Origin of the sequence: Brachybacterium sp. UMB0905 (genome assembly GCF_002871795.1) — a bacterium.
Lineage (GTDB): Bacteria > Actinomycetota > Actinomycetes > Actinomycetales > Dermabacteraceae > Brachybacterium.
The window spans coordinates 73,803-129,797 of sequence record NZ_PNHL01000001.1 but is presented as its reverse complement, the minus strand read 5'-3'; the positions used below and the strand labels follow the sequence as shown (position 1 = coordinate 129,797).

The 55,995-nt window shown below is 71.0% G+C and carries 53 protein-coding genes (1 of these 53 cut by a window edge); 23 read left to right on the top strand and 30 right to left on the bottom strand.

Translation table 11 applies throughout. The annotated features are described in order from the left end of the window. Window positions 1–713, top strand: the 3' portion of a protein-coding gene (locus tag CJ197_RS00630; protein ID WP_102234835.1) for a DUF3027 domain-containing protein. Its footprint begins 349 nt before the window's first position; the window shows 713 of its 1,062 coding nt (coding positions 350–1,062); its start codon lies off the left edge, out of view; the stop codon is at window positions 711–713. Window positions 714–751: 38 nt separating this feature from the next. Here CJ197_RS00630 and CJ197_RS00625 read toward each other — a convergent pair whose 3' ends face one another. The 9 genes from CJ197_RS00625 to CJ197_RS00585 all read right to left on the bottom strand — a co-directional run bounded on the left by CJ197_RS00625 (window position 752) and on the right by CJ197_RS00585 (window position 12,872). Next, window positions 752–1,930, bottom strand: a complete 1,179-nt coding sequence (locus CJ197_RS00625) for a DNA polymerase III subunit delta' (protein WP_102234834.1) — start codon at window positions 1,928–1,930, stop codon at window positions 752–754. After that, window positions 1,927–2,658, bottom strand: coding sequence for a dTMP kinase (tmk, locus tag CJ197_RS00620; protein ID WP_102234833.1), 732 nt, complete (start codon window positions 2,656–2,658; stop codon window positions 1,927–1,929). The genes CJ197_RS00625 and tmk overlap by 4 nt, the downstream gene beginning before the upstream one ends. Further along, on the bottom strand, window positions 2,655–3,743 hold the full coding sequence (locus CJ197_RS00615; protein WP_102234832.1) for a Gfo/Idh/MocA family protein: 1,089 nt from the start codon (window positions 3,741–3,743) through the stop codon (window positions 2,655–2,657). Before CJ197_RS00615 ends, tmk begins: the two co-directional genes overlap by 4 nt. A gap of 159 nt (window positions 3,744–3,902) precedes the next feature. After that, window positions 3,903–4,769 (bottom strand): carbohydrate ABC transporter permease, encoded by an 867-nt coding sequence (locus CJ197_RS00610; protein ID WP_102234831.1) that lies wholly within the window; start codon window positions 4,767–4,769, stop codon window positions 3,903–3,905. Then, complete coding sequence (locus CJ197_RS00605; protein ID WP_233190563.1) at window positions 4,766–5,929, bottom strand: carbohydrate ABC transporter permease; 1,164 nt, start codon at window positions 5,927–5,929, stop codon at window positions 4,766–4,768. Before CJ197_RS00605 ends, CJ197_RS00610 begins: the two co-directional genes overlap by 4 nt. Next, a complete protein-coding gene (locus CJ197_RS00600; RefSeq protein ID WP_102234830.1) occupies window positions 5,926–7,269 on the bottom strand; it encodes an ABC transporter substrate-binding protein in 1,344 nt (447 codons plus the stop codon). Before CJ197_RS00600 ends, CJ197_RS00605 begins: the two co-directional genes overlap by 4 nt. A gap of 179 nt (window positions 7,270–7,448) precedes the next feature. After that, the gene (gene topA / locus CJ197_RS00595; protein ID WP_102234829.1) at window positions 7,449–10,154 is read right to left on the bottom strand and encodes a type I DNA topoisomerase; all 2,706 of its coding nucleotides are present in this window, start codon (window positions 10,152–10,154) and stop codon (window positions 7,449–7,451) included. Window positions 10,155–10,254: 100 nt separating this feature from the next. Continuing rightward, window positions 10,255–11,211 (bottom strand): phosphatase PAP2 family protein, encoded by a 957-nt coding sequence (locus CJ197_RS00590; protein WP_233190562.1) that lies wholly within the window; start codon window positions 11,209–11,211, stop codon window positions 10,255–10,257. Then, window positions 11,208–12,872, bottom strand: coding sequence for a methyltransferase (locus CJ197_RS00585; RefSeq protein ID WP_102234828.1), 1,665 nt, complete (start codon window positions 12,870–12,872; stop codon window positions 11,208–11,210). Before CJ197_RS00585 ends, CJ197_RS00590 begins: the two co-directional genes overlap by 4 nt. Window positions 12,873–12,966: 94 nt before the next feature. Here CJ197_RS00585 and CJ197_RS00580 point away from each other — a divergent pair, with 94 nt between their 5' ends. Then, a complete protein-coding gene (locus tag CJ197_RS00580) occupies window positions 12,967–15,423 on the top strand; it encodes a DEAD/DEAH box helicase (protein WP_102234827.1) in 2,457 nt (818 codons plus the stop codon). Window positions 15,424–15,536: 113 nt separating this feature from the next. On the opposite strand, the gene CJ197_RS00575 is transcribed toward CJ197_RS00580, so the two are convergent. From CJ197_RS00575 to CJ197_RS00545, 7 genes are all read right to left on the bottom strand, one after another. Continuing rightward, on the bottom strand, window positions 15,537–15,875 hold the full coding sequence (locus tag CJ197_RS00575) for an Rv3654c family TadE-like protein (RefSeq protein ID WP_102234826.1): 339 nt from the start codon (window positions 15,873–15,875) through the stop codon (window positions 15,537–15,539). After that, a complete protein-coding gene (locus tag CJ197_RS00570; RefSeq protein WP_102234825.1) occupies window positions 15,872–16,282 on the bottom strand; it encodes a TadE family type IV pilus minor pilin in 411 nt (136 codons plus the stop codon). The genes CJ197_RS00575 and CJ197_RS00570 overlap by 4 nt, the downstream gene beginning before the upstream one ends. Then, window positions 16,282–16,488, bottom strand: a complete 207-nt coding sequence (locus CJ197_RS00565) for a DUF4244 domain-containing protein (protein WP_233190561.1) — start codon at window positions 16,486–16,488, stop codon at window positions 16,282–16,284. The genes CJ197_RS00570 and CJ197_RS00565 overlap by 1 nt, the downstream gene beginning before the upstream one ends. 159 nt (window positions 16,489–16,647) lie before the next feature. After that, on the bottom strand, window positions 16,648–17,733 hold the full coding sequence (locus CJ197_RS00560) for a type II secretion system F family protein (RefSeq protein WP_102234824.1): 1,086 nt from the start codon (window positions 17,731–17,733) through the stop codon (window positions 16,648–16,650). Next, window positions 17,730–18,935, bottom strand: a complete 1,206-nt coding sequence (locus tag CJ197_RS00555) for a TadA family conjugal transfer-associated ATPase (protein ID WP_102234823.1) — start codon at window positions 18,933–18,935, stop codon at window positions 17,730–17,732. Before CJ197_RS00555 ends, CJ197_RS00560 begins: the two co-directional genes overlap by 4 nt. Beyond that, the gene (locus tag CJ197_RS00550) at window positions 18,932–20,143 is read right to left on the bottom strand and encodes a hypothetical protein (RefSeq protein ID WP_102234822.1); all 1,212 of its coding nucleotides are present in this window, start codon (window positions 20,141–20,143) and stop codon (window positions 18,932–18,934) included. Before CJ197_RS00550 ends, CJ197_RS00555 begins: the two co-directional genes overlap by 4 nt. A 425-nt stretch (window positions 20,144–20,568) precedes the next feature. Continuing rightward, entirely contained in the window at window positions 20,569–21,369 is an 801-nt protein-coding gene (locus tag CJ197_RS00545) for an exodeoxyribonuclease III (RefSeq protein WP_102234821.1), read from the bottom strand. Between the two features lie 73 nt (window positions 21,370–21,442). Here CJ197_RS00545 and CJ197_RS00540 point away from each other — a divergent pair, with 73 nt between their 5' ends. Next, window positions 21,443–22,297: an SDR family oxidoreductase gene (locus tag CJ197_RS00540; protein WP_102234820.1), complete on the top strand. Its 855-nt coding sequence runs from the start codon at window positions 21,443–21,445 to the stop codon at window positions 22,295–22,297. Window positions 22,298–22,320: 23 nt separating this feature from the next. Next, the gene (locus CJ197_RS00535) at window positions 22,321–22,914 is read left to right on the top strand and encodes an orotate phosphoribosyltransferase (protein ID WP_102234819.1); all 594 of its coding nucleotides are present in this window, start codon (window positions 22,321–22,323) and stop codon (window positions 22,912–22,914) included. Between the two features lie 48 nt (window positions 22,915–22,962). On the opposite strand, the gene CJ197_RS00530 is transcribed toward CJ197_RS00535, so the two are convergent. Beyond that, a complete protein-coding gene (locus tag CJ197_RS00530) occupies window positions 22,963–23,895 on the bottom strand; it encodes a neutral zinc metallopeptidase (protein ID WP_102234989.1) in 933 nt (310 codons plus the stop codon). A gap of 112 nt (window positions 23,896–24,007) precedes the next feature. Here CJ197_RS00530 and CJ197_RS00525 point away from each other — a divergent pair, with 112 nt between their 5' ends. The 3 genes from CJ197_RS00525 to fbaA all read left to right on the top strand — a co-directional run bounded on the left by CJ197_RS00525 (window position 24,008) and on the right by fbaA (window position 26,701). Then, window positions 24,008–24,676 carry a DedA family protein gene (locus CJ197_RS00525; RefSeq protein ID WP_102234818.1) on the top strand — a complete coding sequence of 223 codons (669 nt, stop codon included), beginning with the start codon at window positions 24,008–24,010 and terminating at the stop codon, window positions 24,674–24,676. After that, window positions 24,673–25,365, top strand: a complete 693-nt coding sequence (locus CJ197_RS00520; protein WP_102234817.1) for a TrmH family RNA methyltransferase — start codon at window positions 24,673–24,675, stop codon at window positions 25,363–25,365. The genes CJ197_RS00525 and CJ197_RS00520 overlap by 4 nt, the downstream gene beginning before the upstream one ends. A gap of 307 nt (window positions 25,366–25,672) precedes the next feature. Continuing rightward, window positions 25,673–26,701, top strand: coding sequence for a class II fructose-bisphosphate aldolase (fbaA, locus tag CJ197_RS00510; RefSeq protein ID WP_102234816.1), 1,029 nt, complete (start codon window positions 25,673–25,675; stop codon window positions 26,699–26,701). A 360-nt stretch (window positions 26,702–27,061) separates the two neighbouring features. Here the strand turns inward: fbaA and CJ197_RS14815 are convergent, their stop codons facing one another. The 7 genes from CJ197_RS14815 to CJ197_RS00475 all read right to left on the bottom strand — a co-directional run bounded on the left by CJ197_RS14815 (window position 27,062) and on the right by CJ197_RS00475 (window position 33,812). Further along, entirely contained in the window at window positions 27,062–27,745 is a 684-nt protein-coding gene (locus CJ197_RS14815; RefSeq protein WP_146007674.1) for a hypothetical protein, read from the bottom strand. Between the two features lie 757 nt (window positions 27,746–28,502). Next, window positions 28,503–28,820 carry a DUF2516 family protein gene (locus CJ197_RS00500; protein ID WP_102234814.1) on the bottom strand — a complete coding sequence of 106 codons (318 nt, stop codon included), beginning with the start codon at window positions 28,818–28,820 and terminating at the stop codon, window positions 28,503–28,505. A 122-nt stretch (window positions 28,821–28,942) separates the two neighbouring features. After that, window positions 28,943–30,421, bottom strand: a complete 1,479-nt coding sequence (locus CJ197_RS00495) for an aromatic acid exporter family protein (RefSeq protein ID WP_233190560.1) — start codon at window positions 30,419–30,421, stop codon at window positions 28,943–28,945. Continuing rightward, complete coding sequence (locus CJ197_RS00490) at window positions 30,418–30,843, bottom strand: hypothetical protein (RefSeq protein ID WP_233190559.1); 426 nt, start codon at window positions 30,841–30,843, stop codon at window positions 30,418–30,420. The genes CJ197_RS00495 and CJ197_RS00490 overlap by 4 nt, the downstream gene beginning before the upstream one ends. A 203-nt stretch (window positions 30,844–31,046) precedes the next feature. After that, window positions 31,047–32,258 (bottom strand): folate-binding protein YgfZ, encoded by a 1,212-nt coding sequence (locus CJ197_RS00485; RefSeq protein ID WP_233190558.1) that lies wholly within the window; start codon window positions 32,256–32,258, stop codon window positions 31,047–31,049. After that, complete coding sequence (locus CJ197_RS00480) at window positions 32,251–32,868, bottom strand: FABP family protein (RefSeq protein ID WP_102234812.1); 618 nt, start codon at window positions 32,866–32,868, stop codon at window positions 32,251–32,253. The genes CJ197_RS00485 and CJ197_RS00480 overlap by 8 nt, the downstream gene beginning before the upstream one ends. A gap of 194 nt (window positions 32,869–33,062) precedes the next feature. Then, entirely contained in the window at window positions 33,063–33,812 is a 750-nt protein-coding gene (locus tag CJ197_RS00475; RefSeq protein ID WP_102234811.1) for a hypothetical protein, read from the bottom strand. Window positions 33,813–33,986: 174 nt separating this feature from the next. Here CJ197_RS00475 and mshD point away from each other — a divergent pair, with 174 nt between their 5' ends. The 10 genes from mshD (at window position 33,987) to CJ197_RS00425 (ending at window position 44,242) form a co-directional block, all read left to right on the top strand. Then, a complete protein-coding gene (mshD, locus tag CJ197_RS00470; RefSeq protein WP_102234810.1) occupies window positions 33,987–34,991 on the top strand; it encodes a mycothiol synthase in 1,005 nt (334 codons plus the stop codon). Between the two features lie 3 nt (window positions 34,992–34,994). Further along, window positions 34,995–35,939 carry an NUDIX hydrolase gene (locus tag CJ197_RS00465; RefSeq protein WP_102234809.1) on the top strand — a complete coding sequence of 315 codons (945 nt, stop codon included), beginning with the start codon at window positions 34,995–34,997 and terminating at the stop codon, window positions 35,937–35,939. Between the two features lie 136 nt (window positions 35,940–36,075). Then, window positions 36,076–36,486: a DUF4190 domain-containing protein gene (locus CJ197_RS00460; protein ID WP_102234808.1), complete on the top strand. Its 411-nt coding sequence runs from the start codon at window positions 36,076–36,078 to the stop codon at window positions 36,484–36,486. Between the two features lie 356 nt (window positions 36,487–36,842). After that, the gene (pstS, locus tag CJ197_RS00455; protein ID WP_102234807.1) at window positions 36,843–38,012 is read left to right on the top strand and encodes a phosphate ABC transporter substrate-binding protein PstS; all 1,170 of its coding nucleotides are present in this window, start codon (window positions 36,843–36,845) and stop codon (window positions 38,010–38,012) included. A gap of 118 nt (window positions 38,013–38,130) precedes the next feature. Then, the gene (gene pstC, locus CJ197_RS00450; RefSeq protein WP_369801449.1) at window positions 38,131–39,093 is read left to right on the top strand and encodes a phosphate ABC transporter permease subunit PstC; all 963 of its coding nucleotides are present in this window, start codon (window positions 38,131–38,133) and stop codon (window positions 39,091–39,093) included. Window positions 39,094–39,106: 13 nt separating this feature from the next. Next, complete coding sequence (pstA, locus tag CJ197_RS00445) at window positions 39,107–40,273, top strand: phosphate ABC transporter permease PstA (protein WP_102234806.1); 1,167 nt, start codon at window positions 39,107–39,109, stop codon at window positions 40,271–40,273. Window positions 40,274–40,304: 31 nt separating this feature from the next. Continuing rightward, window positions 40,305–41,090 carry a phosphate ABC transporter ATP-binding protein PstB gene (pstB, locus tag CJ197_RS00440; protein WP_102234805.1) on the top strand — a complete coding sequence of 262 codons (786 nt, stop codon included), beginning with the start codon at window positions 40,305–40,307 and terminating at the stop codon, window positions 41,088–41,090. 545 nt (window positions 41,091–41,635) lie between these two features. Next, window positions 41,636–42,520 (top strand): ABC transporter ATP-binding protein, encoded by an 885-nt coding sequence (locus CJ197_RS00435; RefSeq protein ID WP_102234985.1) that lies wholly within the window; start codon window positions 41,636–41,638, stop codon window positions 42,518–42,520. Continuing rightward, entirely contained in the window at window positions 42,517–43,869 is a 1,353-nt protein-coding gene (locus CJ197_RS00430) for an FtsX-like permease family protein (protein ID WP_102234804.1), read from the top strand. The genes CJ197_RS00435 and CJ197_RS00430 overlap by 4 nt, the downstream gene beginning before the upstream one ends. Window positions 43,870–43,915: 46 nt before the next feature. Beyond that, the gene (locus CJ197_RS00425; protein ID WP_102234803.1) at window positions 43,916–44,242 is read left to right on the top strand and encodes a rhodanese-like domain-containing protein; all 327 of its coding nucleotides are present in this window, start codon (window positions 43,916–43,918) and stop codon (window positions 44,240–44,242) included. Between the two features lie 125 nt (window positions 44,243–44,367). Here CJ197_RS00425 and CJ197_RS00420 read toward each other — a convergent pair whose 3' ends face one another. After that, the gene (locus CJ197_RS00420; RefSeq protein ID WP_233190557.1) at window positions 44,368–45,297 is read right to left on the bottom strand and encodes a CPBP family intramembrane glutamic endopeptidase; all 930 of its coding nucleotides are present in this window, start codon (window positions 45,295–45,297) and stop codon (window positions 44,368–44,370) included. Between the two features lie 104 nt (window positions 45,298–45,401). Here CJ197_RS00420 and CJ197_RS00415 point away from each other — a divergent pair, with 104 nt between their 5' ends. Next, window positions 45,402–46,124, top strand: a complete 723-nt coding sequence (locus CJ197_RS00415; protein ID WP_102234802.1) for an SDR family oxidoreductase — start codon at window positions 45,402–45,404, stop codon at window positions 46,122–46,124. Window positions 46,125–46,240: 116 nt separating this feature from the next. Here CJ197_RS00415 and ppdK read toward each other — a convergent pair whose 3' ends face one another. Together ppdK and purB are read right to left on the bottom strand one after the other, a co-directional pair. Beyond that, window positions 46,241–48,952: a pyruvate, phosphate dikinase gene (ppdK, locus tag CJ197_RS00410; RefSeq protein WP_102234801.1), complete on the bottom strand. Its 2,712-nt coding sequence runs from the start codon at window positions 48,950–48,952 to the stop codon at window positions 46,241–46,243. Window positions 48,953–49,090: 138 nt separating this feature from the next. Beyond that, window positions 49,091–50,497 carry an adenylosuccinate lyase gene (gene purB / locus CJ197_RS00405; RefSeq protein WP_102234800.1) on the bottom strand — a complete coding sequence of 469 codons (1,407 nt, stop codon included), beginning with the start codon at window positions 50,495–50,497 and terminating at the stop codon, window positions 49,091–49,093. Window positions 50,498–50,700: 203 nt separating this feature from the next. Between purB and CJ197_RS00400 the strand changes: the two genes are divergently transcribed. From CJ197_RS00400 to CJ197_RS00390, 3 genes are read left to right on the top strand one after another with little or no spacing between them, the layout of a single operon-like run. Beyond that, window positions 50,701–51,066 carry a GntR family transcriptional regulator gene (locus tag CJ197_RS00400; protein WP_102234799.1) on the top strand — a complete coding sequence of 122 codons (366 nt, stop codon included), beginning with the start codon at window positions 50,701–50,703 and terminating at the stop codon, window positions 51,064–51,066. Continuing rightward, window positions 51,063–51,893, top strand: a complete 831-nt coding sequence (locus CJ197_RS00395) for an ATP-binding cassette domain-containing protein (protein WP_102234798.1) — start codon at window positions 51,063–51,065, stop codon at window positions 51,891–51,893. Before CJ197_RS00400 ends, CJ197_RS00395 begins: the two co-directional genes overlap by 4 nt. Then, window positions 51,890–52,606, top strand: coding sequence for a hypothetical protein (locus CJ197_RS00390; RefSeq protein ID WP_102234797.1), 717 nt, complete (start codon window positions 51,890–51,892; stop codon window positions 52,604–52,606). The genes CJ197_RS00395 and CJ197_RS00390 overlap by 4 nt, the downstream gene beginning before the upstream one ends. 201 nt (window positions 52,607–52,807) lie before the next feature. Here CJ197_RS00390 and CJ197_RS00385 read toward each other — a convergent pair whose 3' ends face one another. Genes CJ197_RS00385 through CJ197_RS00375 form a run of 3 tightly spaced genes read right to left on the bottom strand, consistent with a single transcriptional unit; the run spans window position 52,808 to window position 53,889 of the window. Continuing rightward, window positions 52,808–53,206, bottom strand: a complete 399-nt coding sequence (locus tag CJ197_RS00385; RefSeq protein WP_102234796.1) for a phage holin family protein — start codon at window positions 53,204–53,206, stop codon at window positions 52,808–52,810. Between the two features lie 48 nt (window positions 53,207–53,254). After that, complete coding sequence (locus CJ197_RS00380) at window positions 53,255–53,701, bottom strand: hypothetical protein (protein ID WP_102234795.1); 447 nt, start codon at window positions 53,699–53,701, stop codon at window positions 53,255–53,257. Next, the gene (locus CJ197_RS00375; protein WP_146007672.1) at window positions 53,698–53,889 is read right to left on the bottom strand and encodes a hypothetical protein; all 192 of its coding nucleotides are present in this window, start codon (window positions 53,887–53,889) and stop codon (window positions 53,698–53,700) included. The genes CJ197_RS00380 and CJ197_RS00375 overlap by 4 nt, the downstream gene beginning before the upstream one ends. A gap of 214 nt (window positions 53,890–54,103) precedes the next feature. On the opposite strand from CJ197_RS00375, the gene CJ197_RS00370 reads away from it, so the two are divergent. Then, on the top strand, window positions 54,104–55,288 hold the full coding sequence (locus tag CJ197_RS00370) for a histidinol-phosphate transaminase (protein WP_102234793.1): 1,185 nt from the start codon (window positions 54,104–54,106) through the stop codon (window positions 55,286–55,288). Continuing rightward, window positions 55,285–55,995 (top strand): nitrate/nitrite transporter (locus tag CJ197_RS00365; RefSeq protein WP_146007682.1); only part of this gene is annotated, 711 nt, incomplete at its 3' end. The genes CJ197_RS00370 and CJ197_RS00365, both read left to right, overlap by 4 nt.

The window sequence follows — 55,995 nt, the reverse complement described above, 5'->3', positions numbered from 1 at the left end:
TCGATGACCTCCTGCCCTACCGCGAATATGACCCGCGGCTCGAGCACGGCTATGAGTCCACCGGCGAAGAGGACGAGGATCGCGTAGCCCAGTGGGAGCTGGGCCTGGGGCGCGTGCGCGTGCTCTCCCCGGAGGGGCGCGGCGACGCCGCCGAACGCTGGCTCGAGGGCGACTTCGGTCCCCGGCCCACCTCACGTCGCGGCCGCAAGGGCACCGTCCCCGCGCACTGCACCAGCTGCGGATTCTTCACCCAGCTCGCCGGGTCGCTGCGCGGACAGTTTGGCGTGTGCACCAATGAGTGGTCCCCGGCCGATGGGCGCGTGGTCCACCTGCAGTATGGTTGCGGGGCGCACTCCGAGACCGGGCGCGAGGAATCCATGGGCCGCGAGATCCCCCGCAGCGAGGGCGTGATCGTGGACGAGCTGGAGGTGGAGTTCCAGCAGAAACCCGCGGCGCAGGATCAGCCGACCGAGCCCGCGGCGGACGATGCCAAGGCAGAGGGCGCTGAGCCTGGGCAGGCTGAGCAGCCCGCTGCGCAGGAGCAGCCGCCTGCATCCGCGGAGCTCCCGGAGGCGGATTCCCCCGAGGACACCACCGAGACGCCCGCCCATCAGGACGAGAAGTCGAAGACCGCGGAGAAGAAGCCTGCGGGCGGCGCGGAGGACAGCGGGGCCGAGTCGGCTGACGGCGCGGACACCCCGGGCGTGGTCTGAGACCCGGGCTTCGGCGCAGCAGTCCTGCCGCGTTCATCTCAGCGCAGCGAGATTGCGATCCGCGCCAGCAGCGCCTCGATCGCCAGCAGCGGCGGGACGTTCCCAGCGATGCGCTCGCGCGCGGTCTGCACCCCATCCAGCAGCCCCAGTGTGACTCGGCCATCCCCGGCCCGGGCCGCCTGATCGATCTCCGGCTCGACCTCGAGGTTCACAAGCTCACCGCCGGTGCCGAGCTGCCGACCCAGCACATCGCGCAGCACCGAATGCGCATCCAGCAGGTAGCGGTCCAGCACATCGCGCACCAGACGGGTCTGGCGACGCTTGGCATCATCCTCGAGCTGCTTGAGCTGGCTGCGTAGCGCCGGCGGCACCTTCCCGTCCTCGATCCCCGCGGAGCGCAGGAACCGCTCCCGCTCTTCCGCAGCGACCTGGTCGGCGTGCTCCTTCGCCTCCGCGGTCGCGCGGTCCACGAGTTCCTGCGCGGCGAGCACCGCCTGCCCCGCCGAGCGCAGCCCCAGCAGTGTGCGGGCGGACTGCTCGCGCGCCGCGAGCGCCCCCTCCTGGGTGGCGTAGCGCAGCGCGAGCCCGATATGCCCCTGCGCGGCCCGGGCCGCCCGCAGCGCCAGCTGCTCCTCTACCCCGTCGCGGCGACGCAGCAGCTCAGCCACCACATCGGCCCCCGGGACCGTGAGGGTCACCAGGCGGCAGCGGGAACGGATCGTGGGGGCCAGATCCTCCGCCGACGGGGCGCACAGCATCCACACCGTCGACGGCGGCGGCTCCTCGATCGACTTCAGCAGCACGTTGAAGGTGCCCGGGCTCATGCGGTCCGCGTCCTCGACGATCAGCACCCGATGCCGACCCGTCGCGGGGGCGCGCTGCGCGGTCATCACCAGCGCCCGCACCTCCTCCTTCGCGATCGACAGCTTGTCGGTCGCGACCACGGTGACATCCGGGTGCGTGCCCGCCAGCACGGTGCGGCAGGCCGCGCAGGCCCCGCAGCCGGTTCGGTGCTCGCACTGCAGCGTGGCGGCGAAGGCCCGCGCGGCGGTGGAGCGGCCGGAACCGGGCGGCCCGGTGACCAGCCACGCCTGGGCGAGCGACCCCTCCGGGGAGGCGGCCCGTCGGAACTGCGCGACCGCCGCCTCCTGGCCCACCACATCGGACCACACCCCCTCGAGGGGCGGGGCCGGGTGGGTGATGGTCCGCGTGCTCATTCCTCGTCCCGGCGACGCGGCGGCTCCGCGGGCTCGAAGGTGGGGTCGAACAGGGCCAGCACCTCGGCGACGCCCTCGAGCACCTGGGCGTGCACCTCCTCGCGCGGCAGCGTCCCATCGATCACCCGGAACCTTCCGGGGTCCGTCCGGGCGAGCTCGAGGAACTCCTCGCGCACCGCCTCATGGAACTCCAGGCCCGCCTCCTCGAGGCGGTCGCGGCCCTCCGGGCTGCGGCGCTCATCGAGGGTGCGCGGCGGTACATCCAGCAGGATCGTCCGATGCGGCATCAGCCCGCCCACCGCCCAGTGCGACAGCGAGCCGATGTCCTCGGGCTCCAGATCCCGCCCGGCGCCCTGGTAGGCGATCGAGGAATCCAGGTAGCGGTCCGAGAGCACGAGGCCGCCGCGCGAGAGGTGGGGGCGCACGACGGTGGCGATGTGATGGGCGCGGTCCGCCGCGTACATCAGCGCTTCGGCGCGCGCATCCACATGCTCGCCATGCAGCAGCAGCTCGCGGATCGCTTCCCCGAGCGGTGTGCCGCCGGGCTCGCGGGTGGTGAGGATCAGATCCTCGGCAACGGAGCGTTCGGTGACCAGGTGATCGTGCAGCATCTGCATCTGCGTGGTCTTGCCGGCGCCGTCCCCGCCTTCGAAGGAGATGAACACGCCCCGATGCGGCGGATGCGTGGCCGGGGCGCGCAGCGTGAACGTGGTCTCGTGCGGGCTCATGCCGCCTCCTCCCCGGGGTACACGACGCCAAGGGCGGCGCGGGCCTGATCCATCGTGCGCATCACCGACAGGGTGTCCTCCCAGCTCATGAGTGGTGATTCGAGATCCCCGGCACTGATCCGGCGCGCCGCCTCTGCGATCTCATAGGCCATGCCGTCCCCGAGATCCGCCGGATGCGAGACGGTCGCGCTGCGCCCATCGAGGAGCGTCACGGTGAGATCACCGGGGGCGTAGAACGGCTGTGGGCCCCCGAGTTGGGCGCGGCCCTGCGTGCCCGTGACCACCGCGGTGTTCGCGGTCTGCGCGTGCAGCGTGGTGGCCAGCCGCGCGACGCCCCCGCGGGTGCCGCGCGCGGTGAGCGCCGCGTACGCATCCACGCCGAGCTCTGTGCACTCGCCGGTGACCTGCAGGTCCGTGAGGTCGCCGAGGATCATCTGGGCGAAGGAGATCGGGTACACGCCCAGGTCCAGCAGCGCGCCGCCGCCCAGCGCCGGATCATGCAGGCGATGCGTCGGATCCATCGGGAACGCCTGCCCGTGATCGGCGGCGACCTCCACGATCTCGCCCAGCACACCCTCGGCGATGACCTGGCGCAGCACGTCGTACTGCGGCAGGAAGCGCGACCACATCGCCTCCATCGCCAGCACCCCGCGCTCGCGCGCCAGGTCCAGCAGCTCCCGGCTCTGCGTCTCGTTCAGCGTGAAAGCCTTCTCCACCAGCACCGGTACCCCCGCCTCGAGCACCGGCCGGGCCAGGTCCCGATGCTGGGCGTGCGGGGAGGCGATGTACACCGCATCGATGCCGCCTGCGGCGAGCATGTCCCCGACCGCATCGAAGGGGCGCTCGATGCCGTGCTTCTCAGCGAAGGCCGCAGCCCGCTCGGCGGAGCGGGAGACCACCGAGACCACGCGGGAGACCGTCGCCCGATGCATCGTGGCGGTGAACTGATCGGCGATATGCCCCGGGGAGATCACCCCCCAGCGCAGGCCCGGCGCTGTCGCCGGATCCGGGATCGTCGTGGCGGGCAGGACGAGGGACGCTGTCATGTCAGACGGCTCCTCGCGCGGGTCAACGCTCGGGGTCATGCCTCCAATCTACCCAGCGCCCCCGACACCGGGGCGGCGTCGGGGGCGCTGTGCAGAAGGTTCCGCGGGGAGCGGAATCGTGGGGCGGGGAAGGCTGGGGCCTTAACCCTCTGCTCGATTGGTTGATCTCCTACCGCTCGCAAGCTCGCAGTACGTCGATCAACCCTTGACGGAACCCGCCGTCATGCCGCGCACCAGGAAGTTCTGCAGCGCAAAGAACACGATCAGCGGGATCAGCATCGACATGAACGCGCCCGCGGTCAGCAGCTCCGCGCCCTGACCCTGCGTGCCCAGCAGCTGCTGCAGCGCCACGATGATCGTGGTGTTCGAGCCGCCGCCCAGGAACAGACGGGCGATCAGCAGGTCGTTCCACACCCACAGGAACTGCAGCGTCGCGAACGCGGCGATCGCCGGGGCGGACATCGGCGCCACCAGACGCCAGAACGTCTGGTAGTGCGTGGCGCCGTCGATCTTCGCGGACTCGATCACCGAGTACGGCAGACCGCTCATGTAGTTGCGCAGGATGTAGATCGCCAGCGGCATGCCGAAGCCCGTGTGCAGCAGCCACACGGCCACGAACTGTCCCGAGATCCCCAGGCCGCGCGGGCCCAGCAGGTTCAGCAGCGGCTGGAACGCCACCTGGATCGGCACCACCATCAGCGCCACCACCAGCAGGAAGAACAGCTCCTTGGCGGGGAACTTGATGAAGGTGAAGGCGTAGGCGGCAAAGGCCGCGAACATGATCGGCAGCACCGTCGCCGGCACCGCCACCACCACCGAGTTCAGCAGCGTCCCACCCACCGGGGTGTTCTCGAACAGCCGCTGGTAGTTGTCCAGCGTCCACGAGGCCTCGAACGGATTCAGCAGCGCCGACCACCAGCCGGAGGTCGCTGCATCGGTGCGTGAACGGAAGCTCGTGACCAGCATCCCGAAGGTGGGCAGCGTCCACAGGATCGCCAGCACCACCATCACCACGATCGCCACCGGGGAGCGGCGACGACCGTCCTTCATGCGTCCGACGCTCATCGCTCCTCCTCCAGCTTGCGGTACGAATGGATCTGGTAGAACACCACCGGCATCACCAGAAGCAGCAGCACGACGACGACCGCGGCCGCGTGTCCGGCGTTCTGCTCGGTGAACAGCTTGCGGAAGAACAGGTTCGCGATCACATCGGTGCTGTTGCGCCCATTGGTCATCACGTACACGATGTCGAAGACCTTCAGCACCACGATCAGCACGGTGATGAACACCGCCAGCACCGCCGCACGCACCTGCGGGAAGATGATCTGCCAGAAGATCCGGAACTCGCCCGCGCCGTCGATCCGCCCGGCCTCCACGGTGTCCTCCGGCACCGCCTTGATCGCCGAGCTCAGCAGCACCATCGCAAATCCCGTCTGCAACCAGATCAAGATCACCATCAGCAGCAGCGAGTTCAGGCGGAAGTCGCTCATCTGCAGCCAGGTCTGCGGCTCACCGCCGAGCGCCACCACGATGGCGTTGAGCAGACCGGTCTGCTCCGCCCCGGGGGAGTTGTAGGCGTAGATCAGACCCCAGATCGTCGAGGCGCCCACGAAGCTGATCGCCATCGGCAGGAAGATGAAGGACTTCGCCGCCTTCTCCCCGGAGGCGGAGAGCTTGTCCGCCAGCACCGCGACCAGCAGACCGAACGCCACGGTGATGATCGGCACCACCAGCACCCACAGCAGGTTGTTCGTCAGCGCCGTCCAGAACCCCTTCGAGGCGAAGATCTCCTGGTAGTTGCGCATCCCCACCCAGGCGGTGGAGTTCTTGTTCGCGAAGGAGTACACGACGGTCTGCACCGTCGGATACACCAGCATCAACCCGATCAGAGAGAACCCCGGCAGCAGGAAGGCGTAGGGGATCAACCCGCGCGCGAACCGGGCGGGCAGACCCTCGATCGCCATGTTCAAGAACCAGAAGAAGACGATCGCTCCGCCGATTCCCACCACCAGGCCCAGCAGGCCGATGAGGATCTGGGAGTGGAAGAACACCTTCGGGTACCACGCGAAGGCGAGGAAGATCGTGCACATCAGGTAGATCGTGCCGATCGCGCCGAGAGCGCCCAGGATCAGGCGGCCGGGCCGGGCACCGGTGCCCGATGGTGCGGCGGAGCCCGCCTCCGTGCTGGAGGCGGGCTCCTGAACAGCTGTGCTGCCCTCACTCACGCCGGCCACGACTCCTCGACGGCGTCCAGGGCCTCCTGGGAGGTCTTCTCGTCGCCGATCCACTCGTTCATCGCGGTCCAGAAGGAGCCGCCGCCCACCTCACCGGGCATGAGATCCGAGCCGTCGAAGCGGAACACGGCCGCCTCGGAGGCGATCTCCGCGACCTGGCGGGTGATCTCGTCGCTGTAGAGGGAGGTGTCGAAGCTCTGGTGGGGGCTCAGCCAGCCGCCGGCCTCGGCCCACTCGGCACCGAAGTCCGCGGAGGTGATGAACTCCATGACCTTCTTGGCCTCGTCGTCCTCCTTGTTGAACAGGGCTGCGAGGTCGCCGCCGCCCATGATCGGGTTGCCCTCGGAGTAGCCGCCTTCCCACTGCGGGAGTGCGAACACGCCCACCTGGTTGTCCATATCGGCCTGGATCTCTTCGGGCAGGAAGCCGGTGACGAAGTTGCCCTGACGGTGCAGCATCGCCCGCGGTTCCTCCTCGAACAGCGGCAGAATCGCCTCGGAAAACGCGGTGTTCAGGATGGTCTGGGAGCCGCCCAGCACATTGCCCTCGCCCTTGAGCAGTTCGCCCAGCGCGTCCAGGGACTCCAGGATCTGCGGGTCGTTGAAGGGGATCTCGTGCTTGGTCCACTGGTCGTAGACGTCCGGGCCGTGCATGCGCAGCACGAACTCCTCGAGCCAGTCGGTGCCCACCCAGCCGGTGGCCTGATCGGCGTTCCACGCATCGGACCAGGGGGCGATCCCGCTGTCCTTGATCTCGTCGCCGATCTTCATGAGCTCCTGGAAGGTGGCCGGCTCAGCGTTCCAGCCGCCCTCCTCATAGGCCTTGATGGGGTACCAGACCAGGGACTTCACGGCCAGACGCATCGGGGCGCCGTAGATCGTGCCGTCCTCCGCGGTCGCGGACTCCAGGAAGCCGGCGATCAGCGTGGACTTCAGGCCCTCCACGTCCAGGTAATCCTCGATCGGGGCGATGTGCCCCTCCTGCGCCATCTGCAGCAGCGCACCCGGCTGCGGGAACAGCGCGATATCCGGGGCATCGCCCGCACCGGCGCGGGTGCGGATGGTGTTCACGAAGTCCTGGTCGGAGGTGTACTCGACGGTGATGCCCGATTCCTCGGAGAACGACTTCAGCGCCGCATTGAAGCCCTCGGCCTCCACACCACCGAAGTTGCCGAGGATGGTGACGGTGCCGTCCCCGGCATTGCCGCCGGCGGAGCCGCCGCCTTCACCGCCGCCCTTCTCGTCTGGGTTCGCCAGGCAGCCGGCCAAGCCGAACGCTGTGGCGGCCGCGGCGCCGCCGAGCATCGCGCGCCGGGTGGGATTCACTCGCATGGGAATACTCCTTGCATCGTCTCTGATGAACGGGTTCGCTTCAACTCTAGCCCTCGAGTTAAGGCTTTTCGGCAGCAGACAGCACCGCCCGGGTCATGCGGAGAAACGTTGTGTCCCCGTGACATCCGACCATTTTGCCGGGTGGCCGGATGGGATCGCTCAGCGCGCGATGCGCTCGCTCACTTCTTGGTGGTAGAGCGCTTGCGCGTGCTGGTGCGCCGGGCGGGCTTCTTCGCGGGGCCCTTGGCGCGCTTCTCCGCCAGCTTGTCCACCGCGATCTGCTCGGTGATGTCCTCGATCCGCTCTGTGGAGCGCAGCGAGACGTTCGTCGTGCCGTCGGTGATGTACGGGCCGAAACGGCCGTCCTTGATGACGATGGGCTTGCCCGAGGTGGGATCGGTGCCCAGCTCCTTCAGCGGTGGCTTCGCAGCGGCCCGACCGCGACGCTTGGGCTCCGCGTAGATCTTCAGCGCCTCCTCGAGGGTGATCGTGAAGATCTGCTCCTCGCTGGTCAGGGACCGCGAGTCGGTGCCCTTCTTGAGGTAGGGGCCATAACGGCCGTTCTGCGCGGTGATCTCGGTGCCGTCGGCGTCGGTGCCCACCACGCGCGGCAGGCTCAGCAGCTTCAGGGCGTCCTCGAGCGTCACCGTCGAGAGCTCCATGGACTTCAGCAGCGAGGCCGTGCGGGGTTTGGGCTGCTTGGTCTTCGGCAGCGGCTTGCCGCTGTCGTCAGTGGCCTCAGGCAGCACCTCGGTGACGTAGGGGCCGTAGCGCCCGTCCTTGGCGACGATGTCGTGGCCGGTGGCCGGGTCGGTGCCCAGCACCTTCCCGTCGTCCTTCGCCCGCTCCAGCAGCTCCTTCGCCCGCTCGACGTCCAGCTCATCGGGCGCCACATCATCGGCGACGTTCGCGCGCTGCGGATCCGCCCCCTCGATCAGCTCACCGTTGGCATCGCGGGCGGGACGCTCGAGGTAGGCGCCGTAGCGGCCCACCCGCAGGCTGATCCCTTCGCCGATATCGATCGAGTTGATGGCCCGGGCGTCGATCTCCCCGAGGTCATCGACCATGGGCTTCAGGCCGATGGGGCCCTCGCTGCCATCGCCGCGGTAGAACTCCTCGAGGTACTCGGCGCGCCCCAGCTCACCGCGCGCCATATGGTCGAGCCTCTGCTCCATCTGCGCGGTGAAGTCATAGTCGATGAAGGTGCCGAAATGCTCCTCCAGCAGGCGCACCACCGCGAACGCTGTCCACGAGGGCACCAGCGCCGTGCCGCGGCGCAACACGTACCCGCGGTCCTGAATGGTCGCGACGGTGGACGCGTAGGTGGAGGGGCGGCCGATGCCGCGCTCCTCGAGGGCCCGCACGAGCGAGGCCTCGGTGTAGCGGGGCGGCGGGGTAGTGGTGTGCCCGTCAGGCGCCAGCTCCCGGGTGTCCAGCTGCTGGCCCTCGCTCATCTGCGGCAGACGCTTGTCGCCGCGCTCGTCCTCGCCGTAGCGGGTGGCATCCCGTCCCTCCTCATAGGCGGCGAGGAAGCCCCGGAACGTGATCACGGTGCCGGAGGCGCGGAACGTCGCGGTGCGCTCGTTGCGCGTAAGGGTCAGCTCCACCGAGGAGGTGGTGCCCTTCGCATCGGCCATCTGGGAGGCGATAGTGCGCTTCCAGATCAGCTCGTACAGGCGGAACTCGTCCCCGGAGAGCTTCCCGGCCACCTCGGCGGGGGTGCGGAAATGATCCCCCGCGGGGCGGATCGCCTCATGCGCCTCCTGCGCGGCCTGGGACTTGTTCTGGTAGTAGCGGGGCTTCTCGGGCACGAACTGGGAGCCGTACAGCTCCGCGGCCTGCGCCCGGGAGGCCCGAATCGCCTCACCGGAGAGCGTCACCGAGTCGGTACGCATATACGTGATGTAGCCGTTCTCGTACAGCGACTGCGCCACCCGCATCGCCTGGCGGGCGCCGAGGTGCAGCTTCCGGCTCGCCTCCTGCTGCAGGGAGGAGGTGGTGAAGGGGGCGGCGGGCCGACGGGTGTACGGCTTGGACTCCAGGCCCGTGACCGTCGCGGGGGCGTCCTCAAGCGCGGTCACAAGCTCACGGGTCGACGCCTCGGTGAGCACCGTCGCGTTCTTCGCCTTGGGCTTGAGGGTGCCGTCGTCGGCGAAATCCGAGCCGGTGGCCACCCGGGAGCCATCCACCGTGGCGATGCGGGCGGTGAAGGCGGGGGCATCGGCGCCCGACGCCGGTTCGGCGGCAAACGTGCCGGTCACATCCCAATAGTCGGCGGGTACGAAGGCCATACGCTCCCGCTCACGCTCGACCACGAGGCGGGTCGCGACCGACTGCACGCGGCCCGCCGACAGGCTGGGCTTGATCTTGCGCCACAGCACGGGGGAGAGCTCGAAGCCCACCAGGCGATCCAGGATCCGACGGGTCTCCTGCGCATCCACCAGGTGGGTGTCGATGTCGCGGGTGGTGCGCAGCGCCTCGGCAATGGCGTCCTTGGTGATCTCGTGGAAGACCATGCGCTTGACCGGCAGGGACTTCTTGGGCTTCAGCGTCTCCAGCAGATGCCAGGCGATCGCCTCACCCTCGCGGTCCTCATCCGTGGCGAGGTAGAGGGTGTCGGCCTCTTTGAGGGCCTTCTTCAGCTCCGCGACGGTCTTCTTCTTATCGGGGCTGACCACGTAGTACGGGTCGAAACCGGAGTCGACGTCCACCCCGAACTTGCCGTAGGGGCCCTTCTTCATGTCGGCGGGCAGGTCACGGGGGACGGGGATGTCGCGGATATGCCCCACCGAGGCGAGGACCGTGTAGTCATCCCCCAGGTAGCGCGCGATCGTGCGAGCCTTCGCGGGGGACTCGACGATCACCAGATGCCGTCCACCAGTCACGGTGCGTGTTCCTTCCTCGCCGCGCTCAGCGCGGCCCATCAGCTGCGGCCGGGTGCCGCCAGATCACCAGCCGGCCGGGGTGCCCCCGTGCGGCGTCTGCTCACGGTACACGGTCAGCGGGTGCTCGCCGCAGGGACGTCGGCGTGCGCAGGGCGAGCACGAGCGCGAGCCACACCGCGGTGCCGCCACCGATCAGCGCCGTCATGGCATCCACGGCCGCGAGCTGCTGGCTGGGATCATCCAGGTCCAGCGGCAGGCCGAGCCCGATGAACCGCACGACGCCGAGCCCCAGCGCGGCGAGCCCGACAAGGCCCATGAGCACGGTCACGGCGACCTCGAGGACGGTGGTGCGGTCCCGTCCGATGAGCCGCCGTCGGGCCGGGGCGGAGCCGCCCCGGCGCAGGCGCGCACGGGTCACCAGCCCATCCATAGCGAGAGCGAGGAACGTCCAGGCGGCGGCGACGGTGATCGCGCCGATCACGTCACTGGGCCGATGCCAGCCCAGCACGAGGGTGCCGATCCCGGCGGCGAGCGTCCACGCAGCCCCGAGCGGCGCGAGCAGGATCCGGACCCGCCCAGCGGCGAGGACCAGCGCGATCATGGCTGTCGCCGCGAGAGTGGTGTGCCCGGAGGGGAAGGAGTTCGGGGTCACCTCGATGCCCGGGGCGAGGGCCTCGCGGGTGACCACGAGGTGCTTGAGCACCTGGGTGGTGAGGTTCGCACCGAGCACCGCGACACCGAGCGGCAGCAGCAGGGCGGTGCGCCGCCGGATCAGCACCAGCAGCGCCGTGAGCCCCAGCAGCGCGGCGATGACGGGCAGACTCACGGTCTGCACCGCCGCCGGTGCCACCTGCGACAGCAGCCCGTCGTGCTGTGCAGCGCCGGAGAGGATCAGCTGGTCCAGCCGCTGTCCGCTCGGGGTGCCGACCGCGAGACGGGCCAGGGCCATCACGGCGGCGGCGCACAGAACAGCGGCCAGCAGGGACAGCAGCGGCCGGGCGAGGCTCGGGATGCGCGCGGTGGGGCGGGCCGACGGATGCCCGGCGGCCTCGCTCACAGGGTCACCATGCCGGTGATCAGCAGCTCGCGGATCTGGGGCAGAAGCTGGGCCTGGGCGGCGTCCGCATCGGCGTCGGTCAGCGCGCACACCGCTCCGATCACCTGCCCCAGGGTGAGGGTGCCGTCCAGGGCGCCGACGGTCGCGGCGAGCAGCTGGTCCGCGGGAACGGTGCGGGCGAACCCCGCGCCCTGCACCAGCTCGATGAGCATCGGATCGAACTGCCCGGGAGTGAGGTGGCGGCGCTCGACGACGTCCTCGGCGCGAATGAGGCGGGAGGCCAGCAGCTCCTCATCGCTCAGCGTCGCAAGGCGGGCGATCATGTCCTGCCCGGCAGCGAGGTGGGTGGCGAGCGTGCCGCTGCCGGTGCCGGGCACGACCTCGGTGCGCAGCACGCCACGGCGCGCGGGGGCGGGGCGAGCGCCGGAACGGGCGGTGGGCTGGGCCGCGGACGGGGTAGGGGACTGGGAGTCCTCGGGCCGGTGGAGCAGCAGGTAACCGAAGCCGATGCGCGTCACGTTCCGGGCGGCGAAGTCCTCGAGCCAGGCGGTGATCAGCTCCGCCCAGCGCGGGTCGCGGTCGGTGATGCCACCGTCGCGCGCCCAGGTCTCCGCGTACTGGGCAGGGTCCTCGCTCTCGCGCTGGATCACCCACGCATCCACCCCGTCGGCGAGGGCGTGCTGCAGCCAGGCGGTGGGGTGGGCGAAGGGGTCTTCGACGTCGGTGATCTCCCAGTTGCCGAGCATGACGGCGCGCCCGCCGGGGGCCAGGTGGCCGGGCAGGTCCTGCAGCAGCTCGGCCAGCAGCGTGTCCCCGGCGCGGCCGCCATCGCGGTAGGTCCAGCCCCCGGAGGCGTCCTCATCGGCTGTGCGCGGGGTGATGACGAACGGGGGATTGGAGACGATGAGGTCGAAGCGCTCCCCGGCCACGGGCTCGAGCAGCGAGCCGCGCCGCAGGTCGAGGTCGATGCCGTTCAGTGCCGCGGTGAAGGCCGCGTCGGCGAGGGCCCGCTCGGAGAGGTCGGTGGCGGTGACGTGCTCGGCGTGCCGGGAGGCGTGCAGCGCCTGGATGCCGCCGCCGCAGCCCAGATCCAGCACCCGGCCGGTGGGCGTGCGCGGGGTGAGGCGGGCGAGGGTCAGGGAGGCGCCGCCCACGCCGAGCACATGCTCGGGGTGCAGTGCCGCGCCGGTGGCGAGCTCGGAGAGATCCGAGGCGATCCACCAGGTGATCTCCCCGGCATCATCCGTGGCGGAGTAGGGGGAGAGGTCCAGCAGGGGGTGGACGAGCAGGTTCCCGTCGGCCCCGGGAATGGGGCTGGTGCACGTAGACCCTGTGCCCTCCGAGATCGGGCCGAGGCACACGAGCCCGAGCTGCGCGGCGCCGTCGACGCTGAGCTGGGGCAGGGCGGCCTCGACCGCGGGGCGGGGGAGGGCGACCCCGAGGGTGAAGAGCTGCGCGAGCACCGCCGCAGGATCGGTGCTGGTGGCGAGGATCCGCCGGGCGGGCACGGGGTTCTCCCGGCGCAGCGCTCCGAGCGCCACCTCGCCCAGCAGCTCTTCGATCCGTCCGCTCGTGAAACGCGCGGCGGTGAGGTCCGCCCGCAGGGCTGTGATCAGCGCGGGCAGCACGCGTGGGGGAGCGGGAGGCGTGTGGGTGGGCATGGCTACGATTGTGCCCCAGCCGACCGGGCCCGATTGGGTGGCCTGGCAGGGGAGATGTGCAGGCTCTGTGGGAGTCTGCGCGGGATGGAGGGCCATGCGCGCTGGTGTAGCACGCGACCTCCTGACCGAGCTCTCGGCTCCGCTCACGCGTCGCGGCTGCCTCACCCATATCGAGGAGCGGCCCCGGCGGGCGGGCCGGCAGGGCAGCTTCCCCGAGTGGACCGATCCGCGGCTGGTGGAGGCGCTTGCCGGGCGGGGGATCACCGCCCCGTGGATCCACCAGGAGCAGGCGGCCCGCCTCGCCCACGATGGGCAGGACGTTGTCATCGCGACCGCCACCGCCTCCGGGAAGTCGCTTGGTTACCAGCTGCCGGCCCTGACCGCGATCGGGGCGCGGGAGCTGGACATCCGGGCGCCGCGCGCCACCGCCCTGTACCTCGCGCCCACCAAGGCGCTGGCCGCCGACCAGCTGACGAACCTTCAGGCCCTCGCCGATCAGGCGGGGCTGCGGGATGTGCGCGCGGCCGTGTACGACGGCGATACCCCCACCGAGCAGCGGCGCTGGATCCGCCGCCACGGCACCTTCGTGCTCACCAACCCGGACATGCTGCATTTCGGGATCCTGCCCGGGCATGAGCAGTGGGCGCATTTCCTGCGCGCCCTGCGGTACATCGTGGTCGATGAGTGCCACACGTATCGCGGCGTGTTCGGCAGTCATGTGGCGATGGTGCTGCGGCGCCTGCGGAGGGTGGCGGCGCACTATCGGGCCGAGCCCACGGTCGTGCTGGCCTCGGCGACCACCGCGAACCCGGAGATCTCCGCGAGCAGGCTGATCGGCCGGGACGTCGTCGCCGTGACCGAGGATGGATCCCCGCGGGCCGGGCTCACCATCGGCCTGTGGGAACCGGGCACTGTGGCGCGCGTGGACGGTCGCGGGGACCCCGCGGCCTGGGAAGAACCCGATGGGGACGGGGGCGCCCCAGCTGTGGATGCGGATGCCCCGGCTGGGGACGAGGAGGCCCCGGCCCGACGTGAGGACCCCGTGCGCCGCGCGGCGACCACCGAGGCGGCGGGCCTGCTCGCAGACCTCGTGCAGCGGGATGTGCAGACTCTCGTGTTCACCCGCTCCCGCCGCGGCGCCGAGCTCGTGGCCTCCGGAGCGCGGCGCCTGCTGGAGCAGAAGGCGCAGCAGACCGACGGGCCGGGCCTCGTGGAGCGGGCCAGCCGGATCGCCGCCTACCGCGGCGGCTACCTGGCGCGGGAACGCCGGGCCCTTGAAGATTCGCTGCGCTCGGGGGAGCTGCGGGCCCTCGCCTCCACCAATGCGCTCGAGCTCGGCATCGACATCGCGGGTCTGGACGCGGTGGTCGTGGCCGGCTGGCCTGGTACGCGGGCGTCGCTGTGGCAGCAGTTCGGCCGCGCCGGGCGCTCCCAGGAAGCCGATGCCGGGGCGCTCGCACTGTTCGTCGCACGAGAGGACCCACTGGACACGTACGTCGTCCATCACCCGGAGTCGCTGTTCGGCGTCGAGGTGGAGGCCGCCGTGTTCGATCCCGCGAACCCGTACGTCATGACCCCGCACCTGTGCGCGGCCGCCTCGGAGCTCGCTATTCGCGATGGGGAGGAGGAGATCTTCGGGCCCACCGCGCGGGAACTGCTGACGACGCTCGCGCGGCGCGGGGTGCTGCGGGCTCGCGCGAGCGGCTGGTACTGGACGCTCAGCGAATCCGCGCATGACCTCACCGATCTGCGCGGCAGTGGTGGCGAGCCGGTGCGGATCGTCGAGCAGGCCACCGGCAGCCTGCTGGGCACTGTCGATGCGGCGAGCGCCCACACGCAGGTTCACGACGGCGCGGTGTATATCCATCAGGGCCGCAGCTTCGTGGTGGACCACCTGGATGTGGACCAGGCCGTCGCCTTCGTGCACCGCGAGGACCCCCTGCACTCCACGCATCCGCAGTCCGCCTCGACCCTGCGGATCCGCCAGGTGGAGCGGGAGGCGCCCTGGAAGGACGGGGTGCGCCTGTGCTTTGGGACCGTGGAGGTCACCGACCAGGTCACCGGCTACCAGGTGCGCGACGTGTACACGCAGGCGGTCCTGGCCCAGCATCCCCTGGACCTGCCGCCGCGCACTCTCACCACCAAGGCCGTGTGGTGGACGCTGCCGCGCGAGCTCACCGAGGGAGCGGGGATCGATGCGGAGGAGCTGCCCGGGGCGCTGCACGCCGCCGAGCATGCCGCGATCTCGATGCTGCCGCTGCTGGCCACATGCGACCGCTGGGACATCGGCGGACTCTCCGCCGCGCATCACGAGGACACCGAGGCACCGACGATCTTCGTGTACGACGGGGCACCCGGCGGCGCGGGCTTCGCTGAACGCGGGGCCGACGACGCCGCCGCGTGGGTGCGCGCTACGGCCGACATGATCGCCGCCTGCCCCTGCGCCGCCGGCTGCCCCGCCTGCGTGGTCTCCCCGAAATGCGGCAACGGCAATGAGCCGCTGTCCAAGCCGGGCGCTGCGACACTGCTCGGGCTGCTGCGTCAGGAGTGAGGGGTGCGGGGCTCGCTGGCAGCAGCTTCTCGCGCTCGTCCCCGCCGCCGCGGCGGCGCACAACCGTACGCAGGCTCCTTGCGGTGCATCACAAGCAGGGCCTCGCCGCGATCTCACGGCAGCTCCTCCGGTCCGGGTCCGGCGCGGGCGCGGGCGCTCGCCGGGGGCAGCGGCAGGGAACCTGCCCGGACCTCCACCGTGACGAGCACATCCCAGCCGCGGCGCTCGCAGGACGTGAGGCGTGCATCGTTGCGCTGTGCGACCTCCGCGGCGACCGCGCAGGGATGTGCGTTCGCGGCGGCGAGCGCATCTGCTCCGGCGAGGGCCGCGAGGTCTGCGGCGGTGCCCGCTTGCTCCTGGGCGAGCAGTCCGCCGCCCAGCAGCGCCATCGCCCCCACCATCACGCTCGCGGTCCCCGTCCAGGCGAGGACCGATGCGGCTCCGGTGCTCATGGGCCACCTCCGGCCTGTGTGTCCGCACCCAGCAGGGTCGGCTCGAGGCGGGCCTCCGCATCGGCGTCGAGCTGCCAGCTGGCCCCCGAGAGAGGTCCTGGCCCGGCCTGCAGGGTGCGGGTGACCTCCACGTGCACCCAGGTGTCAGCGCGCGTGATGCTCACCGCGGTGCCCTGCCCGCCGATCCGCTGCGCGACCGCGACCGCCGCAGCCTCATCCTCCCCACGCGCGAGCTCCCTCGCGGCGCCGCGGGCCGCGGATTCCAGGCGCACCTGGGTAGCAAGGCCCGCCCCGGCCAGGATCAGCACCACCACCATCGTCACCACCACGGGCAGCACGATCGCCGTTTCCGCGGTGGCGGAGCCCCGGTCATCCCGCAGGAGGGATGACCGGGCGCACCGCGGCATCACTGCCCCTTGGACAGGGCAGAGGTGATGATGCCCATCAGCAGCTCGCGCACCTCACCGGAGGCCAGCAGTGCCACCAGCACGGCGGCGAAACCGCAGGCTGCGAGCACCGTGATGGCGTACTCAGCGGTGGAGGCGCCGGTCTGGTCGTGCAGCACGCGGTGCACAGCCCGGCGCATCCGGATCATCGTGAGGGTCATGGTCATCTCTCCTTCGGGGTAAGGACGGCAGGTGCCGTCCGGTGGCGCAGCACCCACACGGAAGCGCTGCAGGGGTACCGGGAGGACGGGTGTCCGCCCGGGGTGGCAGCCGCAGCTGCCGCACGCCGCCTGCGTCGGCGGCGCATCCGGAGCGAGCTCCGGGAGTCAGGGGACGGCGGCGCCGGGGGAGAGCGTGCCGCCGAGCAGGGAGATCACGGTCGGGATGATCCCGAGCGCCACGAACGCCGGCAGGAGCGTCAGCCCTGTCGGCAGCACCAGCCGCACCGCCAGCTGCGCGGCGCGCACCTCCGCGTCCCGGGCCCGGCCCCGCCGACCATCCCGGGCGGCCGAGCGCAGCACCCTCGAGAGGTCCGCGCCGGTGCCCTCGGCGAGCACGGCGCTGCGTCCTAGGGCGGCCAGCTGCGTCGGGAGCGCACGCGCGGCACGTTCGGCACCCAGTCCGGAATGGAGTCCGGAGGCGAAACGCTCCAGCGCCTCACGGTCTGCGCTGGTCGGCAGCGCCTGGGCCACCGCTTGCGCGGCGCTCGCAAGCGGCAGCCCGGCCTCGAGCGCGCCCGCCACGAGCTCCAGCAGCACCGATCCGTCGAGCCCCACGGGCGCGGGCGGGTCCGCCGCGCGAAGCATCCGATGCATCCACCACCAGCCGGCGACAGTCAGAGCCAGGCCTACGGCGCCCAGCAGGTGCCCACCGGGCGTGCTGAGCAGCAGGTGCAGAGGATCCCCGCCCAGCAGCGCCCCGAGCGCAAGCCCGCCAAGCGGCAGCACCAGCAGGATCCGGGCCGTGGACCGCGGACCGGCGAACGCGCTGCGCCGCGCCAGGGCCGCGTCATGCAGATCCCGCAGTGCCTCGGCGAGATGCTCGAGCATCACCGCGGTGGGTGCCCCGGTGCGCTCACACACCGCGAGCGCCGTCCCGAGCGAGCGCACCATCGCCGTGGCGTGCAACCGCCCAGCCCCGGGCCGTCGCGGATCCGCCCCGGCAGCCCCGGCCCGAGCCAGATCCGCGAGGTCCCCCGGGGGCGCGGAGCGGCCCACTGCCGCCCAGGCCTGCCGGATCGTGGAGCCGGAGGCGAGGACCGTGGCCAGCTGCTCCACCGCCCGCGCCACCTCGAGCGGACCTGCCCGATGCCGCCGCCCCGCCCCCGAGACCTGCGGCCCCGGGGCGTGGCGGCTCGGTGGGGCGAGCACCCACAGCAGCATCAGCAGCGCCGCGATCAGCAGAACTGTCATGCCACGGCCCTCCGATGCCCCGCCGAGGGCCCCGTGACGGGGGTTGGGGCATGCAGCCACCGCGAGAGATCCCCCGCGGCGGGTCCTTCCAGCAGAGCGCCCCCGCGCACCTCGAGAGCGGTGCGCGCGTGCAGCGTCCCATCGGCCACGCGGACCAGCAGGGCGATCTCCTGCACCGCGCGGACCCCGGCCTCGCGCCCCAGGTGGATCACGACCTTGAGGGCGCTGGCCACCTGCGCGGCCAGCGCCTGCCGGTCCAGTCCGCCGAGCGCTCCCAGTGCTTCCAGGCGTGCCGGAACATCTGCGGCGGTGTTCGCATGCACGGTGCCGCAGCCGCCCTCATGTCCGGTGTTCAGCGCCTGCAGCAGCTCCCGGATCTCCCCGCCACGGCATTCGCCCAGCACGATCCGGTCCGGGCGCATCCGCAGGCTCTGCCGCACGAGCGTGGCGAGTTCCACCGCGCCGACGCCCTCGCTGTTGGCGTGCCGTGACTGCAGATGCACCACATGCGGATGTTCCACCTGCAGCTCGAGCACATCCTCGACCACGACGATCCGCTCAGCGGGCGTCACCTCCCGCAGCATCGCCGCCAGCAGCGTGGACTTCCCCGTCCCTGTGCCGCCGGTGACCAGGAACGGGATCCGTGCGGCGACCACCTGCTCGAGCACCGCGCGCAGCGTCGGGCTGATCGCCCCCAGGCGCACCAGATCCCCCAGGTCCAGGCGCTGCCGCCCCGGCACCCGCAGGGAGAGGATCGCCCCGCCCGGGGACAGTGGCGGCAGCACCGCGTGGAAACGGATCCCGGAGGGCAGGTGCGCATCGGCCCACGGCACCGCATCATCCAGGCGCCGACCCCCAGCGGTCGCGAGCCGCACCGCCAGGTCCCGCGCCGCCTCCGCATCCAGGCGTAGCTCGGTGCGGTGCAGCCCGCTGGAATCGTCGACCCATACCGTGCCGTCATCGTTGACCAGCAGATCGGTGACCTCCGGGCCGAGCAGCCCCTGCAAGGGGCCGAGCCCGTCGACGTGATCGCGCAGCCGCGCGGTCAGCTCAAGCACCGCCGCGGCCCCGAGCACCCGTCCCTGCTCGCGCAGCACCCGCACCACGCGCGGCACATCCACCACCCCCGGGTGGCGCACCAGATCCTCCCGCACGACCTCCACCAGATCGGTGAGGTCCTCCTCGCCCGCTGCCGGGCTCATGCCGGGATCTCCTCAGCCAGGGCATCCAGCAGCTCCCGAGCCGCCCGATCCGCGCCGCGGCGACGTACATCCAGCAGCGGCACCACCGCCGGGGAGAAATCCCGAAAGCTCGCCGCAAGCGGCAGCGCGAGATCCTCGGCGACATCGCGGGCATCCAGCGGGCCGCGCCGCCGCACCACCAGGTGCGCGAGCCCCACCGGCAGAGCCCAGTCGCGCAGCCGCCGGGCGGCCGCCCGCACCGCATGGTCATCGGCTCGGCTCACCAGCAGCAGCGCATCCAGATGCTCGTGCGCGCTGGGCACGAGCTCCGGCGCGAGATCCACCACCACGGTGCCATCGAGCGCTGCCAGAGCTGACAGCGCCCGCGGTAGCATCACGTCCTGCGCGCCGGGGCCATCGCCCGCCCCGAGCAGCCGCACCTCGTCAATGACCGGCAGGTTCTCCCGCAGCGCCGCCCCGTCCTCCGGGCCCAGCGTCTCGATCTCCGCCCACGTGGCACCCTCCCCGTCGGGCGCCTCCACCAACAGATCCAGGCCCCCGCCGCGCGGATCAGCGTCCACCAGCGTGACGGTGCCGTGCCGGCGTGCCGCCCCCGCGAGCCGCGCCGCGAACGATGAGGCGCCCGCACCACCACAGCCGGCGACGACACCGAGCATGAGCGCCCGGCTGCGCGGCCGCGTGAGGTCCGCCAGCAGGGACAGCAGCTGTTCGGACTCCGCGGGCAGACGCAGCACCGCGAGTGCCCCGAGGGCGAGCGCTGCGCTCCACGTTGAGGACGCGACCTCTTCCTGCGCGGTGACGATGAGCACCGGGGTGCGTGGCGGCAGGGGAGCAGTCAGCGGCAGCGCGCTCGCCGCGACGACCAGGAGTGCACACCCCGAGAGATCGGATTCTGGCGCGAGCTGCGCTCCCGCCGCGGAGACGTGGTCACGGATCTGCGCGGCAAGCGGCCCGTCGGCCCCGATGCATGCCACCCGTGCCGCACTGTGCGCGGTGCGGTCTCGCCCGGTGGGGAATACCGACGGGGGCCGCGTGGGAGCGGAGCCGGTGCGCGAGGTTGCGCGCAGCAGCCCCAGGCGCGGTGCGCTGCCCGATCGTGCCGTGCTGTCCGGTCCCGCGGTGCCGACCGGGGCGGTTTCGCTGTCACGTGCAGGGCCGGCGCCGCGGCGGCTCGTCTTCGCCTGATGCGTCGTGATGGTGCTGGTCATGGCGCCAGCGTGACGAGATCACGGCGGGCGCACCAGGGAGGGGGTGCCGATTGTGGATGAACCCCCGTTGTGGAGGAAAGGTCGCGGGACCCAAGTCCTTGCCACCCCCTCCAGGAAGGCGTAGTGTGATCTGCACAACGACGAAGTACCCCATCGGAACCCACGTACGACTGGTCCCCGCAACGGACCGGCTGTGAGCCGCCGAAAGCGGCACCGCAGCCAGATCACGTGTACGCCTGATCCCGATGACCAGGTCTCGTCGGGGAGCGGCGCCGCGATTCATCGCGACGCCGCTCTTTCGTGTGCGCACCTCGTGCGGCGGTGATGACCAGGGGGCGTGCGGCACCCCGACAGCTCTGCCGCCCCGTGCCCTACAGCTTCAGAGCGCGCTACAGCTCCAGAGCGCGCTACAGCTTCAGCGCGCCTTACAGCTCCAGGTCCACCACCACGGGCGCATGATCGGATGCGCCCTTGCCCTTGCGCTCCTCCCGGTCGATGAACGTGCCGCGCACCGCTTGCTGCACCGTGGGCGAGCCCAGCACGAAATCGATCCGCATCCCCTCCCTCTTCGGGAAGCGCAGCGCCTGGTAATCCCAGTACGTGTACACCCCGGGCCCCGGATGCTCAGGCCGCACCACATCGGCGTACCCCGCCTCCACGACGGCCCGGAACGCCGCCCGCTCCGGCTCGGACACGTGGGTCTTGCCCTCGAAGAACTCCATCGACCACACGTCCTCATCCTGCGGCGCCACATTGAAGTCCCCCACCAGCGCCACCCGGGCCGACGGATCCTCCGCGAGCTCCCGCGCCCCCTCCGCGCGTAGCGCCTCCAGCCAGCGCAGCTTGTACGGGTAGTGCGGATGCTCCAGCTCCCTGCCATTGGGCACATACAGCGACCAGACCCGCAGGCCATCACCCACAACCCCGGACAGCGCCCGCGCCTCGATGACACCGCTGTCATCCTCCGGCCACGTCGGCGCCCCCGGCAGCTCGCGTCGCACATCCGTAAGCCCCACCCGGGAGATCAGCCCCACGCCGTTCCACTGATTGAGCCCGTGCACCGCCACCTCATAGCCCGCCGCCTCGAACGGGGCCAGATCCAGCTGCTGGGGCTTCGCCTTGATCTCCTGCAGCGCCAGCACGTCCACCTCATGCCGGTCCAGGAAACCGATGACGCGGTCCATACGGGCTCGCAGGGAATTGATGTTCCAGGTCGCAATGCGCATGAGCTCGATCCTACGGGCCCGGTGCAGCGCCCATCGGACCCCGCCCGGATAGTGCCGGTCGTATGCTTCGGCCATGGCACGCGCGCTGGTCACCGGCTCCACCTCCGGGCTGGGGCTCGAATTCGCCTGGCAGCTCGCCGGCACCGGGCATGATCTCGTGTTGGTCTCGCGGGATGACGCGCGACTGCGGGCCGTCGCCGAGCAGATCCGTGACGTCCACGACGTCACCATCGAGGTGCTGAGCGCCGATCTCTCGGATCGCGAGCAGCTCGACCGCGTCGCCACCCGCCTCACCGACCCCGTGGACCGTGTGGACCTGCTGGTCAACAACGCCGGCTACGGGCTGCGCGGCGGCTTCCTCGAGATCGGCATCGAGGACCACGAAGCCCAGATGGACACCCTCATGCGAGCCGTCCTGGTGCTCTCCCACGCCGCCGCCCGCACCATGGTCCAGCGCCGCTGTGGCGCCATCCTCAACGTCTCCTCCCTGGCCGGCTACACCACCGCCGGGCCCTACGCCGCCTCCAAGAGCTGGGTCACCGTGTTCACCGAATCTCTCGCCATGGAGCTGAAGGGCACCGGCGTCACCGCCACCGCGCTGCTGCCCGGCTTCGTGCAGACCGAATTCCATGAGCGGGCGAGCATGAACATGGAGGGCCTGCCGCGCGTGACCTGGCTGAAAGCCCCCTATGTGGTGGAGCAGGCGCTCAAGGACACCGCCAAGGGGGCGGTGCTGTCGATCCCGTCGGTCAAGTACCGCACCGCAGGCGAGGTCTCCCGCATCGCCCCGCGTCCCCTCGTGCGGGCCCTCACCTCCCCGAACTGGTACCGACGCCTCCAGGCCCGCACGGTGCACCGCTCCCGCCGCCGCGCCTCCCGTCGAGAGCTGAACGCCCCCTGGCAGCGCGAGGACGAGCCGGACGCCTGAGTCGCTGCATTACCCTGGCGACCATGTCGAATGCCCCCGCCTCGCAGACCCTCTCCTCCGATGCCGCCCGGGAGCGGCTGCGCGAGCTGATCCGTGATCTCGCCGTGGTGCGCGGCCACGTCATCCTCTCCTCCGGCCAGGAAGCGGATCACTACGTGGATCTGCGCCGCATCACCCTCCACCACGAGGCCGCCCCGCTGGTCGGCCGCGTCATGCTGGACCTGTTCGACCGCGAAGGGCTCCTGGACGGGGTTCAGGCCGTGGGTGGGCTGACCCTCGGCGCCGACCCCGTGGCCACCTCGATCCTGCACGCCTCCGCCGCTGATCCGCGCACCACCGGGCTTGACGCCTTCGTGGTGCGCAAGGCCGCGAAGGCCCACGGCCTGCAGCGTCGGATCGAAGGGCCCGACGTCACCGGTCGACGCGTGATCGCCGTGGAGGACACCTCGACCACCGGCGGCAGCGTGCTCACCGCCTGCGAGGCGCTCACCGAGGCCGGGGCCGATATCGCCGCGGTCGCCGTGATCGTCCATCGCTCGGATGCCTCCCGTGAGGCCGTCGAGCAGGCGGGCTACCGCTACCTCGCCGCCTACGACATCAGCGAACTGGAGATCTGACCAGCGCGCCTCGGCGCGGCGCCTACCCTCAGACCTGATCCACGGAGCTCAGACCTGATCCACGGAGAAGGTGTCGCACGCCTTGACCGTGCCCTCCTCATAGCCGGTGGTGAACCAGTGGCGGCGCTGCTCGGAGGAGCCGTGCGTCCACGTATCTGGGCGCACTTCCCCACCGGAGACCTCACCCTGGATGTGGTCATCGCCCACCGCGCTCGCCGCCGACAGCGCCGAGTCGATGTCTTCCTTCGTCAGCGGCTGCAGCATCGCCTGCCCCTGATCATCCGTGGTGGAGGTGGCGTGATATGCCCACACGCCCGCGTAGCAGTCCGCTTGCAGCTCCAGCCGCACCCCATCGGACTGCTCACCGGTGGCCTCCCGGTCGATTCTCTGCATCGTCCCGGCCCGGTACTGGATGTGGTGCCCGTACTCGTGGGCGACGACGTACATCTTCGCCAACTGCCCACCATCGGCACCCAGCTGACCGCTCAGAGCATCGAAGAACGTGACATCCACGTAGATGGTCTGGTCGGCCGGGCAGTAGAAGGGGCCGACGTCCGAGGTGGCGCCGCCGCAGCCGGTCTGCACGCCCTGCTCGAAGATGACCCCCGAGGGGTAGTCGAAGTCGATGCCCGCCTCCGGGGCGAGGCTCTCCCACAGCGAATCCGCGGACTCGATCGTGGCCTGCACCAGGCAGTCGTCGTGCTCATTCGCATCGGCGCCGGTCTGGCAGTGCTCCAGGCCCTCACCCTCCTGCGCCTGCGGGGCCGGAGCCGGCTGCGGCCCGCCACCCAGCAGATCCAGCGGATTGCCGCCCAGCAGCGTGAAGATGAGGATGACCACCAGCAGCACGCAGCCGCCGGCGCCGCCGATCTTCAGGCCACCGCCACCGGGCAGGCCCCCACCGCGCGGACGGAAACCGCCCCCGCCACCGGAAGCTGAGACGTTGTCGGAGCGGATCTCCGCGTTCGGGTTGAAGGTCATGCGCACAGGGTAGACCGCGGGCGTGTCCCAGGTCACCGATGCGACCGGGAGGACGGGGCGGGTGGTAGCGTCCCGATGCCGCAGCGCCCCGCCGCGGCGCAAGGGAGAGAACATGAACATCGTCGACTGGGCCGTGCAGATCATGGGTGACCTCGGGCCGCTCGGGGTGTTCCTGCTGATCCTGCTGGAGAACGTGTTCCCGCCGATCCCCTCCGAGGTGGTGCTGCCGCTCGCGGGCGTGGACGCCGGGCGCGGCGGCAGCTCCTTCGTGCTGATGCTGCTCGCGTCCGTGGCCGGCAGCGTGGCAGGGGCGTGGCTGCTGTACGGGATCGGCCGGGCGCTCGGGCCCGAGCGGCTGCGGCGCCTGGTGATCCGTCTGCCGCTGATCCACGTCGAGGACTACGACTCCTCGGTGCAGTTCATGGAGCGGCACGGCAGCAAGGCGATCTTCTTCGGCCGCATGGTGCCCGGGGTGCGCTCGCTGATCTCCATCCCCGCGGGGCTGTATGCCATGCCGATCGGGATGTTCACGCTGCTCACGGCGCTCGGCAGCGCCATCTGGAACACCCTGTTCATCACCCTCGGGTTCTTCCTCGGGGACAACTGGACGGCGATCGAGCCGTGGACGAACATCATCTCCACGGTCGTGTACGTGCTGCTGGGGATCGCGATCATCTGGTTCATCGTCAAGCTGGTGCTGCGCGACCGGCGGCGTCGCGCACAGGGGCTGCCCGACCCGGATGCGGAGCACATGGACGAGCTCGAGCGGAGGCAGGAGTGAGCAGCGCGGCAGCGGGCCGCAAAGAGCGCGCGGGCCGGGAGACGAGTGCGGACCGGGAGACGAGCGCAGGCCGGGAGGTCGGCGTCGGCCCCCATCCCGAGCCCTGGCCGGACGACCCCCGCCTGGACCCCGAGCTGCTCGCCCACGGCGACCGCCGCAACGTCCAGGACCACTACCGGTACTGGCGACGCGAGGCGATCATCGCCGAGCTCGACACCCGTCGGCACCCCCTGCACGTCGCGATCGAGAATCTTGAGCACGACGCGAACATCGGCTCCATCGTCCGCACCGCCAACGCCATGAACGTCGGCGCCTTCCACATCATCGGACGCCGCCGCTGGAACCGCCGCGGCGCCATGGTCACCGACCGCTACCAGCACGAGATCCACCACCCCGACGCCGCGCACTTCCTGGCCTGGGCGCGCGAGCAGGGCAGGCCCGTTGTCGCGCTCGACATCGTGCCCGGCGCACAGCCCATCGAACACACCACCCTGCCGCGCGACGCCGTGCTCGTGGTGGGGCAGGAAGGCCCCGGACTCAGCCCCGAGATCCTCGACGCCGCGGACCTCACCGTCGGCATCACCCAGTTCGGCTCCACCCGCTCCATCAACGTCGCGGCCGCCGCAGCGATCGCCCTGCACACCTGGGTGGTGCAGCACGCGGACATCCCGGAGGGCCCGCTGGCCTGAGTGCGGACGCCCTCGTCGTCCGCACCAACGAGCCGGGAGCAACGGCTCGATCAATCCCCACTGGGCGTCGGACAACATGCCTTGCCAGCTCATCCGCCCACCGACACACCAAGGACCACCACAAGGTTAGAAGACACGCCCCTAGCGCACCGCTGGGCCAGGACCTCAGGCAGGGGTGCAGCGGTCGCCGATGTGGGAGGATGGTGGAGGATGATCGACCCCGACGACGGTGCCTCACCGAGTAGTCGGTGCGGTGCGCGTGACACGGGTCGCCCCTGACCGTTTTTCCACGAAGGAGACACGCCCGATGGCTGTTGTGAACCCGGACCAGTACAACGAGATGATCGACCGCGCGAAGGCCGGCAAGTTCGCCTACCCCGCGGTGAACGTCTCGAGCTCCCAGACCGCGATCGCGGCGCTGCGCGGCTTCGCCGAGGCGAACTCCGACGGCATCATCCAGGTGTCCTTCGGCGGCGCCGAGTACCTCTCCGGCTCCACCGTCAAGGACCGCGTGGCCGGCTCCCTGGCCCTGGCCGAGTTCGTCCACGCCGTGGCGAAGAACTACCCGATCAACGTGGCGCTGCACACCGACCACTGCGCCAAGGAGGTCCTGCCCACCTGGGTGGAGCCCCTGATCGAGTGGGACCTCGAGAACCGCGTGAAGAAGGGCCTGGACCCGATCTTCCAGTCGCACATGTGGGACGGCTCCGCCGTGCCTGTCGATGAGAACCTCGAGATCGCCGAGCGTCTGCTCGAGAAGTCCGTCGAGGCCAAGAAGATCCTCGAGATCGAGGTCGGCGTCGTGGGCGGCGAGGAGGACGGCGTCAAGGCCGACGTCTCCAACGACAAGCTCTTCTCCACCGTCGAGGACGGCATGAAGACCGCCGAGAAGCTCGGCCTGGGCGAGCGCGGCCGGTACCTGACCGCCCTCACCTTCGGCAACGTGCACGGCGTCTACAAGCCCGGCAACGTCAAGCTCACCCCCTCGATCCTGCTGGACATCCAGAAGGCCGTCGGGGAGAAGTACGGCAAGGACATGCCGTTCGACCTCGTGATGCACGGCGGCTCCGGCTCCACCCTCGAGGAGATCCGCGAGGCTGTGGACAACGGCGTCATCAAGATGAACATCGACACCGACACCCAGTACGCCTTCACCCGCCCCGTGGTCTCGCACATGTTCGAGAACTACGACGGCGTGCTCAAGGTCGACGGCGAGGTGGGCAACAAGAAGGCCTACGACCCGCGCGCCTGGGGCAAGAAGGCCGAGGCCGGCATGGCCGCTCGCGTGGTCGAGGCCTGTGAGAACCTCCGCTCCGCCGGCAGCCACCAGGGCTGACCCGAGCGCACGGCGCCGGGGCCTGAGCTGGCCGTGACCTGAGAAGCCCGCGCGCCTGAGCGCACCGGAAGCGCCTGTTCGCACGAAGCGCCCGTCCTGCCTGTGCAGGGCGGGCGCTTCTGCGTGCGCAGACCCGGCCCAAATGCGCAAATGTCGGATCCGGTGGCATGTTCGTGCCGGGCATGCCACCGGATCTGACATTTGCAGGGTGTGGCCGCTGCGGGGTGGGGCGGCAGAGCAGGTCCGCGGGCCGCGGGGCGGAGTAGGCCCGCGGGCCGCGGGGTGGGCGGTAGGCGGCGCTGCGGGGTGGGGCGGTGGCCGGGCGGAAGGGGCAGGCCCGCCGTCGGCAGGGGCCGCGGCTCAAGCAGCTCGGCGCTGGGCCCGTGCGCTCACGTTGCGACCCGACGCACCTCGGCGCCGAGCGGCGTGCTCTCGGGCACGCACCGCTCCCGGGGTCAGCGCCCCGTCGGCCCAGCGACTGCGCGCGGGGACGTTCCCGCCCCGGGCGAGCATGGTGCGGCGCAGCGCATCCAGGAAACGCTCGGGCTGCGCGAGGTCCCCGGCGTTGAGCCTGCGAAAGGCCCAGCCCACCGACTCCAGGGAGTCTTGTCGGGCGTGGTCCTCGCGCCACACGTCCTGCTCACGGTGCCAATCGCCGTCATACTCGATCGCGACCTGTAGATCCTCAAAGGCCAGGTCCAGCCGGCGCGGCCGGCCGGTGTCCGGGTCCGTGACCGGCAGGTTGATCGTCGGCTCTGGGAACCCGGCCCGAGTCAGCAGCAGACGGGTGCGCGTCTCACCGGGGGACTCGACGCCCTCCCGCGCATCATCCAGCGCCGTGAGGAGCCGACGGCCACCCCGGCGCCCCAGGTACGGCTCCAGGCGATCGCGCAACTCTTCTCGCGTGAGATGCCCGAATGGTGTCGTCGGCCCCAGCACATGGTCCAGCGCGATCACCACATCCTCGTGCGGCAGCAGCAGCGCGAGCTCGAGCAGCATCTGGCCGGGGGCGGGGATGCGCAGCCCGTCTCGGGTGCGAGACATGTGATCCAGCGTCCGGTGCACCGTGACCCGAGGACCGGCTGAGGTATTCGCCCCTGGGGCAACAGTGCAGTGCAGGTGAGGGATGCACAGGTCCGGGGCATCCGCAGGCGTGGAGCGCGCGAGGTCGGCGTCGCTCCCGCGCAGTGCTGCTGGACCGGGGGACCGGAACAGCGTGGTGCGCTCATGCCCGGCGCTCCACGTGGTGCGTAGAAGGGAGATGCCGCCGTCGGTATGCCAGGGCAAGGGAATCCCGTAGAGCGCAGCGGCCGTCGTGTGACTGATGACTGCACCGGGGATGACCTGTTCCTGCAGGACGCGGCAGACGTCCTCGAGGTGCGCGGGGGATACGTGGGGCGTGTGGAAACCGGGAAAGATGCGCACGAATGACGTGGTCAGGCGCCGACTGGAGATTCCCATCGCGATCCAGCGCTCTCGGTGCAGGAGCGCTCCGTGGAGAATTGGAGTACGGCGCATGCCCGGATAGTGCCGGACGCGGCGCACACCGTGCAGCGGGCACAGGCGAGGTGTGGATGACGGGCCGTTGTGGAGGAGAGGTCGTGGGGTTCACGCCGCCGCGCATGCCAGATGCCGCTGCAAATGTGAGGTGCCGCCGCGCATGCCAGATGCCGCTGCAAATGTGAGGTGCCGTGGCATGTTCGGCACCGGCATGCCTCGGGATCTCACATTTGCGGAATAGGGCCGACGAGACGGGGCAGGGGGCCGACGGGGCTGGGCTGGGCGGGTCAGCGCCCGGGCGTCAGTAGCGGTGGCCCTGGGCGCGGCCCATGACGTGCTTGAGCGCAGGCAGCACGTCGGCCAGGAAGATGCCGGCGATGATGATCCCGGCCAGCATGAACAGCATCGACCCGCCGCGACCCACGGGGTAGGGCAGCGACAAAAAGCCCAGCAGCACGGCCACGCCGGTGAGGATTCCCCAGAAGGTCTTGGTGCGCTTGCCTGCGGCGATATAGGCGTCGGGCCGGAAGCGCAGCGCGTTGATCAGCGCCCAGATCTCCACGGCCAGCAGCGCGAGGGACAGCACGACGAAGATCCACATCTGGATGAGGGCGATCATCGGGCCAGGATACGGAACCGAGCTGGACGCCCGACGCTGCGCCGCGCCCCGCCGCCTCGGCACTGCCGCCGCGCTCCGACTCCCGCTCAGCCGCGCCCCGACGCCGCGCCCCGGCACCCCGCTCAGCTGTGGCGGCTGGGGTCGGAGCGGTCGGTGATCAGCAGCTCGATCGCCTCGGTGGTCGCGGGCGGTTCGAGCGCGCGCATCTCCTGGGTCAGCGGTCGCGGCCCGATCGCATCGCCGTCGGCCGCGACCACGAGGCTGGGCAGGAAGCGCTTGGCCTCCGCCGCGGTGAGCCCCGTGGCCTGCAGCAGGTCGATCGCGAGCGAGCGCAGCTGGATCGTGAGCGTCACGCCTTCGAAGTGGCCGGCCCGACCGGGACGCAGCCCCTCGTCGTTGCGCAGCAGCATCTCCGGCGTGAGGTAGGAGCTGAACAGCCGCAGCCGGCGCCGTGCCTCGGTGAAGTCCACGTCCCGGTGGGACACGGCGTTGCTGAGCTCGGTGACGGCATCGCGGGCCGCGAGCAGCGCATCGGCCAGGGTGGAGTGTGCATCCCCGCCCACGGCCTCGAGGAACTCCACCTCGCGCCGGGCGATCATCCGCATGTTCCGCATCGCCCGGTCAGAGCCGATCAGCAGGTGCGCCAGGCGCCCCACATCATCGGCATGCCGCAGCCCGGAGGGGGAGAAGGTCGCCATCTCGTTGGCGACGTCGTTGGCGAGCTTCCACTGGTCGGTGTATTTCTGGGAGACGTTGCGCAGCGCCCGCAGCGCCGCCCGCGCCACCGCGTTCTCGCCGCTGCGGGCGGCGAGAGCGAGGGAGGCCAGGCAGTCCTCGAGCTCTCGGTAGAACGCCTTCGCGGCGCGGGACTGCAGACGCCGCGGATCCCCGGACAGCAGCAGGTGCACGATGATCGCCACGCTCACCCCGGTCAGCGCATCCAGCACCCGCCCCCCGGGCGTCATCTCGGGCGTGACCGGCATGATCATCACCAGCAGCGACTGGATGGAGACCTGGAAGCCGAACAGCACCGAGGAGTCGATGAACCGCGCGAGCATCCCCGCGACGAGAATGGTGACGAGGATCTGCCAGGTCCCGGAGCCGATGAGGCCGCGCGCCAGCTCGCCCAGCAGCACCCCCACCATCACCCCGAAGGCCATGTCCACGACCTTGCGCATCTTCTTCTCGATGCCGAAGCCGATGATGATGAACGCGACGATCGAGGAGAAGAACGGGTGCTCGTGGCCCCACACGAGCCCGGAGACGAAGTAGGCGAGCGCCGCAGCGAGCGCCGCCCGGAGCACGGTCAGCGCATCATTGCGACCGCGCCCCAGCCCGTCCCAGAACCAGGTGCGCACCGCGGCGCGGGCCCGGTCCGGCAGCGGGATCGGGGCGGTCACGGTGGGGGTGGGGCCGGTCGACGTGCCGCCGGTGGCCGACGTGGCGCTGCCGCCGGTGGGCGGTGACCCCGCGGGCGTCGAGCCCGTGGGCGTCGATCCCGTGGAGGTGGAGTCTGCGGGAGGCGCTCCGTCCGGGGATGATGCATCGGCTGACGCGCCCGCTGGCGTCGGGATCGGGTCGGTGGGTGTGGGGCTGCTCATGGTGTCACCGGGTCCTCGAGCCGCATCTGCAGCAGATCCTCCAGGCGGAAGGTGTCTCCGTCCCGCGCCCCGCGTCCCACCACGAGCGGGGCGGGGCTCGGCTCCGGATCGGCGCCGCGCAGACGATTCAGCAGCCCGCCGTCCACTCGCATCACGTAGTACCGGCCCTCGGCATCCACCGCGAGAGTGCGATCGTGCTTGAGGTACCAGCCGTGCAGGGAGGTGCGGATGGTGCCGGAGCCACGGAAGGGTCGAGCGCGCAGCGGCCGAGCCGGGATCCCGGCGGCCTCGAACTGCGCAGCAGCCTCGCGGATCATCGCCGTGGCCTGCTCATGCTCCTGCTCGCGTGCGGCCTTGAGTGCCTGCTCCTTGGCGGCGAACACCTCATGGCGCTTGCGGGTCCACTCCTCGCCCTCGCTCATCATCACTCCATCATCCCAGGCGCACGGCGGAAGGGAAGAGAGCGCGGGAGAAGGAGAAGTGAGAGAAAGGGGGAGAGGGATAGAAGGGGGAGCGGGCGAAAGGGGAGCGGAGGAAGCGCCCGACGGGGGCCGTGCACTCGGACGCCTGCCCACCGCGGATGCTCCGAATGCTTTCCACCGTGGATGCTCCGCATGCTGCGTGCTCAGAGCCGCGCGGTGGTGGGCCGCTTGCCGTGGTCGCGCGGCAGCACGATCGGCTCCTGCGCGGCATCGACGAACGCTACCCGTCCGTCCCCACGGGCCGTGCTGACCCCGCCTGCTCCGTCAGTCCCGTCTGCGTCGTCGCTCTCCGCGCCCTCGAGGGCGACGCTCACGCTGAGCGGCACGTCCACGGGCACCGCCCGCTTGACCACGGCCAGCGCGATCGGCCCGAGGTCCGCGTGGATCGCCGAGCTCGTGACGGTGCCGACGACCTTCCCGTCGGCCCCTCCCATGCGCACCGTGGAACCGGCCGGCACCGGCACATCCTGCGAGCCGTCCAGGTGCAGCATCACCAGGCGGCGCGGCGGCTGCCCCAGGTTCATGACCTTCGCGACGGTCTCCTGGCCGCGGTAGCAGCCCTTGGCGGTGTGCACGGTCCGACGCAGCAGATCCAGCTCATGCGGGATGCTGCGCTCATCGACCTCGCGGGCGAAGCGGGCCCGATGCGCCGCGATCCGCAGCGCCTCCCACGACCCCATCCCGGCCAGCAGCTCACCGGTCCACGGCAGCGCCGCCAGTGCGTCAGCATCCAGCACGGTCAGCACCTGCGGGGCGACGTCCTCGGGGTCGGGCCCGTAGGCCACCCCGCCGGGCGCGACCTCCGGCCACGGCTCGGACCACACCGCCACCGGCTCCGGCAGCGCGAGGGCTGCGTCTCCGGACGTCGCCTTCGCCACCGACGCCCCCGACGGCCCGGCGAGCACCTCGTCGGCAGGCCGCACCGCGCCCAGCACCCGCAGGTCATCGCGATCGGTCAGCTCCACGCGGGCCGCGAAGCGCATCATCTCCAGGTAGCGGCGCAGGCCCGCGCGCGCCCCCGCATCGGTGATCAGCAGCAGCGACTCCTCGCCGGTCACCACCACGGCGGCCAGGTGCTCCACGCGCCCCTGCGGGCTCAGCACCGCCAGCGACGCGGAGGAGCCGACGGGCCGATCGGTGAGCACCTGGGACGTCGTGGTGGTGATCCAGCTGCGCGCATCGGCGCCGCGCACCTCCAGCAGCTCCAGCTGCGCGAGATCCACGACGGCGCGGCCGGCCAGCAGGCGGCGCTGCTCGCGCAGCGGCGCACCGTAGTGCACGGGGACGGCCGCATCCGGGCCCTCGCCGAGCACAGCACCGCTCATGACGAGGGGACGATGGGGGTTCTCAGGCACGGTCGAGCTCCACAGAGAGGTAGGGGGCGAGCTCCCCGTCGGCGCCGGGGCGTTCCCACAGCCACATCAGCCGCCCGGAGATGTACCCGATCATGCGGGTGCCCGCGATGGCGCCGCGCTCACCGAGCGCGAGCTGGATGCGGGGGCCGCGGGCCTCGCCCTGCCAGATCTCCTCCGCCGCCACGGTCGAGGAATCGGAGCTCTCCCCGCTGCGCTGCAGCTGCGCGCTGAGCGCATACGAGAGCTGGCTGGCCGCGGAACCGGGCTTGGCTGCACGTGCGGCCTGCTCATCCTGGCCGGGCAGCAGATCGCCGACGCGCAGCACGCCGGACTCCCGGTGCAGCAGACTGCGCTCACCGGTGCCGCCGGCGGGGGAGTGGGAGCGGGCGAAAGCGCTGTCGGGCGGCAGCGGGGCTGGCGCATCCACGCGATAGGTGCGGCAGGACCAGGCCAGCGTGCCGTCCTCCTGCGGGGTGCACGTGAGCTGCTGCTCGATGCGCACGGAGGCATCGTCACCGTCGTGCAGGGCACCGATGCCCTCCCAGCTGCCGACCAGCCAGGCCAGGGGGTACAGCGACGGTGGGAGCGAGGTGTCCAGCGTGATGGGCATGGACGGAACCCCCGGCTCAGTTGTTGAACAGGCGGGCGATCACCAGGGCGGCGAACGCGAGCGTGGCCACGCCGACGAGGACGACTAGGGTGAGGAAGAAGATCGAGAGAGCGGACATGCCCGCCAGTCTACCGGCCCGCACCGGGTGCTGAGGCCTCATGCGGACCCCACGTGCGTGACGGCCGCGCGACCGTTCAGGGAAGCTGGCTCACCACTAGCAGCGCCACCACCCCGACGGTCGCCACGGGCGCCGCCGCCACGGCGAGCGAGGGCACCGCCTCCCGGGCCACGAGCGTGGAGCCCAGCAGCTGCTGCGCCGCCGCCGCGGCGATCGCGCTGACCGCCCCGATGCCGGAGGCCAGCAGCAGCTCCAACCCCAACAGCTGCATCAGCAGCACCGCGGTGAGCGCTGCACCCATCACTGCGGACAGCAGGAACTGCACGAGCGTGGGGACCGGCGCGGTTCTCAGCAGCAGCGTGGACACCAAGCCCAGGGCGATCGCAGTCAGCAGCGCCGTCCGATCCTGGGCGAGCGCGAGGTGCTGGGCGAGAACCCAGCTGGCCCCCAGGCCAGCCATGAGCGCGCCCGACACCGTTCCGGTCAGGGAAAAGGTGAGCTCCTCCCGCTGCGGGCGGACCATCTGATGCACGAAGGCGCCGAAGATCCCCAGCGCGCACACCATGAGAATCCCGGAGATGGGTTCGATGCGCTCCGGGGCCAGCAGGATCGTCACCGCGGCGAGCACTCCGGTGCCGCTCACCACCCAGCGGGTCCCGCGCGGTGAGGGCAGCTCCAGCAACGCCGGCCAGCCGATCCCCAGCAGGATCGCGGTCAGCGACACCGCACCGACCATGAGCGCGGGAGAGGCCGGCCCCGTGAGCGTGACCAGGGCCAGCAGCAGCGCCAGGGCGGCCCCCAGGGGCGTGCGCTCGGGAGCTCTCACAGGGCCTCGCTCGCAGTCGATCGGATGAACTGGACAGGCGCCGGACCGCAGGGCCGAGGGGGCCGCGGCGGGCGCTACAGTTGCAGTCTACGAGCGTCCGCAGGCGGGGACCGAATCTCTTCGTCGGGTCCCACCGGCCCGGATGCGCTTCACCTCCCCGTCCGGAAGGACCGCATGATCATCACCGACGCCCTCACGCCCGCCCGGCGCGAGACGGTCCGTGCGCTCGCCGAGCGGGCCCGCCTGCACGACGGCATCGGCCCCCTCGATGAGGCCGCGCTGCTGGCCCTGGATGATCCCACCGTCGGCGCCACCCACCTGCTGGTGGAGGCGGGCGCGACGGGCACGCAGACGGGTGCGGATGGCACAGAGGCGGCCGATGGGGATGACGCCGACGCTGACCTGCACGGATATGCGAGCGTTCTGGCCGACGGGACGATCCAGGGGATGGTGGATCCGCAGCATCGGCGGCGCGGACACGGCAGCGCCCTGCTGGAGGCCGCGCTCGAGGCCACGGCCTCCCCAGCGGTGTGGGCTCACGGGGCCCTCGCCGCAGCTCTCGCACTGCTAACCTCCCGGGGTCTCGTGCCCACGCGCGACCTGCTGACCATGCGCCGCCCGCTGGACGCTGAGCATCCCGTGCCCGCGATCCCGGCGGTGCGCGATGCGCAGGTGCAGCTCGGCACGATCGACCTGCCGCGCGAGCTCGAACGCTGGGTGGAGGTCAACGCCCTGGCCTTCGCGGACCACCCCGAACAGGGGGCGCTCACCGCCGAGGACTTCACGCGCCGCACCGCGCAGGACTGGTTCGATGCGGCCGATGTGCACGTCGCACGGCGCGAGGACCGCATGATCGGCTTCGTGTGGATCAAGCGTGAGCAGCCGGGTCAGGACGTGGATCCCGCGCAGCCCGGCGACGCACAGCCTGGCGACGCGCCGCCCCTTGACGCACAGCCCAGCGACGCCGAGGTGTATGTCGTCGCGACCGACCCGGCTGAGCAGGGCCGCGGCATCGCCGGCGCTCTGCTCACGACCGCGCTGCACCGCCTGCAGGACCAGGGCGTGCCCGCTGTAGAGCTGTATGTCGAGGCGGACGCCACCGCCGCGGTGGGCCTGTATGAGCGCTGGGGCTTCACGGTCTCCGGGCGGGATGTGCAACTGCGACCGGAGAGGGTCTGAGGGATGCGCGTCGCTCCCGGGAACCCACCGCCCGTCCTCGCCGCCGGCGCCCTGGCCTGGCGAGAGAAGGACGATGCGCTGCAGGTGCTGCTCGTGCACCGCCCCCGCTACGACGACTGGTCGATTCCCAAGGGGAAGCTCGACAAGAACGAGACCTTCCCCGCCGCGGCGGTGCGCGAGGTGCAGGAGGAGACCGGGTACCGGGTGCGGCTGCATCGGCCCCTGCCGGCGTCGGTGTATCTGATGCCCGATGGGCGCACCAAGATCGTGCAGTACTGGACGGCGACGGTGCGGGCCAAGACCGCCCCGGGTCCGCAGGACGCCGGGGAGATCGACACGGTCCGCTGGGTGAGCCTGGAGGAGGCCGCGCAGCTGGTCACCCGGCAGGGCGACCAGGTGCTGCTGGAGACCCTGCGGCGCTACCTCGCGGCCGATGAGCTCGAGACCGCGACCATCATCGTGCAGCGCCACGGCGCAGCGGTCTCTCGCTCCAAGTGGCGCAAGGGCGAGAAGACCCGCCCGCTGAACTCGAAGGGGAAGAAGCAGGCCAAGGCACTGCCGCCGCTGCTGGACGCCTTCGACCCCGCGACCGTGGTCTCCAGCCCCTGGCAGCGCTGCCGCGCCACCGTGGAGCCGCTCGCGGACATCGAGGGGCTGAAGGTGCGCACCAAGGATGAGCTGACCGAGGCAGGGCACAAGGAGCATCCCTCGCGCACGGCCGCGGTGATGGAGCGGGTGCTGCGCGAGGCCCGGCCCGTGGTGGTGTGCACGCATCGGCCCGTGCTGCCCACGGTGATCGAGGCCGTGCGCGGTCTGGCCGATCCCGGGGCCGCCCTCGAGCTGCCGCGGGAGGATCCTTTCCTCGCGGCGGGGGAAGCGCTGCTGCTGCACACCGCCGAGGAGGGCCGCGTGGTGGCGATCGAACGGCACCTGCCGAACATCGGCTGACGATCGAGCATCGGCTGACGCTCGAGCATCGGCTGCCCCGCGAGCAGCGGCTGATGAGCACGCATCGACGGACCAGCGAGCGTCGGCTGATAATGGGGCGCCTGGAGGCCAGGGCACGAGCATCGAGGGGATCCGCATGACCGATCAGAACCAGGGGTACCACCCGCAGAGCGCGGAGTCCTTCGCGCCGGAGTTCTCCTCCGCGCAGCCGTACCCGCAGCAGGAGCCGTACCCGCAGCAGCAGCCGTACCCGCAGTATCAGTCGTACCCGCAGCACCAGGCCCCGGGAGGCGACGGCGTCTCCTCGGCAATGGGGATCGTGGGCCTCGTCATGGGGATTCTGTCGCTGACGCTGTGCGGCGGGCTCACCGCGCCGCTCGGGCTGATTTTCTCGATCATCGGGCTGCAGCAGGCCAAGCGCTCCGGTACGGGCAGGGGACTGTCGATCGCGGGGCTGGTCACCTCGATCGTCGGTATGGCGGTGCTGATGTTCACAATCCTCTACGTCGTCGCGTATTTCGGGCTGATCGCATCCGTCTCCGTATGACCCGGGGCCCGGCGCTGCTCCCACGCCGCCGTCGAACCCGTCCCGCACCGCCGACGACCCCGTCCCGCGCCGCCGCCGCGCCCTCCCCGCGCCTGCCCGCGCCGCTGCCGTATCAGTGCCGCGCCGCGGTGGCGTGCATCACCGGAAAGTGCCCCCATCGGCCCCCGTGATGATTTCGTGACCGCTTTTGTGACCTGATCGTTTTACGGGTCTGACCTGCGGATTGGATGTTACTGGCGCCGAGTTCACCTGCCGTTCATGTAAGCACGGTCCGGCCGTCATCTGCCCTCCCTAGCTTTTCTGGCGTCAGACCTCCGCAGGACTCCCCGGGCCTCAGTGCCCCGAAAGGACTCGCAGTGAACGTTCGCAACAACAAGCTCGTCTCTCTCGCCGCGCTCGGCCTCGCCGGCGGCCTCGCCCTGACCGCCTGCGGTGGCGGCGACAACGGCGGCGGCGACACCGGCAACGGTGGCGGCTCCGACAACGGCGGCGCGGGCGCCGCGGCCGGTGCCTACGGTGAGCTGACCGGGTCCATCAAGGGCTCCGGCGCCTCCTCCATGCAGGCCGCGCAGACCGCGTGGACCGAGACCTTCAACGGCATGGTCTCCGGGGAGGATGGCAGCGCCTCCGTCTCCTACAACGCCATCGGCTCCGGCGACGGCCGCGCCGAGTTCCTCAACGGCGACACCCAGTTCGCGGGCACCGACGCGCCCCTGGATGAGGAGGAGCTCGCCCAGTCCGCTGACGTCTGCAACGGCGGCCAGGCCTTCAACCTCCCGGTCTACATCTCCCCGATCGCCGTGGCCTACAACCTGCCCGGTGTGGAGGAGCTGAACCTCACCCCCGCGAACATCGCCAAGATCTTCGACGGCAAGATCACCAAGTGGAACGACGAGGCGATCGCCAAGGACAACCCCGACGCGGACCTGCCCGACACCCAGATCATCCCGGTGCACCGCTCGGATGACTCCGGCACCACCGAGAACTTCACCGAGTACCTCGAGAAGGCCGCTGGCGACGACTGGAGCTACGGCACCTTCGAGACCTGGGACGCCGACGGCCCCTCCGTGGACGGCCAGCAGTCCGGTGACGGCACCTCCGGTGTGAAGGGCGTCATCGAGGGCACCGAGGGCACCATCGGCTACCTCGACGCCTCCCAGGCGGTCGAGCTGGGCATCGCCAAGGTCGAGGTCGGCGGCGAGTTCCTCGAGTACTCCCCCGAGGCCGCGGCCAAGGTCGTCGAGGTCTCCCCGCGCGCCGAGGGCCGTGAGGACAACGACATCGTCGTGGAGCTGGCCCGTGACACCGAGGAGGCCGGCGCCTACCCGATCGTGCTGATCTCCTACGTGGCGATGTGCGACTCCTACGCGGACGCCGAGCAGGGCGAGACTGTGAAGGCGTACGTGTCCTACATGCTCTCCGAGCAGGGCCAGCAGACCGCTGCCGAGAACGCGGGCTCCGCCCCGATCTCCGACGCGCTGCGTGAGGATGCGCAGTCTGCTGTGGACGCCGTCTCCGCTGGCTGACACCATCACCGCTGATACGCACCGAGGGCAACCTCGATGAGGGGGATACCGTCGGGCCCGATGCCGGGCCCGACGGTATCCCTGCGTCATCCCTGAACCATCCCGAGAGAGGTCGGATGTGAGCACGACGGACACGGACCGCACGGTCCAGGAGCCCCCCAAGCCGGACATGGTGGGCGGCGCCCGGATGGGCGACAAGGTCTTCTCCGGCCTCAGCGTGGGCTCGGGCCTGCTGATCTTCGCGACGCTGGCCGCAGTGGGCTACTTCCTGCTGCAGGAAGCGTTTCCCGCGATCATGGTCAGCACCGAGGTCAAGGGCAGTGAGGGCAAGTTCTCCCTCATCAAGACCGCGATCCCGCTGGTCTTCGGCACCATCCTCAGCTCCATCCTGGCGCTGCTGATCGCCGTGCCGATTGCGGTGGGCGTGGCGCTGTTCATCTCCCACTTCGCGCCCCGCCGCCTGGCCGGCCCCATCGGCTACATGATGGACCTGCTGGCCGCGGTGCCCTCGGTCGTCTTCGGTCTGTGGGGCGGCCTGTGGCTGGTGCCCCGCCTGGAGCCGCTGTTCCTCTTCCTCAACGAGTACCTGGGCTTCATCCCGCTGTTCGGCGGGCCGGTCACCCCGCCCATGCGAAACATGGCCACCGCCTCCGTCGTGCTCGCCGTGATGATTCTGCCGATCATCACCGCGGTCTCCCGCGAGGTGTTCCTGCAGACTCCGCGCCTGCAGGAGGAGGCAGCGCTCGCGCTCGGCGCCACCCGCTGGGAGGTCATCAAGACCGTCGTGCTGCCCTTCGGCCGCTCCGGCGTGGTGGCCGCCTCGATGCTGGGCCTGGGCCGTGCGCTCGGCGAGACCATGGCCGTGTTGATGATCATGTCCCCCGGTATGGCCGTGAACCTGAACATCCTGGTCTCCACGCAGCACTCCACGATCGCCTCGTACATCGCCCGCAAACAGGCCGAGGCCGGTCCGGATGAGATGGCGCTGCTGATCTTCACCGGCCTGGTGCTGTTCGTCCTCACGTTCCTGATCAACGCGCTGGCACGCCTGATCGTCGCCAAGACCGGCACGAAGGCCTGAGGGGAGTACTGAGATGTCCGTCTCCACCACTGAGACCCGCGCACCGTCGGTGAGCACCGACGAGCGCCGCTTGCCCTGGACGCACATGCTGCTGACCGCTGCTGCGGCGCTGTTGCTGGCGATCCTCATCCTGTTCGTCGCGGACGCCTTCAGCGTCTTTTCGGCGATGATCCTCGGGTTCTTCCTGCACGTGATCATCGGCTACATCTACTCGCGCCTGCGGGAAGGGCCCCGCTGGGCCAAGGACCGCGTGGTCACCACGCTCGTGATCGGCGCTTTCGCGGTGGCGATGTTCCCGCTGCTGTCGCTGCTGTGGGAGGTCTTCTCCCGTGGCGTCCCGCGCGTCATCGGCGCGCATCCGGAGCCCTTCGCCTTCTGGAACCGGCCGATGTCCGGTGTCATCGGCGGAGCGGACGCCGGCGGCGTATGGCACGCCATCGTCGGCACCCTGCTGATCACCCTGTGGGCCTCGCTCATCTCGATCCCCGTGGGTCTGCTGACCTCCGTGTTCCTCGTGGAGTACGCGCGGGAAGGCTGGAAGCGCACCCTGGGCAAGGGCGTGACGTTCCTGGTGGACGTCATGACCGGCATCCCCTCGATCGTCGCCGGTCTGTTCGGCCTGGCGCTGTTCCTGGCGATCCTGCCCGATGACCAGTCCGGCACCCGCATCGGCGTGATGGGTGCGATCGCCCTGTCGCTGCTGATGATCCCCACCGTGGTCCGTTCGAGCGAGGAGATGCTGCGTCTGGTCCCGATGGAGCTGCGCGAGGCGGCCTACGCCCTGGGCGTGCCCAAGTGGCTGACCATCATCCGCGTGGTGCTGCGCACCTCGATCGCGGGCCTGGCCACTTCGGTGACGCTCGCGATCGCCCGCGTGATCGGCGAGACCGCGCCGCTGCTGCTCACCGTCGGCATGATTACCAGCGTGAACTACAACGTGTTCAAGGGGCAGATGGCCACCCTGCCGACGTTCATCATGGACCAGTACCGCAAGGGCAGCGCGGTGTGCCGCAACGATACGGTCTCCGATACATACACCGGCGAGGTCTACCAGTGTGTGGCCTCGGCGAACATCGACCGCGCCTGGGCGGCAGCGCTGACGCTGATCCTCATCGTCATGCTGCTGAACCTCATCGCCCGCGTGATCAGCCACTACTTCTCCCCGAAGATGAGCCGCTGAGCCGGCCGTCCCAGCACCGAAAGGACCTTCGATGGCAGCTCCGATGCCCATCAACGTCGAGAACCTCAACATCTACTACGGGGACTTCCTGGCGGTCGAGGACGTCAACGTCCAGATCCACCCGCGCTCGGTGACGGCGCTGATCGGCCCCTCCGGCTGCGGCAAGTCCACCTTCCTGCGCACCCTGAACCGTATGCACGAGGTCATCCCCGGCGCGTACGCGAAGGGCCTGGTGGAGATCGACGGCCGCAACATCTACGGCCCCGGCATCGACCCGGTCAACGTGCGCCGCCGCGTCGGCATGGTGTTCCAGAAGCCCAACCCGTTCCCCACCATGTCGATCCGCGACAACGTGCTGGCGGGTGTGAAGCTCAACAGCACCCGCATGTCAAAGGCGGACCAGGAGGAGCTCATGGAGGCTTCCCTGCGCGGCGCGAACCTGTGGGACGAGGTCAAGGACCGCCTGGACAAGCCGGGCCTGGGGCTCTCGGGCGGTCAGCAGCAGCGCCTGTGCATCGCCCGCACCATCGCGGTCAAGCCCGAGGTGGTCCTCATGGACGAGCCGTGCTCCGCGCTGGATCCGATCTCCACGCTCGCGATTGAGGATCTGATCCACGAGCTCAAGGAGCAGTACACGATCGTGATCGTGACTCACAACATGCAGCAGGCCTCGCGTGTGTCCGACCGCACCGGGTTCTTCAACATCGCCGGGACCGGCAAGCCGGGGCATCTCATCGAGATCGATGACACCGAGAAGATGTTCACCAACCCGAGCAACAAGGAGACCGAGGACTACATCTCCGGCCGCTTCGGGTGATCGTGCTGGCGCTGCGGCGCATCACCTGCAGCGCCTGACGTGACCTGGCGGCCCCTGACCCGATCCGGCACCCCTGCCCCAATCCGGCACCCCTGCCTCGATCCGGCACCCCTGCCCCGATCCGGCTACGTTTCCGTGGGAATACCCCTGCTATTCCCACTAGAACGTAGCCGGATCGCGTTGTGCGGGCTGTGCTCCGCGTGGGGCCCGATCGGAAGGGCGGGCAGGGCAGCGGCTGGGGCGGTGGCGCGCCCCACAGGGCAGGGATGAGGAGGCCGACGGGGCGGGTCCGACTGGGGGATGACACCGCCGACGCAGGATGATGCCGCGGGCCGACGCGCCAGGCCCGGGCCCGGCGAGATGGTGGGGCCATGAACACCGCACCTCTGCTTTCTCACTCCTCGGCCCGCCCCGAAGCAGGCGCACACCCGAGCGCCTCCGCCTCGCAGCCCGCGGGAGCTGTGCATCCCACGTCCACTGCGCACCTCGGGTCCGCCGCGGTGCCGGCCGCTGCGCAGCCTGCTGCCGCCTCGGCGCCCGCTGCTGTGCACCCTGCGCACGCCGCGGCACAGCCCGTCGGCGCTGCGATCCAGCATCCCGCTGCCGCCCCGGCCCCCATCGGGCTCGTGCCGGTCCTTGCTGGGCGCGCGCTCACCAAGGTCTACGGCGGCGACGGTGCCAGCACCACCGCGCTGGACGGCGTGGACCTCGACATCGCCGCGGCGGACTCCCTCGCCGTCATGGGCCCTTCCGGCTGCGGCAAGACCACGCTGCTGCACACCCTCGCCGGGATTCTTCAGCCCACCTCCGGCACCGTTCTGCACGACGGCACCGACCTCGCCTCCCTCAGCGACCACCGCCGCACCCGCCTGCGCCGCAGCGCCTTCGGCTTCGTGTTCCAGGACGGCCAGCTGCTGCCCGAGCTCACCGCGCTCGAGAACGTGATCCTGCCGCGCATGCTCGGCGGCACCTCGCGTCGCGCCGCGACGAAGGAGGCGCGTGCCTGGCTGGACCGCCTGGGACTGGCGGGCATGCACGATCGTCGACCCACCCAGCTGTCCGGTGGGCAGGCGCAGCGCGTCGCGATCGCCCGCGCCCTCGCCGGCCGCCCGTCGGTCGTGTTCGCGGATGAGCCCACGGGGGCCCTCGACCAGGCCACCGGGCATTCCGTGCTCGATGTGCTGGTCAGCTCCTGCCACGACAGCGGCGCGGCGCTCGTCATGGTCACGCATGACCCGCAGGTCGCGGCCGTATGCCGCCGCACCGTCGCGATGCGCGATGGGCGGATCGCCCAGGAGTTCGTGCGGCCCGACGCGGAGGTGCAGCGCGGCCCCGTCGGACACGCCCCTGTCGGCCCTGCCACGGCTCAGACCGGTATGGCCCCCGTCGGCCCTGGCACCACCGTCCACCCCACCGAGGTGACCCGATGAACGCCCTGCTCACAGCCGCCCCATTGTTGCTGCGCCGTCGCGGCGCTCTCGCCGACATCCTGCCGATCATCGCGTTCGCCGCCGCCACCGCGATCCTCGCGACCGTCCTCGGCGGTACCGCCGCGTTCATCGGCCGCCTCCCCGAGGGCGGGCAGATCCCGCGCACCGGCGAGGGCTCGATCATCGGCCTCCTCGTGCTGTGCGCGGTCGTCGCCTGCGTGCTGCTGGTCCCGAGCGCCATGGGCCTCGGCGGCTCTGCGGCGCGGCTGTCCCTCGCTCGCCGGGAGAAAGACCTGGCCACGACCCGTCTGATCGGCGGCACCAGCGCGCAGGTCGGCGGAATCGCCGTGCTCGACGTCGCCGCGCAGGCGCTGCTGGGCAGCATCGTGGGCATCGTCCTGCACATCCTGGTCAGCCCGCCGCTGTCGCGCCTGGACTTCGGGATCGCGCCCTTCACCACCGCGGACCTGCTCATGCCCTGGTGGGCATACCCGCTGCTCGTGCTCGGGGTGGTGGTGCTGGCCTCCGGCTCCGCTGCGATCTCCCTGACCGGCGTGGTCCTCAGCCCCCTGGGCGTGGCCCGAGACTCCCGCGTGGTGCGCATGAGCGTCATCCGCGTGCTCGTCTGGGGTGCCGCGGTGCTCGGTTTCCTCGTGTTCTCCCAGGTGGGCGGGGCACTGTTCGGTGACGTGGCCGACGGGGGGTTCGTCATCGTGGTCACCGTCGTGTTCGTCGGCGCGATCGTGGCGGGCCTGAACGTCGTCGGCCCCTTCGTCGTGTGGATCACCGCGCGGCTCCTCGCCCGCCTCGCCCCGAGCCCGGCGCTGCTGGTGGGAGCCCGGCGCCTGGCCGCCGACCCGCGGGCCGGCTGGCGCGCCGTCTCCGGCATCACCTTCGCCCTGGTCATCGCCGGGTTCCTGACGGTCCTGTCGCTGCTGTCCGAGCCCACCACCCCGGAAGAGGCGATGATGACCACGGCGCTTGCGACCGGTGGCGTGCTGACCCTGGGGATCGCCGCGGTGCTCGCCGCCGTCTCCACCGGCGTCACCCAGACCGCGCGCGTGATCGACCAGGCGCCCGTGCTGCGCAGTCAGCACATCGCAGGTGCTCAGGTGCCGCAGCTGCACCGCGCCCGCATCGCCGAGATCTCGGTGCCCGTCGTGCTCAGCACGGTGCTTGCGATCCTAACCTCCGCCATGGTGGTCGCGGCGCTCGGGTTCAACACCGCGAACCCTGCCGCAGCCGTGCAGTACCTCGCGAGCGTGGTCGGGGCGTATGCGCTGGTGATCGGCGCAGTGCTGGTGGCTTCGCCGCTCGTGCGCCGCTACGCGCTGCGACCGGTGGGATGAGGCAAGCGGGGCCGCGGTCGCTGGGCGGCGTGCGTACCCTGGGGGTATGGACATTCCCTCCGTGACCCCCAAGGACGTGCCGGACGGCGCGCATCTGCTGGATGTGCGCGAGCAGCAGGAATGGGACGCCGGGCATGCGCCGGGCGCCCAGCACCTGCCCGCCAGCACCCTGCTGCAGAACCTCGACCAGCTGCCCGAGGACGATGCGGACCTGTACATCATCTGCCGCTCCGGTGGCCGCAGCCGCCAGGTCACCCAGTGGCTGAACGGCAACGGCTTCGACGCGATCGACGTGTCCGGCGGTATGGGCGCGTGGATCGAGGACGGTCTGCCGCTGGAGTCCGACGGGGACGGCGAGCCCTACGTCCTGTGACGGCGGCGGGGCCCCTCGGCCCTCCCGACCCGTCTGCCCCGTCGGGCGCGCCCCGTCAGCCCATCGGGTGCGCCCTGTCTGCCCCGTCGGGCCAACCGAGAGAACGGGCGCCCGGCGCCCGCTGATCACAGCGGCAGCACATCGCGCAGCAGCGCGTACCCCACGAACGCCACGACATCCAGCAGGGTGTGGGCGATGACCAGCGGCAGGGTGCGCCCGGTGCGTCGGAACCACTCCCCGAACAGCAGCCCCATCACGAGGTTCGCAAGCCCCGGGCCGATGCCCTGATACGTGTGGTACGCCCCGCGCAGCACCGCCGAGGCGATGATGATGCGCCGGGGCGTCCACCCGATCGCCTCGAGGCGCCGGTACAGGTAGCCCACCACCACGACCTCTTCGAGCAGCGCGTTCTTCAGCGCGTGGAGGATCAGCACCGGCACCGTCCACCAGTACGTGTCCAGCGCCGCGGGGATCACCTCCACGGTCAGCCCGAGGGCGCGCCCGGTGTAGTAGATCGCCAGGCCCGGGATGCCGATCCCGGCCGTGATGAACACCCCGTGCAGCAGGTCGCGGGCGGGCCGGTCCGCGGCGAGCCCCAGATCCGCGAGCGCCTGCCGCAGCGACCCCGCGGTGAGCGTGACCAGCAGGATCACGAGCGCCACGGGCATGAGCGTGAACGTGATCGACAGCAGCTGCTGCAGCAGATCCCACCAGGGGCTGGGGTCGCGGGAAGGATTCAGCGCCGTGGATTGCCCCTTCAGCGGCCCCGCCGCGAGGGCCTGCAGCAGTGCGAGCAGCGAATACACGGCGCTGCGCCCCAGCGACAGCGCGAGCACGATCACCACTTCGGCGCCCAGCAGGCGTCGGTTCGGGGTGGGGGAGGTGCTGGTCGGGAGGCTCGCGTCGGCCTGACCTCGGGAGCCGGCGTCGGCCCGGTCCCGGGAATCGGCGTCCATGCCGCGGCTCGCGTCGGCGCCGGTGGCCGGGGTGCTGCCGGCGCTGTCGGCTGGCGGGACGGCGGCGGGGCCAGAGCCGGGAGGTTCGGGGGTGCGCACCTCCCCATGGTCCCATCCACCGCGGGTCCCATCGCGAAGTCCCCTCCCGGGTCCCATCGCATGCCCCCATCGCGGGGCCGACGGGGGCGTGCCAGACTCGAGGCATGAGCATCACCGACGCTGATCCCGTGCCCACGACCCGTCGACCCGCCGTTCTCATCACCGGTGCGAGCCGCGGCATCGGCCGAGCGATCGCCGATGAGCTCGCCGCTGACCATCACCTCATCTTGGGCGGGCGCGATGCGGATATGCTCGCTGATCTCGCCTCAGCGTTCCCCTCAGCCGAACCTTTCGCCGCGGACCTCACGGATGTGGACGCCTTGGGCCGGGCGGTTGCGGCCCTGGAGCTGCCGGAGGGCCTTGCCGGGGTGGTGCACTCTGCAGGAATCCTGGTCAGCGGCACCGTCGAGGATCTGTCGGCGGGGGAGTGGACGCGGTCCTTCGCCGTCAACGTGGTGGCGGTCGCGGAGCTGACGCGCCTGCTGCTTCCGGCGCTGCGGCAGGCCCGCGGGACCGTCGTGACCATCAACTCCGGCTCCGGCTTCCGGGCCGGATCCGGGGGTGGCGCGTACTCGGCCTCGAAGTTCGCGCTGCGGGCGTTCACAGACGCACTGCGGATCGAGGAGCATGAGCACGGGGTGCGCGTCAGCTCCTTGCACCCCGGTCGGGTTGCCACCGATATGCAGCGTGAACTGCGCTCTTTTGAGCGTGGCGAGTACCGTGAGGACGACTACATGAAGCCCGCGACGGTCGCGGTGACCGTGGGGCTCGCGCTGCGCCTGCCGCCCGACGCCAGCATCGACACCCTTTCCGTGCGCCCGCGCTGAGGCGGAGCGCCGCCTTCTCGCCGCTTCGCACTTTTCCGGGCATGTTCGGGCCGCGGATGCCTGGAAAAGCGCGGAGCGCGTGATGAAGGGAGCTGGGCGGGCGCCCGCGCCACGTCTCAGTGCTGCGGGGTGAACTCCTCCTCGAGCAGGGCTGCGCGGCCGGCTTCGAGCCGGGCCACGGGCACGCGGAACGGGGAGCAGGAGACGTAGTCCAGGCCCGCCCAGTGGAAGAAGTGGATCGATGCCGGGTCGCCGCCGTGCTCGCCGCACACGCCCACCTTCAGGCCCGGCCGGGTGGAGCGGCCGCGCTCGGTGCCGATCCGCACCAGCTCGCCCACCCCGAACTGATCCAGCGACTCGAACGGACTGATCAGCAGGATCCCGCGGTCGCGGTAGGTGAAGAAGAACCCGGCCTCCACGTCGTCGCGGCTGAAGCCCCACGTGGTCTGCGTGAGGTCGTTCGTGCCGAAGGAGAAGAACTCGGCTTCCTGCGCGATCTCGTCGGCCCGAAGTGCCGCCCGCGGCAGCTCGATCATGGTGCCGATGGTGGTGGTGAGGTCCTGGCCGCTTTCGCGCCGCACGTCATCGCGCACCGCCAGCAGCTCCTGTTTGATCTCCCGCAGCTCCCGCACGGAGCTGACCAGCGGGATCATGATCTCCACGCGCGGCGCCCCGCCGTCGGCGAGCGCGAGTGCCTCCGCTTCGAGGATCGCGCGGACCTGCATGCCGTACAGCCCCGGGATCGACAGACCCAGCCGCACACCGCGCAGCCCCAGCATCGGGTTCTGCTCGTGCAGGCGACGCACCGCATCCAGCAGCCGCAGATCATGCTCGGTGGCGCCCTCGTGCTCCTCCGCGCGGGCGATCCGCACCGACAGCTCGGTGATATCCGGCAGGAACTCGTGCAACGGCGGATCCAGCAGACGGATCGTCACCGGCCGCTCGCCCATCTCCTGCATGAGCGCGAGGAAGTCCCTGCGCTGCAGCGGCAGCAGCGCATCGAGCGCCACCTGCCGCTCCCCGGGGGTGGCAGCGAGGATGAGGGCCTCTACGAGGGGCCGACGGTCCCCGAGGAACATGTGCTCGGTGCGGGCCAGGCCGATGCCCTCGGCGCCCATGTCGCGGGCTCGCGCCGCATCTTCGGGGGTGTCGGCGTTGGCGCGCACCCGCAGGCGCCGCACCCGGTCCGCGACCCCCATCAGCAGGTGCACCGCCTGCACAAGCTCCCCGGCCTCCCCGGCGGCGGCCTGCTCCACCGTCACCTCACCGCTGAGGTACCGCGCCACATCGGAGGGCTCGACCGGCTGCGCCCCGAGGAACACCTCCCCGGTGGTGCCATCGATGGAGATCTCATCGCCCCGTCGGGCCGCGATCTCCCCGTTCAGGCGGATCACTCCGTCGGCCTCGTCGACCTCGAGGGCCTCCACCCCCACCACGCAGGTGCGGCCGAGCCCGCGCGCCACCACAGCGGCGTGGCTGGTGCGGCCGCCGCGGGCGGTCAGCACCCCGGCGGCGGCGATCATGCCGGCCAGGTCGTCGGGGTTGGTCTCGCGACGCACCAGGATCGCGGGGGTGCCGTCCCGCTGGGCGGCTTCGGCCTCTTCGTTCGTGAAGGCCAGGGGACCGACGGCCGCTCCGGGGGAGGCGTTCATGCCGCGGGCGATGGCCCGTCGGCCGGGATCCGGGGCGAAGTGCGGGAACATCAGCCGCGTCAGCTCCGCGCCGGACACCCTGGTCAGAGCTTCCTCCGCGCTGATCGTGCCCTCCTCGACGAGGGTTGCGGCGATGCGGAACGCCGCCGCGGCGGTGCGTTTGCCCACCCGGGTCTGCAGCATCCACAGGGTCCCGGACTCGACGGTGAACTCGATATCGCACAGGTCCCGGTAGTGCTCCTCGAGCTGCTCCATGATGCCGCTGAGCTGGGCATACACCTCCGGCATGACCTGTTCGAGCTCGGGGAGGGAGCGGGTGTTGCGGATCCCGGCGACCACGTCCTCGCCCTGCGCGCGCACCAGGAAGTCGCCGTAGATGCCGGGGGCGCCGGTGGCGGGGTCGCGCGTGAAGCCGACGCCGGTCGCGGAGTCCTCATCGAGGTTGCCGAACACCATCGCGCCGATGTTCACCGCGGTGCCGGACTCATGCGAGATCCGCTCGGCGTTGCGGAACACGATCGCGCGCGGCGCGTTCCAGGAGCGGAACACCGCGAGCATCGACCGATGCAGCTGCTCGTGCGGATCCTGCGGGAAATCCTCCCCGGTCTCCCGGCGGATGATCGCCTTGAACTCCTCGACCACGCGCGCCATGTCCGCGGCCGACAGCTCCACGTCGGTGGCCACGCCGCGCTCGGCCTTCTGGCGGTCCAGGACCTCCTCGAAGAGGTCCGCGTCGATGTCCTGCACGGTGCGGCCGAACATCTGCAGCAGCCGCCGGTAGGAGTCCATCGCGAACCGCTCGTCGCCGCCGGCCATCGCGGCAAGCCCGTGCACCGTCTCATCGTTCAGCCCGACGTTCAGCACCGTCTCCATCATCCCGGGCATGGAGCGCGCGGCCCCGGAGCGCACGGACACCAGCAGCGGCTCGTGCGGGTCGCCGAAGCGGCGGCCGATGGCCTCTTCCACGCCGATGAGCTGCAGGCGGATCTGCTCGGTGAGTCCCGCGGGAATGTCCCCGTGGTGCATGAAGTAGCGGCAGGCCTCGGTGGTGATGGTGAAGCCCGGCGGGACCGGCAGCCCCATCCGAGTCATCTCCGCCAGGTTCGCGCCCTTGCCGCCGAGCAGGTCCTTCTGCTCCATCGAGCCGGCGCTGAAGGGGTAGACGTACGTGGTCATCGCGGTGAGCCTCCTTGTGCCCGGGCCGACGGCGGCGTCGGCTGCCCGTCCTCGTCGACGGTGGGCTGTGGGGTCATCGTGCCTCGCCTCCACCGGTCGCGCCGGGGACCTTCGGCGGAGTCTCGAGCGCGCCCGCGCTCAGCCCTCCAGGTGCCGCAGCAGCTCGGCGGCGCAGCCGGTGTATGTCGCGGGCGTGAGGGCCAGCAGCCGCTCGCGCTCCGCCTCGGGCAGCCCGAGCGAGCCGATGAACTCGCGCATCGCGGGCCCGTCCACGCGCTGGCCGCGGGTGAGCTCCTTGAGCCGCTCGTACGGGTTCTCCATGCCCTCGACGCCCTGCACACCGAGGGTCCGCATGACCGACTGCACCGCTTCGCCGAGCACCTCCCAGTTCCCATCGAGGTCCGAGGCCATGGCGTCGGCATCCACGTCCAGGCCCGCGAGGCCCTTGCGGAGGTTCGAGATGGCCAGCAGCGAATGCCCGAGCGCGGGGCCGATGTTGCGCTGCGTCGTGGAGTCGGTGAGGTCGCGCTGCAGGCGCGAGGTGACCAGCGTCTGGCTGAGCGAATCCAGCAGCGCCCCGGAGATCTCGAGGTTCGCCTCGGCGTTCTCGAAGCGGATGGGGTTCACCTTGTGCGGCATGGTTGAGGAGCCGGTGCCGCCCTGCGCGGACAGCCGCTGCCGGAAGTACCCCAGCGAGATGTAGGTCCACACATCGGTGGCGAAGTTGTGCAGGATCCGCCCGGCGCGGGCGATGTCCGCGTACACCTCGGCCTGCCAGTCGTGCGATTCGATCTGCGTGGTCAGCGGGTTCCAGGTGAGCCCCAGGTGCTCCACGAAGGTCCGCGAGACCTGCTCCCAGTCGGTGTCCGGCACGGAGATGGCGTGCGCGGCGTAGGTGCCGGTCGCGCCGTTGATCTTGCCGAGCATCTCATCGGCGGTGATCCGACGGGCCTGCCGGCGCAGCCGATGCACGAACACCGCCAGCTCCTTGCCGAGCGTGGTGGGGGTGGCCGGCTGGCCGTGGGTGCGCGAAAGCATCGGCACCTCAGCGGTGGCGTGGGCGAGCTCGGCAAGCTCGGCGATGAGCGCCTCGTAGGCGGGCAGCCACACCTCGTGCACAGCGCCGCGGATCATGAGCGCGTAGGAGAGGTTGTTGATGTCCTCGCTGGTGCAGTAGATGTGCACCACCTCGGCGAGCGGCTCAAGCGAGGTGCCAGCGAGCCGACGCTTGATGTAGTACTCCACGGCCTTGACGTCGTGGACGGTCTCACGCTCGATCTCGGCGTGCTCGGCGATCCCCTCAGCGCCGAAGTCTTCGGGGATGGCGCGCAGCAGGGTGCGCTCGGCGTCGGTGAGGTCGCGCAGACCGGGGATCGCCCCGGAATCCAGCAGGTGGATCATCCACTCGGTCTCCACCACCAGGCGGGAGCGGTTCAGCGCGGCCTCGGAGAGGTGGTCGACGAGAGGGGAGACCTGGGCGCGGTAGCGGCCGTCCAGGGGCGTGAGGGCGATCGGGGGAGTGATGTCGGCGAAAGGCTGCGGCATGAGGCCCATTGTCCATCACTGCCGGTGCTGTCTGGCCCCCACGGTCGATGCTCCGTGGCCCTCACGGTCGGTGCTCCGTGGCCCTCACGGCTGATGCTGCCCGCAGCCCCCGTCGGCCCCGGGGCGCCGTCCCGCGCAAGTCCCTCTTGCGCCCACCCCACCCCTATGGTTCACTACTCATGTAACTAACCGAGGAGGAGGGCATGGAGTTCACGAGCGACGCCCCGATCTACGTGCAGATCGCTGAGCAGATCCGCGCGCAGATCCTCACCGGGGACCTCGCCTCCGGCGACCAGATCATGTCCACCACCCAGTACGCGACCACCTACCGCATCAACCCCGCCACGGCGAACAAGGCCTTCGGGCAGCTGGTCCAGGAGGGCCTGATCGAAAAGCGCCGCGGACTGGGCATGTTCGTCACCGAGCAGGCCGCGGACCTCCTGCGTGACGAGGGCCGACGGGCCTACCGCGAACAGGTCCTCGCCCCCGCGCTCGAACGCGGCCGGGCCCTGGGCCTCACCCCTGAGCAGATCCGCGACCTCGCCCTGAGCATTCTGGAGGAGTCATGAGCACCCGCCCTGACCGCATGCCGAACCCGTTGGCCGGACCGGCCAGTGCCCGGTTGGAGGACGTCACCTACCGCTACCGCCGCGGCACGACGGCGCTGCAGAACCTCACGCTCGCGCTGCGGCCCGGCGTGATCACCGGCCTGCTGGGCCGCAACGGCTCCGGCAAGACCACCCTCGCCATGCTGCTCGCGGGCCAGAACCGCGCCACCAGCGGTCGCGTCCTCGTCGACGAGGCGCCCGTGTGGGAGGACGACGAGCGTATGGCCGCCGTCGCGCTCGTCTCCTCCGAGACCCGCGTGTTCGCCGACTACCGGCTGCGCGACACCCTCGAGCTGTGGGCCGAAACCCGCCCCACCTGGGATCAGGGTCTTGCCGATCGGCTGCTCGAGCAGTGGAAGCTCGACCCCGCGAAGGACCGGCCCGAGAGCCTCTCGCGCGGCCAGCTCTCCGCCTTCTCCGCCGTCCTCGGGCTTGCCTCCCGGGCACCGCTGACCATCTTCGACGAGGTGCATCTGGGGATGGATGCGGTGGTGCGTCGCCAGTTCACCACCGAGCTGCTCGCCGACTACGCCGAGCATCCGCGCACCATCGTGCTGTCCAGCCACCTCATCGAGGAAGTCTCTGACCTGCTGGAGGACGTGATCCTGCTGCACGAGGGGCGCCTGCTGGATGCCGGGGAGGCCGATGCGGTCCGTGCCCGCCACGCCGATCCCGCGACCCCGGAGCGGCTCCCGGACCTGACCGATGTGCTGATCCGCCTGACCGAGACCGAGCCGACGGGCCAGAGCGCCCCGCATGCCCCGACCACCCCGAAGGAGCTGTCATGACCACGCATAACACCCTGCGCAGCCTTCCGCGCGAGCACAGCGGGCTGTTCCTCATCGGCCTGATCGTCGTGGCCGCCGCGCACACGATCGGCCTGCTGCTGCCCGTGCTCCTCCCACGCCTGATGACCCTCGGCGTGGACATCGAGGTCACCGGCAACCCCGCACAGTGGGGCCTCGGGGAGGGCGGCATGCGCGGCTGGGGCGCGGCGCTGCCGCTGATCCACGCCGCCATGATCTGCGCCCTCGTCTACGGGGTCATCACCGCGTGCATGAGCCGCGTGAGCGTGAGCGCGGGCCTCACCCGCCGCGCCACCTGGCGCGAATCCGCCCGGTACCTCGCCGGCACCGCCGTGGTGCTGTGGGTGCTCGTGCTGCTCGCCGTGCTCGTGGCCCTCGCCCTGAACCCCGCGCCGCAGCTGCTGGAGGGGTCGATGCACCCGCTCGTGCAGCTCATCCCCGCCGCGGTGAAGATCCCGGCCGGTGCCGCACTCGGCTACCTGGTCGGCATGGCGTTCATGCGCTTCCACTGGATCGTGGGCGTCGTGGCCTGCGTGGGTCTCGTGACGCTGCTGACCTCGCTTCCGATCAGCGTCCAGCTCACGCCCTCGAGCATCACCGAGATGGTGGTTGTGACGGTGGGTGCGGTGCTCCTGGCGGTGGCCGCGGCCGCGGCGTCACGGGGGATGATCGCCTCGCTGCAGATCGAGCCGTGAGCGGCTCGGGGGCGGTGGGGCTGGCCGGGGCGACCGGCTGGGGGCCGACGGGCCTGGCCGGGGCGACCGGCTGGGGGCCGACGGGCCTGGCCGGGGCGACCGGTCCAGCGCCAGGGGCGAGCGGTCCGGAGCCGAGGACCGACCGGTCTGGCGGGCCGACGGGCGTGGTGGATCAGCCGCCCCGTCGGCCCGTCCCGCAGTTCACCCGCGCTCGCGCTGCCCCTCGCCCAGCCCGGTCACGCCTTCGATGATCGCGGCCAGCAGCCCGATGATCAGTCCCGCCAGCAGCGCCCACCAGAAGGTGTCGAACTCGAGCGTGAGCCCCAGCAGGCTGGAGATCCAGCCCGCGAGCAGCAGCATCAGCGTGTTGATGACGATCTGGAACAGGCCGAGTGTCAGGCACGTGATGGGCATGGCGAGGGCCGAGAGGATCGGGCGGATGATGGCGTTGACCAGCCCGACGATCAGCGCGATCGCCCCGATGGTGAGCACCTGGTTCAGCACGGGAGCGCTGTCGTCCCCCAGGTGCATGCCGGGCAGGATCAGCGCCGTGACCCACAGGGCCACGCCGGTGGCGATGACAGAGCCGAGGAATCTCATGCATCCATCGTCGCAGCTCGGCTGAGCGGTGGCAGGCCCCGTCGACCCTCAGGCGTCGACGTCCGCGTCGAACCCGACCGAGTCGGCGCAGATGGAGCGGATGGTGAGCGTCCACTCGTCGAATTCGGCGGTGTCGCCGATGCCCAGCTCGTCGAGATCTTCGGCATCTCCCGTATCCGCCTGGACCCGCAGCACGGCGGCCGGTTCCCCGTCCGCACCCTCAGCTCGGATCATCACCGCGCCGTAGAACAAGTGCTCACCGCGGGAATTCTTCGTCTCTGTATCGCGGCCCTGCGTCGAGCCGCGGGTGCTGAGCCGGCCGTCGCGGGTGCAGGTGTCGACGAAGTCCTCCGGATCTCCCGTCGGGCCGTTCGTCGGCCCTGCCGTGGGTGCGGGCTCATCTTCGCCCAGCGGCAGCAGGCCACAGCCCGCCGTCCCGCCGAGCAGCAGCAGGGCGGCAGTCACGGCGGTGACTGAGCGGAGCGTGCGCGTCATGCGGCCACCTCAGGCACCACCCGCACCAGAACCTCGGGGGGATTCTCCGTGATGCGCTCGACATGCACGATCCAGGGGCCGATGCTCACCGTCGAGCCGGTGTGCAGTGCGCGATGGTTGGTCGCGCATGTGGTTAGGAATTCCCCCAGAAACACGTTTTCCCCCTCGGGCTCGTCGGGGCGACGCATGAGGCCGTCCCGCACATCAATCATGAGATGTCGAGAGCTATTGCGCCATGGGGAGAGCTCCCCATGAGGGCCCGCCGAGGCTCGACAAAGGTCTGCTGAGCGCTCGATCAAGGGCCGACCGGGACTCGCGAGTGGCTCGGCGGCGGCGCCCCCGGCCCACCCCGCAGGGCGGACGCCCGCAGCTGTTCCGGCGCCCCCGGCCTACGCTGGAGTCATGTCCACCGCCTCCGCCTTCGACCCGTCGGCCCTGCAGCCGGATTCGGCCGCCCAGCTCCCGTCGGCCCCGGCCAGCGCCACCCCCGCCAGCACCACCCTGCCCGCCGAGCGCATTCGCGTGCGCGCCGCGCTGGAGTCCCTGCCCGCGTATGTCGCGGGGAAGCCGGCCCCCGATGACGGGGTGCGGCGCTTCAAGATCTCCTCCAACGAGTCCCCGTTCCCCCCGGTCGAAACTGTGCGGGAAGCCGCGGTCGCCGCGCTCGGCGAGGCCCACCGGTACCCCGATGCGGCCGCGCAGGCGCTGCGGGAGGCCCTCGGTGCGGAGCACGGCGTGGAGCCCTCCCGCATCGCCCTGTCCACCGGATCCGTCGCCGTCACCGGCGACCTCGTGCGCGCCCTCGTCGACCAGGGCGATGAGGTCGTGTACGCCTGGCGCTCCTTCGAGGCCTACCCGATCCTGGTGGGCTCCCACGGCGGCACCCCCGTGCAGGTCCCCGTCACCGCCCGCGGCGAGCATGATCTCGAGGCGATGGCCGAGGCCATCACCGAACGCACCCGCCTGGTGCTGCTGTGCACCCCGAACAACCCCACCGGCCCCTCGCTGAGCACCGCCGACGTGGAGGAGTTCCTCACCCGCGTGCCCGAGCACGTGGTCGTCGCGATCGACGAGGCCTACCGCGAGTTCCACGACCCCGCGACCGTCCTGGACAGTGCCGGGATCCTCGCGCGACACGGCAATGTGGTGCTGCTGCGCACCTTCTCCAAGCTGCAGGGCCTCGCCGGGCTGCGGATCGGTTACGCCATCGCCCACCCGCGACTCGCCCGGGCACTGTCCCAGGTCACCCTGCCATTCGGAGCGAGCAGGCCCGCGCAGGCTGCTGCGCTCGCCACCCTCCAGCCGGAGGCTCGCGCGGTGCTGGACCGCCGCGCCGCGTGGATCCGCACCGAGCGCGACCGCGTCGCCGCCGCCCTCGCCGAGCAGGGCTGGGACCTGCCCGTCACCCAGGGCAACTTCATCTACTTCCCCCTCGGCGAGCAGTCCCAGGACTTCGCCGCCTTCGCCGATGCCCGCGGGCTCGTGCTGCGCGCCTACGGGGCCGACGGGGTGCGCGCCACCATCGCCGAACCGGAGGCCAGCGACCTGCTGATCGACATCGCCGCCGCCTGGCGCGAGCATTCATGACAGTGACCGCCGCCGCCCAGCCGCTCGGCGGGATCCGCGCCCACCTGGTCTGGCTCGTGGCCGTGGCCGCCTACGCGGTCGCCGTCCTGCAGCGCACCACGATGGGGGTTGCGGGCCTCGAGGCCGCGGACCGCTTCGGTGCCTCCGCCACGATCGTCTCCACCTTCGTGGTGCTGCAGCTGGCGGTCTACGCGCTCATGCAGGTCCCCGCCGGCCTGCTGCTGGACCGCTACGGCTCCCGCGTCACCCTCGTCGTGGGTGCGGTGCTGATGGGCCTGGGTCAGCTGCTCATGGCGGAGACCACCACGGTGGGCGTGGCGATGCTGGCCCGGATCGTGCTCGGGGCGGGTGACGCCCTGACCTTCAGCAGCGCCATCCGCCTGGTGCCCGCGTGGTTCCCCGCCCGACGGGTCCCGATGTACACCCAGCTCACCGGCCTGATCGGGCAGGTGGGGCAGATCGGCTCCGCCGTCCCCTTCGTCGCCCTGCTGTACAGCGCCGGCTGGCCCGCGACCTTCCGTCTCGCCGCGGCGCTGTCCGCGATCGCCGCGCTCGCAGTGCTGCTGCTGGTGCGCGCCACCCCGCCCGGCACCCCGCGACCCCGAGTCCGCCACGACCTGCGGCGCATCCCGCTCGTGCTCGCCCGGATCCTCCGCAACCCCGCCACGCAGCTGGGATTCTTCACCCACTTCACGGCGGGATTCCCC

Coding starts and splice junctions, on each gene's coding strand:
- CJ197_RS00625 (WP_102234834.1), bottom strand. CDS start 1,930: ATGAGCACGCGGACCATCACCCACCCGGCCCCGCCCCTCGAGGGGGTG.
- tmk (WP_102234833.1), bottom strand. CDS start 2,658: ATGAGCCCGCACGAGACCACGTTCACGCTGCGCGCCCCGGCCACGCAT.
- CJ197_RS00615 (WP_102234832.1), bottom strand. CDS start 3,743: ATGACCCCGAGCGTTGACCCGCGCGAGGAGCCGTCTGACATGACAGCG.
- CJ197_RS00610 (WP_102234831.1), bottom strand. CDS start 4,769: ATGAGCGTCGGACGCATGAAGGACGGTCGTCGCCGCTCCCCGGTGGCG.
- CJ197_RS00600 (WP_102234830.1), bottom strand. CDS start 7,269: ATGCGAGTGAATCCCACCCGGCGCGCGATGCTCGGCGGCGCCGCGGCC.
- CJ197_RS00585 (WP_102234828.1), bottom strand. CDS start 12,872: ATGCCCACCCACACGCCTCCCGCTCCCCCACGCGTGCTGCCCGCGCTG.
- CJ197_RS00580 (WP_102234827.1), top strand. CDS start 12,967: ATGCGCGCTGGTGTAGCACGCGACCTCCTGACCGAGCTCTCGGCTCCG.
- CJ197_RS00575 (WP_102234826.1), bottom strand. CDS start 15,875: ATGAGCACCGGAGCCGCATCGGTCCTCGCCTGGACGGGGACCGCGAGC.
- CJ197_RS00570 (WP_102234825.1), bottom strand. CDS start 16,282: ATGCCGCGGTGCGCCCGGTCATCCCTCCTGCGGGATGACCGGGGCTCC.
- CJ197_RS00565 (WP_233190561.1), bottom strand. CDS start 16,488: ATGACCATGACCCTCACGATGATCCGGATGCGCCGGGCTGTGCACCGC.
- CJ197_RS00560 (WP_102234824.1), bottom strand. CDS start 17,733: ATGACAGTTCTGCTGATCGCGGCGCTGCTGATGCTGCTGTGGGTGCTC.
- CJ197_RS00555 (WP_102234823.1), bottom strand. CDS start 18,935: ATGAGCCCGGCAGCGGGCGAGGAGGACCTCACCGATCTGGTGGAGGTC.
- CJ197_RS00550 (WP_102234822.1), bottom strand. CDS start 20,143: ATGACCAGCACCATCACGACGCATCAGGCGAAGACGAGCCGCCGCGGC.
- CJ197_RS00545 (WP_102234821.1), bottom strand. CDS start 21,369: ATGCGCATTGCGACCTGGAACATCAATTCCCTGCGAGCCCGTATGGAC.
- CJ197_RS00540 (WP_102234820.1), top strand. CDS start 21,443: ATGGCACGCGCGCTGGTCACCGGCTCCACCTCCGGGCTGGGGCTCGAA.
- CJ197_RS00535 (WP_102234819.1), top strand. CDS start 22,321: ATGTCGAATGCCCCCGCCTCGCAGACCCTCTCCTCCGATGCCGCCCGG.
- CJ197_RS00530 (WP_102234989.1), bottom strand. CDS start 23,895: ATGACCTTCAACCCGAACGCGGAGATCCGCTCCGACAACGTCTCAGCT.
- CJ197_RS00525 (WP_102234818.1), top strand. CDS start 24,008: ATGAACATCGTCGACTGGGCCGTGCAGATCATGGGTGACCTCGGGCCG.
- fbaA (WP_102234816.1), top strand. CDS start 25,673: ATGGCTGTTGTGAACCCGGACCAGTACAACGAGATGATCGACCGCGCG.
- CJ197_RS14815 (WP_146007674.1), bottom strand. CDS start 27,745: ATGTCTCGCACCCGAGACGGGCTGCGCATCCCCGCCCCCGGCCAGATG.
- CJ197_RS00500 (WP_102234814.1), bottom strand. CDS start 28,820: ATGATCGCCCTCATCCAGATGTGGATCTTCGTCGTGCTGTCCCTCGCG.
- CJ197_RS00495 (WP_233190560.1), bottom strand. CDS start 30,421: ATGAGCAGCCCCACACCCACCGACCCGATCCCGACGCCAGCGGGCGCG.
- CJ197_RS00490 (WP_233190559.1), bottom strand. CDS start 30,843: ATGAGCGAGGGCGAGGAGTGGACCCGCAAGCGCCATGAGGTGTTCGCC.
- CJ197_RS00480 (WP_102234812.1), bottom strand. CDS start 32,868: ATGCCCATCACGCTGGACACCTCGCTCCCACCGTCGCTGTACCCCCTG.
- mshD (WP_102234810.1), top strand. CDS start 33,987: ATGATCATCACCGACGCCCTCACGCCCGCCCGGCGCGAGACGGTCCGT.
- CJ197_RS00465 (WP_102234809.1), top strand. CDS start 34,995: ATGCGCGTCGCTCCCGGGAACCCACCGCCCGTCCTCGCCGCCGGCGCC.
- CJ197_RS00460 (WP_102234808.1), top strand. CDS start 36,076: ATGACCGATCAGAACCAGGGGTACCACCCGCAGAGCGCGGAGTCCTTC.
- pstA (WP_102234806.1), top strand. CDS start 39,107: ATGTCCGTCTCCACCACTGAGACCCGCGCACCGTCGGTGAGCACCGAC.
- pstB (WP_102234805.1), top strand. CDS start 40,305: ATGGCAGCTCCGATGCCCATCAACGTCGAGAACCTCAACATCTACTAC.
- CJ197_RS00430 (WP_102234804.1), top strand. CDS start 42,517: ATGAACGCCCTGCTCACAGCCGCCCCATTGTTGCTGCGCCGTCGCGGC.
- CJ197_RS00425 (WP_102234803.1), top strand. CDS start 43,916: ATGGACATTCCCTCCGTGACCCCCAAGGACGTGCCGGACGGCGCGCAT.
- CJ197_RS00415 (WP_102234802.1), top strand. CDS start 45,402: ATGAGCATCACCGACGCTGATCCCGTGCCCACGACCCGTCGACCCGCC.
- ppdK (WP_102234801.1), bottom strand. CDS start 48,952: ATGACCACGTACGTCTACCCCTTCAGCGCCGGCTCGATGGAGCAGAAG.
- purB (WP_102234800.1), bottom strand. CDS start 50,497: ATGCCGCAGCCTTTCGCCGACATCACTCCCCCGATCGCCCTCACGCCC.
- CJ197_RS00400 (WP_102234799.1), top strand. CDS start 50,701: ATGGAGTTCACGAGCGACGCCCCGATCTACGTGCAGATCGCTGAGCAG.
- CJ197_RS00395 (WP_102234798.1), top strand. CDS start 51,063: ATGAGCACCCGCCCTGACCGCATGCCGAACCCGTTGGCCGGACCGGCC.
- CJ197_RS00390 (WP_102234797.1), top strand. CDS start 51,890: ATGACCACGCATAACACCCTGCGCAGCCTTCCGCGCGAGCACAGCGGG.
- CJ197_RS00385 (WP_102234796.1), bottom strand. CDS start 53,206: ATGAGATTCCTCGGCTCTGTCATCGCCACCGGCGTGGCCCTGTGGGTC.
- CJ197_RS00380 (WP_102234795.1), bottom strand. CDS start 53,701: ATGACGCGCACGCTCCGCTCAGTCACCGCCGTGACTGCCGCCCTGCTG.
- CJ197_RS00375 (WP_146007672.1), bottom strand. CDS start 53,889: ATGCGTCGCCCCGACGAGCCCGAGGGGGAAAACGTGTTTCTGGGGGAA.
- CJ197_RS00370 (WP_102234793.1), top strand. CDS start 54,104: ATGTCCACCGCCTCCGCCTTCGACCCGTCGGCCCTGCAGCCGGATTCG.